This window comes from Variovorax sp. CCNWLW225, from assembly GCF_037204045.1.
Classification (GTDB): domain Bacteria; phylum Pseudomonadota; class Gammaproteobacteria; order Burkholderiales; family Burkholderiaceae_C; genus Variovorax.
The window spans coordinates 1-54494 of sequence record NZ_JBBCBV010000024.1 but is presented as its reverse complement, the minus strand read 5'-3'; the positions used below and the strand labels follow the sequence as shown (position 1 = coordinate 54494).

General features: G+C 66.1%; 55 protein-coding genes and 4 tRNA genes (1 of these 59 running past the window's edge). 31 read left to right on the top strand and 28 right to left on the bottom strand.

What is annotated here, in order from left to right; all coding sequences use genetic code 11:
• Window positions 1–1451: the 3' portion of an ATP-binding response regulator gene (locus V9L20_RS24935; RefSeq protein WP_337298627.1), read on the top strand. 313 nt of this gene lie to the left of the window's left edge; the window shows 1451 of its 1764 coding nt (coding positions 314–1764); the start codon falls outside the window, past its left edge; the stop codon is at window positions 1449–1451.
• Between the two features lie 79 nt (window positions 1452–1530).
• Entirely contained in the window at window positions 1531–2550 is a 1020-nt protein-coding gene (locus V9L20_RS24930) for a hypothetical protein (protein ID WP_258502255.1), read from the top strand.
• Between the two features lie 49 nt (window positions 2551–2599).
• Here the strand turns inward: V9L20_RS24930 and ftsY are convergent, their stop codons facing one another.
• Entirely contained in the window at window positions 2600–3910 is a 1311-nt protein-coding gene (ftsY, locus tag V9L20_RS24925) for a signal recognition particle-docking protein FtsY (protein WP_337298626.1), read from the bottom strand.
• Between the two features lie 29 nt (window positions 3911–3939).
• Between ftsY and V9L20_RS24920 the strand changes: the two genes are divergently transcribed.
• Both V9L20_RS24920 and V9L20_RS24915 read left to right on the top strand, forming a co-directional pair.
• A complete protein-coding gene (locus V9L20_RS24920) occupies window positions 3940–5415 on the top strand; it encodes a M16 family metallopeptidase (protein WP_337298625.1) in 1476 nt (491 codons plus the stop codon).
• Window positions 5416–5429: 14 nt separating this feature from the next.
• A complete protein-coding gene (locus tag V9L20_RS24915) occupies window positions 5430–6770 on the top strand; it encodes a M16 family metallopeptidase (protein ID WP_337298624.1) in 1341 nt (446 codons plus the stop codon).
• Window positions 6771–6782: 12 nt separating this feature from the next.
• On the opposite strand, the gene V9L20_RS24910 is transcribed toward V9L20_RS24915, so the two are convergent.
• Window positions 6783–7700, bottom strand: coding sequence for a LysR family transcriptional regulator ArgP (locus tag V9L20_RS24910; protein WP_337298623.1), 918 nt, complete (start codon window positions 7698–7700; stop codon window positions 6783–6785).
• 83 nt (window positions 7701–7783) lie between these two features.
• Between V9L20_RS24910 and V9L20_RS24905 the strand changes: the two genes are divergently transcribed.
• The 7 genes from V9L20_RS24905 (at window position 7784) to pcp (ending at window position 12946) form a co-directional block, all read left to right on the top strand.
• On the top strand, window positions 7784–8419 hold the full coding sequence (locus tag V9L20_RS24905; RefSeq protein WP_337298622.1) for a LysE/ArgO family amino acid transporter: 636 nt from the start codon (window positions 7784–7786) through the stop codon (window positions 8417–8419).
• Window positions 8420–8449: 30 nt separating this feature from the next.
• A complete protein-coding gene (locus V9L20_RS24900; RefSeq protein WP_337298621.1) occupies window positions 8450–9115 on the top strand; it encodes an RsmD family RNA methyltransferase in 666 nt (221 codons plus the stop codon).
• Between the two features lie 43 nt (window positions 9116–9158).
• The gene (gene coaD, locus V9L20_RS24895) at window positions 9159–9662 is read left to right on the top strand and encodes a pantetheine-phosphate adenylyltransferase (RefSeq protein ID WP_258502244.1); all 504 of its coding nucleotides are present in this window, start codon (window positions 9159–9161) and stop codon (window positions 9660–9662) included.
• A gap of 140 nt (window positions 9663–9802) precedes the next feature.
• Window positions 9803–10468 carry a 5-oxoprolinase subunit PxpB gene (gene pxpB / locus V9L20_RS24890; RefSeq protein WP_337298620.1) on the top strand — a complete coding sequence of 222 codons (666 nt, stop codon included), beginning with the start codon at window positions 9803–9805 and terminating at the stop codon, window positions 10466–10468.
• Window positions 10465–11463: a biotin-dependent carboxyltransferase family protein gene (locus V9L20_RS24885; RefSeq protein ID WP_337298619.1), complete on the top strand. Its 999-nt coding sequence runs from the start codon at window positions 10465–10467 to the stop codon at window positions 11461–11463. Before pxpB ends, V9L20_RS24885 begins: the two co-directional genes overlap by 4 nt.
• 66 nt (window positions 11464–11529) lie before the next feature.
• Window positions 11530–12270: a 5-oxoprolinase subunit PxpA gene (pxpA, locus tag V9L20_RS24880; protein WP_337298618.1), complete on the top strand. Its 741-nt coding sequence runs from the start codon at window positions 11530–11532 to the stop codon at window positions 12268–12270.
• Between the two features lie 16 nt (window positions 12271–12286).
• Window positions 12287–12946 carry a pyroglutamyl-peptidase I gene (gene pcp, locus V9L20_RS24875; protein ID WP_337298617.1) on the top strand — a complete coding sequence of 220 codons (660 nt, stop codon included), beginning with the start codon at window positions 12287–12289 and terminating at the stop codon, window positions 12944–12946.
• Here pcp and V9L20_RS24870 read toward each other — a convergent pair.
• Complete coding sequence (locus V9L20_RS24870; protein ID WP_337298616.1) at window positions 12934–13635, bottom strand: alpha/beta fold hydrolase; 702 nt, start codon at window positions 13633–13635, stop codon at window positions 12934–12936. The genes pcp and V9L20_RS24870 overlap by 13 nt on opposite strands.
• A 143-nt stretch (window positions 13636–13778) precedes the next feature.
• On the opposite strand from V9L20_RS24870, the gene V9L20_RS24865 reads away from it, so the two are divergent.
• Together V9L20_RS24865 and V9L20_RS24860 are read left to right on the top strand one after the other, a co-directional pair.
• Complete coding sequence (locus V9L20_RS24865) at window positions 13779–14420, top strand: Yip1 family protein (protein WP_337298615.1); 642 nt, start codon at window positions 13779–13781, stop codon at window positions 14418–14420.
• A 32-nt stretch (window positions 14421–14452) separates the two neighbouring features.
• Window positions 14453–15145 carry a histidine phosphatase family protein gene (locus V9L20_RS24860; RefSeq protein ID WP_337298614.1) on the top strand — a complete coding sequence of 231 codons (693 nt, stop codon included), beginning with the start codon at window positions 14453–14455 and terminating at the stop codon, window positions 15143–15145.
• A gap of 21 nt (window positions 15146–15166) precedes the next feature.
• Here the strand turns inward: V9L20_RS24860 and V9L20_RS24855 are convergent, their stop codons facing one another.
• From V9L20_RS24855 to V9L20_RS24845, 3 genes are all read right to left on the bottom strand, one after another.
• Window positions 15167–16762, bottom strand: a complete 1596-nt coding sequence (locus tag V9L20_RS24855; RefSeq protein WP_337298613.1) for an N-acyl-D-amino-acid deacylase family protein — start codon at window positions 16760–16762, stop codon at window positions 15167–15169.
• A gap of 111 nt (window positions 16763–16873) precedes the next feature.
• Window positions 16874–18232, bottom strand: a complete 1359-nt coding sequence (locus V9L20_RS24850) for a tetratricopeptide repeat protein (protein WP_337298612.1) — start codon at window positions 18230–18232, stop codon at window positions 16874–16876.
• A gap of 31 nt (window positions 18233–18263) precedes the next feature.
• Window positions 18264–18662, bottom strand: a complete 399-nt coding sequence (locus V9L20_RS24845) for a tautomerase family protein (protein ID WP_337298611.1) — start codon at window positions 18660–18662, stop codon at window positions 18264–18266.
• A gap of 108 nt (window positions 18663–18770) precedes the next feature.
• On the opposite strand from V9L20_RS24845, the gene V9L20_RS24840 reads away from it, so the two are divergent.
• Both V9L20_RS24840 and V9L20_RS24835 read left to right on the top strand, forming a co-directional pair.
• On the top strand, window positions 18771–19640 hold the full coding sequence (locus tag V9L20_RS24840; protein WP_337298610.1) for a LysR family transcriptional regulator: 870 nt from the start codon (window positions 18771–18773) through the stop codon (window positions 19638–19640).
• Window positions 19641–19684: 44 nt separating this feature from the next.
• The gene (locus V9L20_RS24835) at window positions 19685–20311 is read left to right on the top strand and encodes a YitT family protein (RefSeq protein ID WP_337298609.1); all 627 of its coding nucleotides are present in this window, start codon (window positions 19685–19687) and stop codon (window positions 20309–20311) included.
• A 317-nt stretch (window positions 20312–20628) separates the two neighbouring features.
• On the opposite strand, the gene V9L20_RS24830 is transcribed toward V9L20_RS24835, so the two are convergent.
• The 6 genes from V9L20_RS24830 to V9L20_RS24805 all read right to left on the bottom strand — a co-directional run bounded on the left by V9L20_RS24830 (window position 20629) and on the right by V9L20_RS24805 (window position 27394).
• Window positions 20629–22050, bottom strand: a complete 1422-nt coding sequence (locus tag V9L20_RS24830) for an amidase (protein WP_337298608.1) — start codon at window positions 22048–22050, stop codon at window positions 20629–20631.
• Window positions 22047–23534, bottom strand: a complete 1488-nt coding sequence (locus V9L20_RS24825; protein WP_337298607.1) for an ABC transporter substrate-binding protein — start codon at window positions 23532–23534, stop codon at window positions 22047–22049. Before V9L20_RS24825 ends, V9L20_RS24830 begins: the two co-directional genes overlap by 4 nt.
• Window positions 23535–23751: 217 nt before the next feature.
• Window positions 23752–24582: an ATP-binding cassette domain-containing protein gene (locus V9L20_RS24820; protein ID WP_337298606.1), complete on the bottom strand. Its 831-nt coding sequence runs from the start codon at window positions 24580–24582 to the stop codon at window positions 23752–23754.
• The gene (locus V9L20_RS24815) at window positions 24579–25568 is read right to left on the bottom strand and encodes an ABC transporter ATP-binding protein (RefSeq protein WP_337298605.1); all 990 of its coding nucleotides are present in this window, start codon (window positions 25566–25568) and stop codon (window positions 24579–24581) included. Before V9L20_RS24815 ends, V9L20_RS24820 begins: the two co-directional genes overlap by 4 nt.
• A gap of 3 nt (window positions 25569–25571) precedes the next feature.
• On the bottom strand, window positions 25572–26447 hold the full coding sequence (locus V9L20_RS24810; RefSeq protein WP_337298604.1) for an ABC transporter permease: 876 nt from the start codon (window positions 26445–26447) through the stop codon (window positions 25572–25574).
• Complete coding sequence (locus V9L20_RS24805) at window positions 26444–27394, bottom strand: ABC transporter permease (RefSeq protein ID WP_258502221.1); 951 nt, start codon at window positions 27392–27394, stop codon at window positions 26444–26446. The genes V9L20_RS24810 and V9L20_RS24805 overlap by 4 nt, the downstream gene beginning before the upstream one ends.
• 62 nt (window positions 27395–27456) lie before the next feature.
• Between V9L20_RS24805 and V9L20_RS24800 the strand changes: the two genes are divergently transcribed.
• Window positions 27457–27759 carry a YfhL family 4Fe-4S dicluster ferredoxin gene (locus V9L20_RS24800; RefSeq protein WP_337298603.1) on the top strand — a complete coding sequence of 101 codons (303 nt, stop codon included), beginning with the start codon at window positions 27457–27459 and terminating at the stop codon, window positions 27757–27759.
• Here the strand turns inward: V9L20_RS24800 and V9L20_RS24795 are convergent.
• From V9L20_RS24795 to V9L20_RS24760, 8 genes are all read right to left on the bottom strand, one after another.
• Complete coding sequence (locus V9L20_RS24795) at window positions 27745–28098, bottom strand: hypothetical protein (protein WP_337298602.1); 354 nt, start codon at window positions 28096–28098, stop codon at window positions 27745–27747. The genes V9L20_RS24800 and V9L20_RS24795 overlap by 15 nt on opposite strands.
• A 208-nt stretch (window positions 28099–28306) precedes the next feature.
• Window positions 28307–28939 carry an aminoacyl-tRNA hydrolase gene (gene pth, locus V9L20_RS24790; RefSeq protein WP_337298601.1) on the bottom strand — a complete coding sequence of 211 codons (633 nt, stop codon included), beginning with the start codon at window positions 28937–28939 and terminating at the stop codon, window positions 28307–28309.
• Between the two features lie 73 nt (window positions 28940–29012).
• Window positions 29013–29681 (bottom strand): 50S ribosomal protein L25/general stress protein Ctc, encoded by a 669-nt coding sequence (locus V9L20_RS24785; protein WP_157615666.1) that lies wholly within the window; start codon window positions 29679–29681, stop codon window positions 29013–29015.
• A 91-nt stretch (window positions 29682–29772) separates the two neighbouring features.
• Entirely contained in the window at window positions 29773–30744 is a 972-nt protein-coding gene (locus V9L20_RS24780; RefSeq protein ID WP_126747032.1) for a ribose-phosphate pyrophosphokinase, read from the bottom strand.
• Between the two features lie 172 nt (window positions 30745–30916).
• A tRNA-Gln gene (locus V9L20_RS24775) sits at window positions 30917–30993 on the bottom strand.
• Between the two features lie 68 nt (window positions 30994–31061).
• On the bottom strand, window positions 31062–31952 hold the full coding sequence (gene ispE, locus V9L20_RS24770; RefSeq protein ID WP_337298600.1) for a 4-(cytidine 5'-diphospho)-2-C-methyl-D-erythritol kinase: 891 nt from the start codon (window positions 31950–31952) through the stop codon (window positions 31062–31064).
• Window positions 31949–32461, bottom strand: a complete 513-nt coding sequence (locus V9L20_RS24765) for a lipoprotein insertase outer membrane protein LolB (RefSeq protein WP_337298630.1) — start codon at window positions 32459–32461, stop codon at window positions 31949–31951. The genes ispE and V9L20_RS24765 overlap by 4 nt, the downstream gene beginning before the upstream one ends.
• 5 nt (window positions 32462–32466) lie before the next feature.
• Entirely contained in the window at window positions 32467–34320 is a 1854-nt protein-coding gene (locus tag V9L20_RS24760; RefSeq protein ID WP_337298599.1) for a tetratricopeptide repeat protein, read from the bottom strand.
• Window positions 34321–34392: 72 nt separating this feature from the next.
• Between V9L20_RS24760 and mutM the strand changes: the two genes are divergently transcribed.
• The 3 genes from mutM to mutY all read left to right on the top strand — a co-directional run bounded on the left by mutM (window position 34393) and on the right by mutY (window position 38328).
• Window positions 34393–35205, top strand: coding sequence for a bifunctional DNA-formamidopyrimidine glycosylase/DNA-(apurinic or apyrimidinic site) lyase (gene mutM / locus V9L20_RS24755; RefSeq protein ID WP_126747028.1), 813 nt, complete (start codon window positions 34393–34395; stop codon window positions 35203–35205).
• A gap of 89 nt (window positions 35206–35294) precedes the next feature.
• A complete protein-coding gene (locus V9L20_RS24750; RefSeq protein WP_337298598.1) occupies window positions 35295–37256 on the top strand; it encodes a dynamin family protein in 1962 nt (653 codons plus the stop codon).
• 37 nt (window positions 37257–37293) lie between these two features.
• Complete coding sequence (gene mutY, locus V9L20_RS24745; RefSeq protein ID WP_337298597.1) at window positions 37294–38328, top strand: A/G-specific adenine glycosylase; 1035 nt, start codon at window positions 37294–37296, stop codon at window positions 38326–38328.
• A gap of 28 nt (window positions 38329–38356) precedes the next feature.
• Here mutY and rapZ read toward each other — a convergent pair whose 3' ends face one another.
• From rapZ to V9L20_RS24730, 3 genes are read right to left on the bottom strand one after another with little or no spacing between them, the layout of a single operon-like run.
• Window positions 38357–39232 carry an RNase adapter RapZ gene (rapZ, locus tag V9L20_RS24740; protein WP_258502210.1) on the bottom strand — a complete coding sequence of 292 codons (876 nt, stop codon included), beginning with the start codon at window positions 39230–39232 and terminating at the stop codon, window positions 38357–38359.
• Window positions 39232–40911, bottom strand: a complete 1680-nt coding sequence (recN, locus tag V9L20_RS24735; RefSeq protein WP_337298596.1) for a DNA repair protein RecN — start codon at window positions 40909–40911, stop codon at window positions 39232–39234. Before recN ends, rapZ begins: the two co-directional genes overlap by 1 nt.
• A gap of 1 nt (window position 40912) precedes the next feature.
• Window positions 40913–41824, bottom strand: a complete 912-nt coding sequence (locus tag V9L20_RS24730) for an NAD kinase (protein ID WP_126747024.1) — start codon at window positions 41822–41824, stop codon at window positions 40913–40915.
• 28 nt (window positions 41825–41852) lie between these two features.
• Between V9L20_RS24730 and hrcA the strand changes: the two genes are divergently transcribed.
• The 3 genes from hrcA (at window position 41853) to V9L20_RS24715 (ending at window position 43109) form a co-directional block, all read left to right on the top strand.
• Window positions 41853–42860, top strand: coding sequence for a heat-inducible transcriptional repressor HrcA (gene hrcA, locus V9L20_RS24725; protein ID WP_126747023.1), 1008 nt, complete (start codon window positions 41853–41855; stop codon window positions 42858–42860).
• Window positions 42861–42892: 32 nt separating this feature from the next.
• Window positions 42893–42969, top strand: a tRNA-Ile gene (locus V9L20_RS24720).
• A gap of 63 nt (window positions 42970–43032) precedes the next feature.
• Window positions 43033–43109 (top strand) — tRNA-Arg (locus tag V9L20_RS24715).
• Between the two features lie 50 nt (window positions 43110–43159).
• Here the strand turns inward: V9L20_RS24715 and V9L20_RS24710 are convergent.
• On the bottom strand, window positions 43160–43423 hold the full coding sequence (locus tag V9L20_RS24710) for a hypothetical protein (protein ID WP_258502207.1): 264 nt from the start codon (window positions 43421–43423) through the stop codon (window positions 43160–43162).
• Window positions 43424–43614: 191 nt separating this feature from the next.
• On the opposite strand from V9L20_RS24710, the gene V9L20_RS24705 reads away from it, so the two are divergent.
• A complete protein-coding gene (locus tag V9L20_RS24705; RefSeq protein ID WP_337298595.1) occupies window positions 43615–44064 on the top strand; it encodes a hypothetical protein in 450 nt (149 codons plus the stop codon).
• A gap of 143 nt (window positions 44065–44207) precedes the next feature.
• The gene (gene greB, locus V9L20_RS24700) at window positions 44208–44786 is read left to right on the top strand and encodes a transcription elongation factor GreB (RefSeq protein ID WP_157615643.1); all 579 of its coding nucleotides are present in this window, start codon (window positions 44208–44210) and stop codon (window positions 44784–44786) included.
• Window positions 44787–44811: 25 nt separating this feature from the next.
• Here greB and V9L20_RS24695 read toward each other — a convergent pair whose 3' ends face one another.
• The 4 genes from V9L20_RS24695 to V9L20_RS24680 form a co-directional block, all read right to left on the bottom strand.
• Window positions 44812–47067 (bottom strand): RelA/SpoT family protein, encoded by a 2256-nt coding sequence (locus tag V9L20_RS24695; RefSeq protein WP_337298594.1) that lies wholly within the window; start codon window positions 47065–47067, stop codon window positions 44812–44814.
• Between the two features lie 93 nt (window positions 47068–47160).
• Window positions 47161–47364 (bottom strand): DNA-directed RNA polymerase subunit omega, encoded by a 204-nt coding sequence (gene rpoZ, locus V9L20_RS24690; protein ID WP_021009011.1) that lies wholly within the window; start codon window positions 47362–47364, stop codon window positions 47161–47163.
• A gap of 31 nt (window positions 47365–47395) precedes the next feature.
• Window positions 47396–48016, bottom strand: a complete 621-nt coding sequence (gmk, locus tag V9L20_RS24685) for a guanylate kinase (protein WP_015867099.1) — start codon at window positions 48014–48016, stop codon at window positions 47396–47398.
• A gap of 8 nt (window positions 48017–48024) precedes the next feature.
• Entirely contained in the window at window positions 48025–48939 is a 915-nt protein-coding gene (locus tag V9L20_RS24680) for a YicC/YloC family endoribonuclease (RefSeq protein ID WP_258502201.1), read from the bottom strand.
• Between the two features lie 91 nt (window positions 48940–49030).
• On the opposite strand from V9L20_RS24680, the gene V9L20_RS24675 reads away from it, so the two are divergent.
• The 7 genes from V9L20_RS24675 to V9L20_RS24645 all read left to right on the top strand — a co-directional run bounded on the left by V9L20_RS24675 (window position 49031) and on the right by V9L20_RS24645 (window position 54267).
• Window positions 49031–50038, top strand: coding sequence for a serine/threonine protein kinase (locus tag V9L20_RS24675; protein ID WP_126747017.1), 1008 nt, complete (start codon window positions 49031–49033; stop codon window positions 50036–50038).
• Entirely contained in the window at window positions 50035–50940 is a 906-nt protein-coding gene (locus tag V9L20_RS24670; protein ID WP_258502199.1) for a PP2C family protein-serine/threonine phosphatase, read from the top strand. Before V9L20_RS24675 ends, V9L20_RS24670 begins: the two co-directional genes overlap by 4 nt.
• A 63-nt stretch (window positions 50941–51003) precedes the next feature.
• Window positions 51004–51735, top strand: a complete 732-nt coding sequence (gene rph / locus V9L20_RS24665; RefSeq protein WP_337298593.1) for a ribonuclease PH — start codon at window positions 51004–51006, stop codon at window positions 51733–51735.
• A 12-nt stretch (window positions 51736–51747) separates the two neighbouring features.
• A complete protein-coding gene (locus V9L20_RS24660) occupies window positions 51748–52347 on the top strand; it encodes a non-canonical purine NTP pyrophosphatase (protein ID WP_281151236.1) in 600 nt (199 codons plus the stop codon).
• Window positions 52348–52372: 25 nt separating this feature from the next.
• Window positions 52373–53632: a radical SAM family heme chaperone HemW gene (gene hemW / locus V9L20_RS24655; RefSeq protein ID WP_337298592.1), complete on the top strand. Its 1260-nt coding sequence runs from the start codon at window positions 52373–52375 to the stop codon at window positions 53630–53632.
• Between the two features lie 32 nt (window positions 53633–53664).
• Window positions 53665–53752 (top strand) — tRNA-Ser (locus V9L20_RS24650).
• 302 nt (window positions 53753–54054) lie between these two features.
• Window positions 54055–54267: a hypothetical protein gene (locus V9L20_RS24645; protein WP_337298591.1), complete on the top strand. Its 213-nt coding sequence runs from the start codon at window positions 54055–54057 to the stop codon at window positions 54265–54267.
• Window positions 54268–54494 lie beyond the last annotated feature (227 nt).

Sequence of the window (54494 nt, the reverse complement as noted above, 5' to 3'; positions counted from 1 at the left end):
TGCCCGCCGGCAACTTGCCGGTCACCGCCGCGCTGATGGTCGTGATGATGGGCAACTGCGCGCGCGCCGTGCAGTCGCTCCGGCCATTGAAGGCGGCGCTGTTCGGCCACACGCTGCCGATGATGGGCGGGCTGATCGTCGCGCTCGCATGGCAGGGCGATTCCATCCATCTCTTTCTTGCCGCCTTTGCTGCGATCTATCTCGTCCTGATGCTGCGCGTGGGCGTGCAGGAACACCAGCTGCTGGCGGATTCGCTGGCCCTGCGCTTCGAAAAGGAAGCACTGGCCGTGCGGCTGGAAGAGCAGATCGCCGCCACCGAGCGTGCCAGCGAAGAAAAGACCCGCTTCCTTGCCAGCGCCAGCCATGACCTGCGGCAGCCGCTGCATGCCATTGCGCTGTTCGGTGCCGCGCTCGAAAACGAATTGCGCGGCCGTCCCGAAGGTGCTCATGCGGAGCGCCTGATGCGCGCGGTGAACGCACTGGGCACCTCGCTCGACACCATGCTCGATGTTTCGCGGCTCGATGCGGGTGTGGTCACGCCGGAGATCCGGGCAGTGCAGCTCGACGCCTTGTTCCTGCCGCTCAACCACATGTTTTCGCCGCAGGCCGAACAGAAGGAACTGCAGCTGCGCGTGCGCGCGAGCGGATTGTGGGTGCGCAGCGATCCGCAACTGCTGCACCGCATGCTCTCCAACCTGATCGACAACGCGCTCAAGTACACGGTGAGCGGCGGCGTGACCGTGAGGGCGCGGGCGCGCGGCGATGCCGTATGGATCGAAGTGCGCGACACCGGCGTCGGCATCGCGCCCGAGCAGATCGGCCGCATCTTCGAAGAGTTCTACCAGGTCGGCAACCCGGGCCGGGACCGGTCGCAGGGGCTGGGTATCGGCCTGTCGATCGTGCAGCGCCTGTCGCGCCTGCTGGACCATCCGCTGCAGGTGCACTCGCGCCCGGGGCGGGGCACCCACTTCCGCGTGGTGCTGCCCGCCGCCGCGCCGCTGGCGGCCTCCACCCTTCAGGGCGCCGAGGCTCACCGGCAGCGCGCCGCAGGGGCTCAGGCACTGCCCGAGCGCGTGCTGCTGGTCGACGACGAGGCGGAAATCCGGGAGGCCATGGGCGAGTTGCTGCGCTCCTGGTCCATCGAGGTGGAGGCCGTGGCCGACGAGGCGCAGGCGGAAAAAGCCCTTGCGCGGGCGGAAGGCGAGGCTCGGCCCTTCGATCTGCTGGTGTGCGACTACCGCCTGGCCGAGGGCAATGACGGGCTCGACGCCGGCCAGCGCCTTCGCCGGCGCCCGGGTACCGACATGCCGCTGCTGCTGGTCACCGGCGAAACCGCGCCCGAACGCTTGCAGCGCGTCCGGGCGTCGGGCGTGGCCGTGCTGTTCAAGCCGGTCGACGCCGGCAAGCTGTTTCGAACCCTGAGCGAACTCGCGCCCACCGGCGCGACATGACCTTTGGCACTGGTGTGCGGGTGAGGCGCGCTTTACCTTTGCGCGGTCTCACACATCAATGCTCTCAGGGAGTGATTTCATGCACGCAAAACTATTGATATCGGCACTCGCCGCAACTCTGGCGGCCTGCGGTGGAGGAGGTGGTGGCGGCGGCGGTGGCTTCGCCGGCTTGCCGGTGGTACCGGCGCCCGCACCCGCTCCTCCCGCGCCGCCGCCGCCCGCCCCACCGCCGCCCGCTCCAGCCCCGGTTCCCGCCACGCGCACTTTCATGTACGAGGCCTTGGCCCCCGCCGCCGATCCATCGGCGTTTCTCACCCGGCTGAATGCACAGGGCGCGAGGTCGTTCCGCTTTTTCGGCGGCTTCGCCTTCACCATTTCGATGAGCCCCTACAGCGCAGAGGTTGTCGAGGCCTATGTGAAGGACGCCGAAACCTCCTACGCCTTCGAGTTGATGCCGGTCGCAGGCTCCGCGGCCGACTTGCAGGACCAGCTCAATGCCCAGGGTGCCCGAGGCTTCAAGTGGGGCGGTCCCTACGTGATAGGCGGCGAGACGCGCACGCTCTATCGCAAGGACAACAACTCCTCGTCGACCTACACCTATGCCGTGCTGACGGCGCCGGGCGACAGTGCCGGCTATCTGGCACAGGTCAACGCCCAGGGCGGCAACGGTTACTTCAGTGTCGCCGGCGCCTACATGGTCGGCGGAACCACGGTGCTGGTGTACCAGAAGGACTCGCAAGGCAGTGCAACCTATGGCTACGAGGCGCTGGGCCAGCCCGGCAGCGACGCCGATTTCCTGGCGCAGCTCGAGTCCCAGGGCGCCCGCGGCTTCCGGTTCAAGACGGGCTATGTCTTTTCGGATGGCATCAGGCTGCTTTACGAGAAAGACCTGTCGCAGTCGGCCACGTTCAGCTACCTGAACCTGCAACCCGCGGGCAACAGCGCGGACTACATCGTGCAGGCGAACGCCGAGGGCGCCAAGGGCAATGCGCTGGTGGGCGACTACGGGCTGCCGAGCGGCCAGATCAGGACGCTCTACATCCGGCCGGCCAACTGCACCGGTTTTCTCTGCGATACCCGCTCGCTGTTCGGCTTCTAAGCGGCTTCCAAGCGCCTTCTGAGCGGCAGCGGGCGCTGCTGGCCGCACTTCAGCCCAGCAGCGCCTGCGCGAACTCGCGTGCGTTGAAGGTCTCGAGGTCTTCCAGCTTCTCGCCCACGCCGATGAAATAAACCGGAATCGGCCGCTCGCGCGCAATGGCGCAGAGCACGCCGCCCTTGGCAGTGCCGTCGAGCTTGGTCACCACCAGGCCGGTGAGGCCCAGGGTCTCGTCGAAGGCCCTGACCTGCGCCAGGGCGTTCTGCCCGGTGTTGCCGTCGATCACCAGCAGCACTTCGTGCGGGGCCGTGGCGTCCGCCTTGGCGACCACGCGCTTGATCTTCTTGAGCTCGTCCATCAGGTGCAGCTGCGTCGGCAGCCGGCCCGCTGTGTCGACCAGCACCACGTCCTTGCCGCGGGCCTTGCCGGCCGTCACCGCGTCGAAGCTCACGGCGGAGGGGTCGCCCCCTTCCTGGCTCACGATCTCGACCGTGTTGCGGTCGGCCCAGACCAGCAGCTGCTCGCGCGCCGCCGCCCGGAAGGTGTCGGCCGCTGCAAGCAGCACCGAGGCGCCTTCGTTGGCCAGGTGCTTGGTGAGCTTGCCGATGGATGTGGTCTTGCCCGCGCCGTTGACGCCGGCCACCATGATGACCGTCGGCGAGAACTGGCCGATGACCAGCGGCTTCTCGAGCGGCCGGAGCAGGTCGGCAATGGCATCGGCCAGCAGCTTCTTCACCTGCGTGGCGTCGGTGGCCATCTGGCGCTTGACGCGCCCGCGCAGGTCGTCGAGCAGGAACTCGGTCGCCTTCACGCCGGCGTCGGCCATCAGCAGCGCCGATTCGAGCTCTTCGTAAAGCGCCTCGTCGATCTGCGCGTTGACGAACACCGCCTGGATGCCGGTGCCGGTCTTGCGCAGGCCGGTTTTCAGCTTGTCGAACCAGCCCTTGCGCTCGGCGGCCATCGCCGTTTCGGCGGCGGGCACGGGCAGCGGCGCGGGAGGCTCGACGGGGGCAGGGGCAGGCGCCGGAACCGGCGCCGGTGCAGGCATTGGCGCCGCGGGTGGAGCGGCGACGGGCACCGAGGGAGGAGGAGGTGCGACGGCGGGCGGCGCGGCAGGTGCAGGCGCGGGGGAGGGCGCGGGCGAAGGCGATGGCGATGGCGATGGCGATGGCGAGGGTGCAATTGCCGGCGCAGGCGCGGTCTCCTCCGCGGCAGGCTTGGAGCCGAACCAGCTCGACGGTGAGAACACCGAGCGCGCCGGGGCAGGCTCGGGTGCCGGCGCCGGTGCCGGTTCAGCGGCCGGGGCGGGCGCCGGTGCGGCCGGAGCTTCGGCGGGTGGTTTTTTCTTGAAGAAACTGAACATCGGGAGCTTTTTACAATCCGACCCATTCTATGAAACACCCCTCGCCACGCCGTGCTGCGTCTGGTGCGGTGCTGGCAATGGCGCTTTCCGCGCTGTGGGCCGCGCCTGTACTGGCCCAGCCCACACCGGCTTCCGCCGCCTCTGCCAGTTCATCCACTCCCGTTTCACCGGCCGCTGCCGCCGCGGCACCCGCACCCCAGCAGTTCACCCTGGCCAACGGCATGACGCTGCTGGTGCTGCCCGACAGGCGCGCACCCACCGCGGTGCAGATGGTCTGGGTTCGCGTGGGCTCCGTGGACGAGGTCGACGGCACCTCGGGCGTGGCCCATGTGCTCGAGCACATGATGTTCAAGGGCACCAAGACCATCAAGCCCGGCGAGTTCTCGCGCCGCGTGGCGGCCCTGGGCGGCCAGGAAAACGCGTTCACCTCGCGCGACTTCACCGGCTACTACCAGCAGATTCCGGTGGCCAGCCTCGAGCAGGTCATGAAGCTCGAGTCGGACCGCTTTGCCAATAACCAGTGGTCGGACGACGAGTTCAAGCGCGAGATCGAAGTGGTCAAGGAAGAGCGCCGCATGCGCACCGAAGACCAGCCGCGCGCATTGCTGGGCGAACAGCAGAACGCCGCGGTGTTCACGGCCTCACCCTACCAGCGCCCCGTGGTCGGTTGGATGAGCGACCTCGATGCGATGACGCCCGACGATGCACGCGAGTTCTTCCGGCGCTGGTACGTGCCCGCCAACGCCGCCGTGGTGGTGGTCGGCGATGTGGACGTGGCCAAGGTGCGCGCGCTGGCCGAGAAGTACTACGGCAGCATTCCCGCGCGCGCCGTGCCCCCGCGCAAGCCGCGCATCGAGCCCGCGCAGCGCGGCATCCGCCGCATCGAGTTCAAGGCACCTGCGGAGCAGGCCTATGTGTCGCTCGCGTTCCGCATTCCGCAGCTGGAAAAAATCGACGATGCGGACAGCGACGTGTGGGCGCTCGAAGTGCTGTCGGCCGTGCTCGACGGCTACACCGGCGCGCGGCTTGATCGTGCGCTGACCCAGGGCCCCGATCGCGTGGCCGATTCCGCCGGTGCCTATTCGGGCCTGGCCGGCCGCGGGCCGCAGCTGTTCACGCTGGTGGGCGTGCCGGCGAACGGAAAAACCGCCGAGGCGGTCGAGGCGGCGCTGCGGGCCCAGGTGGCGCGCATCGCGAAGGAAGGCGTGGGCGAGGCCGAACTCGCGCGCGTCAAGACGCAATGGGTGGCCAGCGAAACCTACAAGCGCGACTCCGTGATGGCGCAGGCCCGCGAACTCGGAAGCAACTGGGTGCAGGGGCTGCCGCTCGACTCCAGCGCCCGCATCATCGCCAAGCTGCAGGCCGTGACCCCGGCCCAGGTGCAGGCGGTGGCCGCCAAATACTTCGGAGACGACCAGCTCACGGTGGCCACCTTGCGCCCGCTGCCGCCGGAAGCCAAGCCCCGTGGCCGTGGCTTTGCAGCGCCCGCGGGCGAGATGCGTTGAAGGGCCGGACCTCCATGATTGCCATGAAAAAAATCCTCCGTCCCGCGCTGGTCGCCATTGCTGCCGCCCTTGCAGGCGCCGTGCAGGCCGCGCTTCCCATCGAACACTGGACGCTCGCGAGCGGCGCCAGGATCTACCTGGTGTCGACCCAGGCGCTGCCCATCGTCGATGTGCAGATCGACTTCGACGCCGGCAGCCGGCGCGATCCGGCGGCGCAAGCCGGCCTGGCCAGCGTGACCGCGACCATGGTCGAAAAGGGCGTGCGCGCCGGCAAGAACGGCGAGCCCGCGCTCGATGAAAACGCGCTGGGCGAAGCCTGGGCCGACCTGGGCGCCGAGTTCAACGCGAGCGCCGGAACCGATCGCGCCAGCTATTCGCTGCGCACCTTGTCCGACCCGGCGCTGCTGGCCAAGGTGGTGACGCTGGCATCGCGCGAGATCGGCGAGCCGGCCTTTCCCGACGACGTGTGGCAGCGCGAACGCGAACGGATCAATGCGTCGCTGAAGGAGGCCAACACCAAGCCGGCGACCATCGCGGGCCGAGCCTTTTCGCAAAGCGTCTATGGCAGCCACCCGTATGGCCAGGAAGTGACCGAAGCCACGCTGGCACGCATCGACACGGCGGCCATGCGGCAGCGCTACCAGCAGTTCATCGTGCCGTGCCGCGCCAAGCTCAGCATCGTCGGTGCCGTGACGCGCGCCGAAGCAGAAGCCATGGCCACCGCGCTGCTCTCGCGCTTGCCCGGCCCCGAGGCCTGCACGCCGCTGCCGGCCATTGCACCGGTGACCGCGCTTTCGGCGCCCAAGGACGAGCGCATTCCGTTCGCATCGGCGCAGGCCCACGTCTTCATCGGCCAGCCCGGCTATCCGCGCAAGGACCCGGACCACTTCGCACTCACGCTCGGCAACTACGTGCTGGGTGGCGGCGGCTTCGTTTCGCGGCTCACCAACGAAGTGCGCGAGAAGCGCGGCCTGGCGTACAGCGTCTACAGCGGCTTTTCGCCGGGGCTTGACGCCGGGGCATTCCGCATCGGCTTTCAGACACGGCCCGACCAGGCCGAAGAGGCGGTCAAGATATCCCGCGAAGTGCTCGCCAAGTTCGTGGCCGAAGGCCCGACCGCCGCCGAGCTCAAGGCCGCCAAGGACAACCTGATCGGCGGCTTCCCGCTCCTGATGGACAGCAACCGCAAGCTCATCGGCAACGTGGCCAACATTGCGTGGCACGACCTGCCGCTCGACTACCTCGATACCTGGACCGCGCGCATGAACGCAGTGACCGCGGCCGAGGTGCGCACCGCCTTCGCGCGCAAGCTGCAGCCCGAGCGCATGGTGACCGTGGTGGTGGGCGGCAAGTGAGCGGGCGGCGTTTCAGCGCAAGGCGTGTGCGCCGCTGCCGGCGGCCGCGCGCACCGTCGTCCTGAGGCGTTCGAGGAGCTGCGGCGCCGCGCGCGCCTGCTGCCAGTAGAGCGGCACCTGGAGCGCGGAGCCCGGCACCAGTTCTACCAGCGCGCCCGTGCGCATCGCATCGGCCGCCATGCTCACGGGGAGCATGCCCCAGCCCATGCCGGCCCGCGCCGCCTCGAGAAAACCGTGGGCGGAGGGCAGCCAATGGCGGGGCGTTTCGATGCTCCGGTGGCAGATGCGCCGCACCCAGCGCGCCTGCAGCCGGTCCTTGCGGTCGAATACCAGGCTGGGCGCATCGCCCAATGTGCGCGCACCCACGCTCTTGGCGAAGTACCGGTGCATGAATTCGGGGCTCGCAGCCGCCACGTAGTGCATGGTGCCCAGCGCCTCGCTGTTGCAGCCGGCCACCGGCTGCGCCAGGGCCGTGACGGCGGCCAGCACCGCGCCGCTGCGGAGGCGCTCGGCGGTGTGGTCCTGGTCGTCCACGGTCAGGTCGAGCAGGGCGGATTCTTCCTGCCTGGCAAAGGCCGCGGCGGCCGCCATGAACCAGGTGGCCAGGCTGTCGGCGTTGACCGCCACGCGCACCGTGACCCGTTCGCGCTCGTTGCCGCCGCTGCCGGCCATGCCGAGCGCGGGCAGCGCGTCGCGCAGTTCGTGCTCCAGCATGCCCACGCGCTCGAAATGGCGGCAAAGCTGCTGACCTGCTTCGGTGGGCACGCAAGGCTGCCCGCGCACCAGCAAGGCACCCCCCGTGCGCTCTTCGAGCAGCTTCACGCGCTGTGAGACGGCCGAGGGCGTGACGTTCAGGGCCCGCGCCGCGCGCTCGAAGCTGCCTTCGCGCACCACGGCGGCCAATGCGTTCAGGGCGGCGTAGTCGAGCATGTTGCGTATGAAATTAGAAAAACTGAATATGCCTTAGAAAGTTTAGTTTGAGTTAATCGGCTCGCGACGGCAAGCTTGGCACCATGGCCAACGAACAAATCACCACCGCTTTCGCCAACGGGCTCTTCATGAGCCTGGTGCTCATCGTCGCCATCGGCGCGCAGAACGCCTATGTGCTGCGCCAGGGCCTGCGGCGTGAGCATGTGAGCGCCGTGGTGCTGTTCTGCGCGGCGAGCGATGCGCTCCTGATCACGGCCGGTGTGGCCGGCATGGCGCAGGCGCTGCAAGGGCGCCCTGCCGTGGCCACGGCACTCGCGGGGCTCGGTGCGCTGTTCCTGGGGGCCTATGGTTTGCGCGCACTGTGGCGTTCGCGGCAGGCGGGTGCGCTGCAGGCTACGGCCCAGGGCGCATCGCTTTCGCGCGCCGCCGTGCTCGCGCAGGCGGCAGGCTTTACGCTGCTGAACCCGCATGTCTACCTGGACACCGTGCTCCTCGTCGGCAGCACCGGCGCGCAGTACGGCGGCGCACTCAAGGCCTGGTTCGTCGCGGGGGCGACGCTGGCAAGCGCGTTGTGGTTCTCCGCGCTCGGCTTCGGGGCGCGGTGGCTGGCGCCGGTGTTCGCGCGTCCGCGTGCGTGGCAGGTGCTCGACGCGCTGATCGGCGGCACGATGCTCGTGCTTGCCGCTCTGCTCGCGCGGCGAGCCTTTCTCGGCATCTAGCGTCGCATGCGGCGGCGTTAAGCTTGCCGTATGCCCCAGAAGAAAGCCGCAGCCGCCAAGCGCCCCGCTTCGCCCTCATCGCAGTCGCCGTCCCGATCGAAATCGCGCCCGAGCGAAGTTCGCATCATCGGAGGCCGATGGAAGCGCACCCGCCTTTCCGTGGCCGACAAGCCGGGCCTGCGCCCCACGCCCGACCGCGTCCGGGAAACGCTGTTCAACTGGCTTGCGAGCATCGCGGGCGCGGGTGGCGGCGAGTTGCCGGGTTGGCATTGCGTCGATGCGTTCGCGGGCACCGGCGCCCTGGGCCTGGAGGCCGCTTCGCGCGGCGCCGCGAGCGTGCTGCTGTGCGAACAGGACGCCGCGCTGGTGGCGCAGCTGCAGGCCGCCAAGACCAAGCTCTCGGCCGAGGCCGTTCGCATCGAGCGCGGCAATGGACTTACGGCGCTTGAACGCGTTGCCGCGGCCAGCCTGGATGCCGTCTTTCTCGACCCGCCCTTTGACAGCACCACCCTCTACGAACCCTCGCTGCGCGCCTCGGCACGGGCCGTGAAAGCCGGAGGCGCCATCTACCTGGAGGCGCCGAAGCATTGGACCGATGAAGAGCTTGCTGCTCTCGGCCTTGTTGGATTTCGTTACCTGAAGGCAGGCGCCGTGCATGCACATCTGCTGCGGCACGTTGCAAACGGGACTGCATAATCCGCCGGACAAGCCGCACCGGCTGCATGAGGAAGAAGCAACCATGGCCAGCAACGTGATCGCGGTTTATCCCGGCACTTTCGATCCCATCACCCTCGGTCACGAGGACGTGGTGCGGCGTGCAACCCAGCTTTTTTCGAAGGTCATCGTCGCGGTTGCGGCGGGTCACCACAAGAAAGCGCTGTTCACCTTGCAAGAACGCATGGAAATGGCGCGCGAAGCCGTGAAGCCCTACAGCGACCAGGTCACGGTCGAGAGCTTTTCGGGCCTGCTGCGCGACTTCGTGGTGGCGCGCGGCGGCAAGGCCATGGTGCGCGGCCTGCGCGCCGTGACCGACTTCGACTACGAGTTTCAGCTGGCGGGCATGAACCGTTCGCTGATGCCCGATGTGGAAACCGTGTTCCTGACGCCCAGCGACAAATACCAGTTCATCTCGAGCACCTTCGTGCGCGAAATCGCCATGCTCGGCGGCGAGGTCCACAAGTTCGTTTCGCCCGATGTGGAGACGCATCTGGCCGCAAAGGTGCGCAGCCTCGGTCGTGAATAGGTCCTCCCCCAGTCTTCGCGCACTTCGTGTCGCTTCGCCAACCCCCTCGCCGGGGGCAACACCAGCGGCCCGGCAAAGCCGGTTCCGCGGTGTTCCACGAAGATGCAACGCTGTCATTCGCATAGACGGCAAGGGCTGAGATGAGCAGCCAACTTCCGTCCCCCCGCCTGCATCCGCTGGGCGATGCGGCGTTGCTTTGCGAACTGGCGCCTCCCGCCACGCTGGCGCAGCAGCAGCAGATCTGGGCCCTGGGCGCCGAGGTTCAGCAGTGGCCCGGCGTGGGCGAGGTGCTGCCGGGCATGAACAATCTCACGCTGACTTTCGATCCGACGGCGATCGATATCGATGCGTTGATGGCGCAGGTCAACGAAGTCTGGCCGCGGCTTTTGGCTACCGCCATCGAAGGCCGGCTGGTGGAGATTCCGGTGGCCTATGGTGGCGAGCACGGGCCGGACCTTGCCGATGTCGCGGCGCACACCGGGCTCACACCGGCCGAGGTGGTGCGGCGCCACAGTGGCGGCGAATACGTGGTCTACCTGCTCGGCTTTCTGCCCGGCTTCGCGTTCATGGGCGGGCTGCCACCCGAACTCGCCACGCCGCGCCGGGCCGAACCGCGCACGGCGGTGCCTGCGCGCTCCGTGGGCATCGGTGGGGAGCAGACCGGCATCTATCCGCTGGTGTCGCCGGGCGGCTGGCAGCTGATCGGCCGTACGTCGCTGGAGCTTTTCGACCCGGCGGCCGAACCGCCCACCTTGCTGCGTCCGGGCGACCGTGTGCGCTTTGTCGTCGAAAGCGTGGAGACATGATGCTGGTCCAGAAACCCGGCATGCTGGCCTCTGTGCAAGACCTTGGGCGCCACGGGCACCGGCAGGTCGGCATTTGCCCCGGCGGTGCGCTCGACGTGCTGGCGCTCACGCTGGCGAACCGGCTGGTCGGCAATGCCGACGGCGCAGCCGGGCTCGAACTCACCATGGGCGGCTGCGAGATCCGCTTCGAAACCGACACGCGCATTGCGTTGGCCGGCGACGATTTCGCCGCCCGGCTCGACGGCACACCCCTCTGGCCGTGCTGGAGCGTGCCCGTCAAGGCGGGGCAAACGCTCAAGCTCGCAGGTGCGAATGCACCCGGCGCGAAGAAGGCCGGCCTGCGCAGCTGGCTCGCGGTGGCGGGCGGGGTCGACGTGCCGCCGGTGCTCGGTTCGCGCAGCACCGATCTGAAGGCGGGCTTTGGCGGCCACCAGGGGCGGGCGCTGCGCAAGGGCGACCGGCTCGCGCTCGGCGCGACGTCGCTCGATGCCACCCAACTCGCGCGGCGGCCGTTCGGGCTGCGCGGCCCCGACTGGGGACCGGAGGAAGGCGGCTCGGCCATCGAGTTGCGCGTGCTGCCGGGGCCCGAGTTCGAGCAATTCACCGCGGCGTCGCATGCGCTGCTCTGGAGCGAGCGCTGGCGCATCACCGCGCAGAGCAACCGCATGGGAAGCCGGCTTGCGGGCGCCGAACTCAAGCGCAAGCGCAGCATCGACATGCTCTCGTCGGGCGTCATTCCCGGCACCATCCAAGTGCCGCCCTCGGGCCAGCCGATCATCCTGATGGGCGACGCGCAGACCACCGGCGGCTATCCGCGCATCGGCGTGGTGATTCGCGCCGACCTCTGGAAGCTCGCGCAGGCGCCGCTCGACGGCCGGCTGCGGCTGGTGCAGGTCGACATGGCAGCGGCGCTCGATGCATGGGCCGGGCAGCAACGCTACCTCGCGCAAGTGGCGCAGGGGCTGGCCGCTGCGGGCTGGAGCAGACCGGCATAGACTGTGCGAGCAGAGGCGCGCGTGCGGCATCGATGTGCCGGCCGCCTGAAGAAGGAATCAACCCAAATGCAAATCGACCTGAATGCCGACCTCGGCGAAGGCGCCGGCAGCGATGAAGCGCTGCTCGGCCTCGTGAGCTCGGCCAACATTGCCTGCGGCTGGCACGCGGGCGATGCCAAGACCATGCGGCAATGCGTGCGCTGGGCCATCGAACACGGCGTGGCCATCGGCGCCCACCCCAGCTTTCCCGACCGCGAGAACTTCGGCCGAAGCACCATGCACCTGCCGCCCGACGAGATCGTGGCCAACGTGCTCTACCAGGTCGGCGCGCTCGCTGCGATCGTCAAGGCCGAAGGCGGCAAGCTCTCGCACGTGAAGCCGCACGGGCAGCTCTACAACCAGGCCGTGAAGGAGCCCGAGCTTGCCGACGCGCTGTGCGAGGCGGTGCGGCGCTTCGATCCATCGCTCAGGTTCTTCGGCCTTGCAGGCAGCGGCATGATCGACGCCGCACGGCGCGCCGGCCTCACGCCCGTGGAAGAAGTGTTTGCCGACCGCGGCTACATGCCCGACGGCAGCCTGGTGCCGCGCAGCCAGCCCGGCGCGCTCATCGAAGACGAAGAGCAGTCGCTTGCCCAGACGCTCTCGCTGGTGCGCGACCGCAAGGTGATGGCCATCGACGGCAGCACGGTCCCGGTCAACGCCCAGACCGTATGCCTGCACGGCGACGGTGCCCATGCGTTGGCCTTCGCCCGCCGCATTCGCGACCGCCTGCAGCAAGAAGGCATCGCGGTGCGCGCGACGGCCTGAACGCGCTGCTCACGCCGTGGTGCAGCGAACCAACGTCCTGCTGACCGGTTTCGACCCGTTCGACCGCGAAGCCCTCAATCCTTCATGGGAGGCCGTGCGCGCGCTGGACAGCTGGCAGTGCGGCCGCGCCACCGTGCATGCGCGCCAGATGCCCTGCGTCTTCGGCGACGCCATCGAGGCGCTTGCAAGCGCCATGGACGAGCTTCAGCCGCAGCTGGTGCTGTGCATCGGCCAGGCCGGCGGCCGCGCGGAGATCACGCCCGAGCGCGTGGCCATCAACATCGACGACGGCCGCATTGCAGACAACGCGGGCCGGCAGCCTATCGACACGCCCGTGGTGCGCGGTGCGCCCGCGGCATATTTCTCGACGCTGCCGATCAAGGCCATCGTGCGCGACCTGCGCGCGGCCGGCGTGCCCGCGTCGGTGTCGAACACGGCTGGCACGTTCGTCTGCAACCACATCTTCTACGGCCTGATGCACCGCATCGCCACGCACCCGGTGCCGGGGCTGCGCGGCGGGTTCATTCACATCCCCTACCTGCCCGAGCAGGCGGCGCGCTTTCCGGGGCTGCCCAGCATGTCGCTGGCCACCATGGTCGAGGCGCTGCGCATTGCGGTGGCCACCGCGCTGGCGGTTGAAAAAGACATCGCCGAAACCGGCGGTCAACTCCACTGAGCCAGCCAGGAGAGCAGCGCCGCATTGACGAGCGCGGGCTTCTCCATGGTCAGCATGTGTCCGCACTGCGGCAGCCACACCACTTCCGCATGCGGCACCAGCGCCGCAATTTCGCGCGTGCAGTCGGGCGGCGTCAGCCGGTCCGTGTCGCCGCAGACCAGGAGCACCGGCGCACGAAGCGAAGGCAAGTGGGTGCGCGCATCGGGGCGTCGCATCACCGCGCGGTTCTGGCTGATGAGTTGCTGCGTGCCGGCGTCCAGCACGATCTGGACATAGCGCTCGACCAGCGCCTGATCGGCCGCCTGCGTGGGGTGAAACGCGAAGACGACGTTCGGCTCGATCACGTCGCGCAGTTCACCGCGCTCGAACAATTCGATCGCGCTTTCGCGCAGCTCGTACATCTCCGGCGACTCGGGCCGGGCATTGGTGCCCAGCAGCGCAAGCCCCGCAATGCGCCCGGGCGCCTGCCGCGAGGCCTCCATGGCGACCATGCCGCCCATCGATGCGCCGCACAGTATCAGCGGTCCGGGGTTCTCGCGCAGCACGGCCGCAGCCATGTCTTCGATGGTGTCGTGCCGCATGTGGGCATCGCTCACGCGGGCGTCGAACATGGCCGGAAGAACGGGAAGCTGGGCTTCCCACAGGCGCTCGTCGCAGGCGAGGCCGGGCAGCAAGACAAGGTGTGGCATGGGCGGATTTTGCGTCATCGCGCCCTCCGGCATAACGGCATAGGCTGCTTGGCCAGAAGCCATTCGGCGGCGGAATCGACATACTTTCAGTTGCTGCGCGATCTGCGGTTCGCGCGTTTCCGCTTCATACCGAGGACAAGAAAATGAACCTGGTTCAACGCGTGCAGGACATCCTGCTCAAGCCCAAGGCCACCTGGCCCGCCATCGATGCAGAGCCCGCCGACACCGCGTCGCTCTACAAGAACTACGTGATGATCCTCGCGCTGATACCGGCGGTGGCGGGCTTCATCGGCCTGTCGGTCATCGGCTTCGGCGCCTTCGGTGTCAACTTTCGTGTGCCTGTGGTCACGGGGCTCGTGAACATGGTCGTCGGCTACGTGCTCTCCCTCGTCATGGTGTTTGTGCTGGCGTTGATCATCGATGCGCTGGCACCGACATTCGAAGGCTCGAAGAGCCAGATCGGCGCGCTCAAGCTGTCGGCCTATGCCAGCACGGCGAGCTTCCTGGGCGGGGTGTTCAGCCTGATTCCGTCGCTCTCGATCCTGGGCGCGCTCGCGGCTCTCTACGGCATCTACCTGATCTACGTGGGCCTGCCGGTGCTCATGAAGTGCCCGCCGGACAAGTCGCTGGCATACACGGCGGTGGTGGTGGTTTGCGCCATCATCGGCGGCGTGGTGATCGCCTGGGTGCTCTCGCTTCTCACACCCTCGCCCACGCGCGTGAGCACGGTACCGCTCGCGATGCAGGTGGCGGCCATGCAACAGATGGTGCCGCCGAGGCTCTGAGCGCCGCGCATGCGGTGGAGAATGGGCGTTCCATGCCAACGCCCACACCCGACCCCGCGACCGAACTCATCCTGATCCGCCACGGCGAAACGGCCTGGAACCGCGAACTGCGCTTTCAGGGGCATGCCGATGTGCCGCTCAACGACATGGGGCACGAGCAGGCGCGCCGGCTGGGCTTGCGGATGGCGGGTGAAACGGCGCAGCACATCGTCAGCAGCGACCTTCTTCGTGCGCAGCAAACCGCGGCGCCGGCGTCGCTGCAGCTGTCGCTACCGGTGGTCACGTCGGCCAGCTTGCGCGAGCAGCACTTCGGCGTGGTCGAAGGCATGCGGGCCGACGAAATACAAGCCCTGCACCCCAGGGCATGGGAAGAGTGGCTGCAGTTCCGCGAGGACCACGCCATGCCGGAGGGCGAGTCGGCACGCGAATTCCACACGCGCATCGTCGCGGCGCTGGGCAATCTTGCAGCCACCTACCGTGGCCAACGCCTGGTGGTCGTCACGCACGGCGGCGTGCTCGACATGGTGTGGCGCACCGCGCGCGGCCTCAGTCTCAGCGGGCCGCGGCAGAGCGACATTCCCAATGCGGGCTTCAACCGCATCCGCATTGCCGACCCCGCCATGCCGGACGCGATCGAGATCGTCGACTGGGCCGACACGCGGCACCTTGCCGACCTGCCGCCGCAGCCGGTGTACGACCAGCGGCGGCATCTCGAGAAGAACTGAGCCCGCCGCGGGCACGTCCCCTCAGGTGCAGCTGCCGGCCTTCGGCGTGCGCAGCAAAGGCTGGCCGGCACCAATGCCCGTGGGCTTGCCGGCGTCTACCGCCAGGCGGCCGTTCACCAGCACAGTGACCACGCCCTCGGACAGCAGTGTCGGTTGGGTGTACGTGGCCTTGGCGGCATAACGCGCGGGATCGAACACGACCACGTCGGCGTAGTAGCCCGGCCGCAGGTGCCCGCGCTGTTTCAACCCCAGCGTCTCGGCGGGGAGCGACGAGCTGCTGCGAATGAACTGCCCCAGCGAGATCGTGTGCTCCTTCACCACGTACTGCTCGTACTTGCGTGCAAAGGTGCCGTAGGCGCGCGGATGGCCTAGCGAGGAGTCGGACGACGTCATGACCCACGGCCGCTTCATGAACGCGCGCACGTCGTCGTCGCTCTGGTTGAACGAGGCGATGTTCAGGTCGCCGTCACGTAGCACGGCAATGGCGGCATCCACCGGGTCAGCGTTCGAGGCCGTGGCCACATCGGCCAGCGTCTTGCCCACGTACTTGGTGCTGCCGGCTGAAAACAGGATGGTCTCCGGACCGCCGCGCAGGCGCAGGTTCTCGCGCATGCCGGTTCGCAGGCGCTCCTGGACGGCCGCATCGTCAAAGCGCTTGAGCATTGCCTCGCGCCCGCCGTCGACTGCCCAGGGCGGCACCAGTGCCGCCGAAAAGCGTGTGCTCGACGCCGTCCATGGATAGTGGTCGGCCGTGATGTCGAGACCGGCGGCACGCTCTTTCTCGATGCGGCGGATGATGTCGCCGCTTTGGCCCTGCACATCCACGCCCAATGCCTTGATGTGGGCCACGTGCACCGGCAGGCGTGCCTCATGGCCGATGCGAATCACCTCTTCAATGGAGCCCTTGAGCCCGATGTTGTACATCGACTCATCGCGGATGTGGCTGTCGTAGAGCCCGCCGTGACGGGCTGCAACCTTCGCGAGTTCGATGACTTCCTCGGTCTTCGAGAAATTCTGCGGCGGATAGAAAAGCCCGGTCGAGAGCCCCAGCGCACCATCGCACATGGCCCGGCTCACGTGTCGGCGCATCACGTCGAGCTGCTCGGGCGTCGGCGCGCGATTGGCTTCGCCGAGCTGGTCGATGCGCACGGGGCCGAAGCCAACATACATCGCAACGTTGGTTCCAACGGGGGCCGACCGCAGGCGCTGGGTCTGCGCGGCAATGTCGAAGCCGCCGAAACCGTCGTTGCCGATCACCGCCGTGGTCACGCCCTGGGTCAGGAACGGGATGTTCAGGCGCTTGCGAGGGTCGGTGGAATGCAGGTCGGCGTCAGCATGGGTGTGCGCGTCGATGAAGCCCGGTGCCACGACCATGCCGGTTGCATCGATGGTTCGCCGTGCAACGAACTGTGCAGGCGCCTTCCTGCCCGCGAAGACGATGCGGTCGCCCACGATGCCGACATCGCCCACCACGGGCTCATTCGAATCGCCCGTGTAGACGGTGCCGCCGCGCAACAGCAGGTCGAGTTCGACCGGGGCATCGGTCGCGGCATGCGCCGCGCTAGAGAGGCCTGCCAGGGCCGCGAGCACGGCAAGCACGACAACTGATTTCTGCATGGAACGTAACTGGATCGATGTGGAGCGGCCAGTTTAGAAGTCGCTCCCGCGTGCCCGTTAATTCCTTTTGCGACACGCCCCATGACTGGAAGGCATGACCTCGCTAGCCCCTCAAAGGCGAGAAGCCAGCTGCTCGAGCCCGAGCCGCGCATAGACATCGCTCGTTTGGCGCCGCAGCCGCAGCGATTCCGGCTGGCCATTGAGCTGCTGCTGCAGGATGCCCTGCGCACCCGTGAGCGTGGTTTCGGTGCCGGCACGCACGAGGGCGTCGAGGTACACCTGCTCGAAGAGGTCGCGCTGCGCATGGCTGCCGCCGATTTCGACGAGGCGAGGCAAGGCGCTGCCGAGCCCGTCGATGGCCGAAGCGAAGTCGCCTCGCGCATGGGCAACAAGCCCGCGAGCGGCCGGCACGCACACGTGCTGCCACGCGGCGCGGGTCGAGACGGGTGCGCGTGGCGCATAGGCCTCTATGTTGCACAGCAGCGCATCCGCCTCGGGCCGACCCGCGCGGGCCAGGCCATAGAGGTACTGCAGGTCGAGAAAGGGCAGTACATGGTCGGTCTGGCGCTGCACGAGGTAGTGGCCTACGTCGCTCCACCGCGAGCCGACATCGATGCCCGCGAGCTCGAAGCGCGCCAGCAGCGAGACTGCGCCGATCTGGTCCTGCGAGTAGTCCTTCGCCACGCCCCACACTTCGCGGTCGTACACCGCGAGCGCTTCCGCATCACGCCCGAGCTCGATGAGGAACAGGGCCACGTGCCACCAGTTGTGCGTGACCATGAACGAATTGAGCCCGGTCCAGGTGTCGCTCACGCCTTGCATGAACGCCAGCCCTTCGGAAAGCCGGCCTTCGGTGAGCATCACATGCGCCAGCGCATGGTGCGCCCACGGCTCCTTGCGGCACATGCCGATGGCGTGGCGAGCGCTGGCCTCGGCCTCGCGCATCAGGTGGCACTGCTCGTAGCCGAAGGCGGCCATGCCGTGCACATAGGGCACGTCGGACGCGGCCGGCAGTGCGGCAAGTGCGAGCCGGAGCATGCCCGGACAGTCGCCGGTATTGAAGCAGTGGTATTGCCCCAGCTTCACCGACACGAGGTCGCGCGGGTACTCGCGCGACTGCTCCGTGTGCAGCGCAATGGCCCTGGCGATGTCGCCGTCGGCCCACGCTTCAATCGCTGCGATGTAGCGTTGCTCGCGCGGTGTGGCGCGGCCGGATGCGGCTCGGGCCTTGGCCAGATAGGGGCGCGCATTGGCCACGGCATCGCGCGATTCGGCGAAGAGGTGAAGCGTTGCGCAATAGGCCTGGACGATGGGGCTCCGGTCGCTGTCGCCCAGCGCCAGCAGGTTGACGGCGCGTGCCTCGGTCGAAACGAAGCCCATGACGAAGTCTTCGACAAGCGGCAGGCTGGCGGCATCGTCGAGCGTGAGCGGGTTGCCGAAACTGTCGGCGTGCAGGGTTGCGGCGGGCATGGCCGGATGGTGCCATGCCCCGCCCTGGGCTTCAAACGCCTGCTTGCTGGTGGCGGTACTCCTGGGTCTTTCCGCCGTAGCCGTAGGCCGCGCCACGGGCATCGATCACGTGGATGTACGACACCTCGTGCAGGTTAGGCCGCAGGCGTGCCATGGCGGCATGCACCTCGCGCAGGTAGCGCGCCTTTTCTGCCTTGGTATTGGTTTCGTCCGTGACGCTGATGTCCAGGTGGAACGCCGACTTGCCGAGCGAGGCCAGCGACTGTCCGCCGATGAACCACGTGTCGGCGGCGATGTACTGCACCGTGATGGCGATCACCGGTAACTGCTTGCCGAGCACGCTCTGAGTGAGCTCGGCAACAGTGTCGACGGTCTTGCGGGTGAGATTGGCGTCGGGCTCGCCCGAGAGATGAACAACGATGTGCGGCATTTGGAACTCCGTGAATGAATGAACGATGGGGCTATTCTGGGCGCTGCGCTTCCATCGGAAAAGCGGGAAGATATGATGGAAAGCATCGGATTAACGAATGGATAAGCCATGCAGACATTCGACCTGGAGCAGCTGCGCACTCTTGCTGCGGTGATCGATGCCGGCAGCCTCACGGCGGCCGCACCGCGTGTTTTTCTTTCGCAGTCATCGGTGAGCGAGCAGATCCGCAAACTCGAGGAGCGGGCAGGGCAGTCATTGCTCACGCGCAGCAAGAGCGGCGTGGCGCCGACTGAGGCGGGCACGCGGCTGCTGGCCTATGCGCGCCGCATCCTCGCGCTCAGCGACGAGGCCTTTCGCGACCTGCACGGCGAAACGCTGCAGGGCGAGCTGCGGCTCGCCGTGACCGACTATTTTCGGCCTGGCGATCTCACGCAACTGCTGGCACGGCTTGGCAAGAGCTATCCGCAGGTGCGGCTGAACGTGAGCATCCTGAAGAGCGACGCGCTGCGGGCGGCCTATGCGAACGGCGAGTTCGACGTGGGGCTGGCGATGAATATCTCAGGTGCGGCCACTTCGCCGGAGCAGGGCCAAAAGGCGCCGGTGATACGCCGCGAGTCGCTCGTGTGGCTTGGCGCAGCCGGCATGCGGTTGACCAAGGGCGAACCGCTCCGGCTGCTGGCCTTGCCGGACACCTGCTCGTTGCACCAGTACACCGTGGCGCTGCTTCGGCGGCGCAAGGTGCCGTATGTGCTGGCGCATGTGGCGTCGGGCGTGGCGGGGTTGCAGTCGGCATTGGCCGCAGGGCTCGGCGTGGCCTGCTTGAACGAGTCTGCTGCGGGCGAGGGCGTGGCGCGGCTGGCGACGCCGCATGGATTGCCGGCTTTGCCTCGGGTCGCGTTCCAGTTCTTGCCCGGCCGCCGGGGCGAGACGGAGTTTGTGACCCGCGCCCGGGAAATGCTGGCGACCCACCTGGTATGACACTACCCTGGGGGTGGCGCGGGACTTGCGTCAAACTGCCTCACATGAACGCGCCACAACCCAGAACCCCGGCGGATTTCTTGCGGCACTCCCGCTTCGACGACGCGCAGGCCATCTTTTCAGGCACCTTGTTCGTCGCCGTTGCCATGATGCTGTTCGGTCAGGCGGGCCTGCTCACGGGCGGCACGGCCGGTGTTGCGTTTCTTTTGCACTACGCCACGGGCGTGAGCTTCGGCAAGCTGTTCTTCCTGGTCAACCTGCCGTTCTACTGGTTCGCATGGCGCCACATGGGGCGGGCCTTCACCATCAAGACCTTCTCGGCGATCGCATTGCTTTCGGTCATGACCGACTGGGCGCCGCGCTACATCTCGATCGATTCCCTGCACCCGGCCTTCGCGGCCGTGCTCGGCGGATTACTGTTGGGCACCGGATGCCTGTTTCTCGCCCGCCATCGCGCGAGCCTCGGGGGTGCGACGGTGTTGACGCTGTACCTGCAGGAAAAACGCGGTTGGCCCGCCGGCAAGGTGCAGATCGGCATCGATTGCACGGTGGTGCTGCTCGCGCTATTCGTGATTCCGCCGCAGCGCGTGGGATGGTCTGTGCTGGCGGCTGTGGTGATGGGGCTTTTCTTGTGGATCAATCACAAGCCGGGGCGGTACGCTGCGACTTGAATGGTCGGGCGCTTGTTTCCGGCGCTGTTGTTCGGGGCGCTGCTGTTCAGGGCGCGTGCAAAGGCCACCGGGTACTCCCCTCCGCGAATGTCCCCCGCCTTCGGCTCCTCCTTTATTTCGCTGCGGGGAGCACCCGATGCCCTGTGCACCTGGGCACGCTGCTATTGATCCTGCGATCAACGACTGCTGCGCATAACGCTCACGTCGATGGGGTGCCTTGCGCAGCGAAATAAAGGAGGAGGCCGAAGGCCGGGGGACATTCGCGGAGCAAGGTACCCCGTCGGCGGGTGCGCCCCCCGAACAGCGGCGCCAAAAAACTAAGGCGCTACAGGCCAAGGCCGCTGCGGCTCCCGAATCTGCTCGAACGCACGCGACACGCGCAGCACACCGAGGTCGTCGAAACGCTTCCCGGCAATCTGCAGCCCAATTGGTAGCCCGCTCGCCGAGTACCCGCAGTTCACCGAAGACGCGGGCTGCTCCGACATGTTGAATGGCACCGTGAACCCGATGTGCTCCAGCGGACGCAGCGGGTCGTTGGTCGGCGAAGGCGCTTCCGCGGCCGCGGGCATGTTCGGCGACACCGGCGAGATCACGTAGTCGAACCGTGCGCAGGCCTGCACCGCCGCCACGCGCGTTGCGTGGAACTGGCTGAAGCTGCGGAACACGTGTTCGCCGCTGAACTCGGCCGCGCTCTCGGCCCACTCGCGAATGTAGGGCAGCACCTTGGCGCGCTGGTCGGGGCGCAAGGCCTTCATGTCGACCAGCGAGCGCATGCGCCACAGATGGTCCATGCCGTCGAGCATGGCTTGCGACATGAACGGCTGCATGGTCTCGACGATGGCTCCGGCCTTCTCGAACAGGCGGGCCGCACGCTCGACCGCTGCCTCGATCTCGGGCTCCACCGCCAGGCCGCAGCCCGCGTCGAGCAGCAGCCCGATGCGCAGCCCCCGCAAGTGCTCGGGCGATACGTCGAAGCTCGCCCAATCGATGTCTTGCGGCGGCAGGCTCATGCTGTCGCGCGCATCGGGCTTGGAGAGCACCTGCATCATCAGCGCGGCATCGGCCACGCTGCGAGTCATGGGGCCCGCGGCGCGGCCCATGTACGGCGGGTCGATGGGAATCCGGCCCAGGCTCGGCTTCAGCGTGAAGATGCCGCACCAGCTTGCGGGCAGCCGCAGCGAGCCGCCTATGTCGGTGCCGATGTGCAGTGGGCCGTAGCCCGCGGCAGCCGCTGCACCGGCACCGGCACTGGAGCCGCCCGGGGTCTTGCTCAGGTCCCACGGATTGCGCGCCAGCTTGTGAAAGCTCGAGAGCCCCGAAGACAGCATGCCGTAGTCCGGCATCGTGGTCTTGCTCACGATGACCGCGCCGGCTTCCTTCAGGCGCGCGGCCGGCGGTGCATCGGCGGTGGCAGGCTTCAAGTCGACGGCGGCTGTGCCTGCCGGCATCGGGTCGCCGCGCGTGGCGATGTTTTCCTTGATGGTGGCGGGCACGCCGTCGAGTGGGCCCAGCGCTTCGCCGCGCTGCCAGCGCGCTTCCGAAGCCCGCGCCTGTTCGAGCGCGGCCTCGGGCCTGAAGAGCCAGGTGGCCTGCAGATTCGGTTCCCAGCGCTCGATGTGCGCGATGACGGCCTGCGTCACCTCGACCGGCGACAGGCGCTTGTCGCGGTAGGCGGCGGAGAGCTCCTGGGCGGAGAGGTCGTTCAATGCAGAGGAAGGAGAAGACACGTCAGTGCTCATCCCCACGACAGCGCCGACAGGTCGTTCACGAAGATCGGGTTTTCCTTCCAGAGGCCCTTCACGTTCTTCTTTGCGATGGTCGGAAACTGCGGCTGGTACAGGAAGCCGTTGGCCGCATCGGCTGCCAGCATCTTCTGCGCGTCGCCGAGCAGCTTGGCGCGTTCCGCCGCATTGCCCGTGGACTTGATCTTGTCGAACAGCGTGTTGAAGGCCTTCGACTGGTAGCCCCAGTAGTAGTCCGCCTTGGCGTAGTTGCCGAGGTCGAAGGGCTCCACGTGCGACACGATCGACAGGTCGTAGTCCTTGTTGCCGTAGGTGCCACTGAGCCACTGCGCCCACTCGACGTTCTGCACCTTCACCGTGATGCCGATCTTGGCCAGCTGGGCCACGATCACTTCGCCGCCCTGGCGCGCGTAGGGCGGCGGCGGCAGGGTCATGGTGAGTTCGAGCGGCGTCTTCACGCCGGCTTCGGCGAGCAGCTTCTTGGCTTTTTCAATGTCGAACGGATTGACGGCGGTGGTGTCGACATAGCCCGCCGCGCCCGGCACGTAGTGGCTGCCGATCGGCACGCCGAAGCCGTCCGCGGCGCCTTCGATCACGGCCTTGCGGTCGATGGCCGAAAGGATGGCGCGCCGCACGCGCACGTCGTCCAGCGGCTTCTTCTTGTTGTTGATCGAAAGAATGGTCTTGGCTCGCGAGCCGGCCAGGATGGTCTGGAACTGGGGGTTGTTCTTGAACTGCGGCACCACGCGCGTGCCGATGCGCGTGAACACGTCGACGTCGCCGGCCAGCAGCGACGCGGCTTGCGCGGCGGCGTCGGCAATGAAGCGGAACGTGACTTTGTTGATCTTGGCCGTGCCGGGGCTGCGAAAGCCGTCCCACTTGCTCAGAGTGATCGACGAGCCCTTGGCCCAGTTGTCGAGCTTGTAGGGGCCGGTGCCCACCGGCTTGGTGGCGTTGGTGTCGGCGCTCTTGGGCTCGACGATCGCCGCCGTGGCTTGGCCCAGCACAAAGGGCAGGTCGGGGTCGATTTCCTTGTTGATGATGACCACGGTGTAGTCGTCGACCACCTGCGTGCTCAGGTTCGCGAAGGTGCGCTTGTCCTTGTTGGTGCTCTTCTCGCCACCCGCGCGGTCGAAGGCGAACTTCACGGTGTTGGCGTTGAAGGGTTCGCCGTTCTGGTACTTGACGCCGCGCTTGAGCTTGAAGGTGTAGGTCTTCAGGTCGGGCGAGACTTCCCAGCTCTCGGCCAGGAGGGGCGTGACGTTGCCGTCTGCGTTGATCTTGGTGAGCGTCTCGAGGATGTTGTAGTGCACCACTTCCCCAATCGCGGCCGCGGCACCCGCAGTGGGATCGAGCCCCGGTGGCTCGAGCGCCATGCCGATCACGATGGCGTCCTTCCGCCCCTGTGCCATGCCGGCGACAGGGGTGGCCAGGGCAACGGTGGCGCCGGCGGTGGCAAGGAGGGTGCGACGATTCAGCATACGGTGTGATCTCCGGAAAAACTGGGTGTGCGATTTGGCTGCTTCACGCGCACGGCGCCCCGAATGGAGGCGCCGCGCCGCGGAGCAAGGGTACGCAGCACGAAAGATGCCACGCGCGCAGCCGAAGTCATTCTCTCGCAGCGGGCGCGTTGCTGCTTGCCTGCAGCGGCGCTTTTTCCTCGGGACGTACCCGGATGCGGATTTGCGCGGCGTTTACTCAGGCGGCCAGCAACGTGCCGCCTGCCGGCGTGCGCGGCACCGCGTCGAGCAGGGTGCGCGTGTACGGATGCTGCGCGTTGCTGAAAAGCTCGCCGGGCGGCCCCTGCTCGACGATCTTGCCCTTCCACACCACGCAGACCTCGTCGCAGAGGTGGTTCACCACCGCGAGGTCGTGGCTGATGAGCAGGTAGCTGATGCCGAACTGCTGCTGCAGGTCCTGCATGAGGTTGAGCACCTGGGCCTGCACGGACACGTCGAGCGCGCTCACGGGCTCGTCGGCCACGATGAGCTTGGGGCGCGTGATGAGCGCGCGTGCAATTGCGATGCGCTGGCGCTGCCCGCCCGAAAATTCGTGCGGGTACTTGTCCATGTCGGTGGTGCGCAGGCCCACGGCGGCCAGCGCCTCCGAGGCGCGCTCGCGCTGCACCGCACGGCTGATTTCAGCCAGCGCCTCGAGCGGCTCGGCGACGATGCGTGCCACCGTCTGGCGCGGATCGAGCGAGCCGTAGGGGTCCTGGAACACCATCTGGAAGTCGCGCCGTGCCGTGCGCAGTTCGCTTCGGGGCAGCTGGTGCAGGTCGCGGCCCAGCATACGCACGCTGCCCGAAGTGGGCGTGTCGAGCGCCATCACCAGGCGTGCGATGGTTGATTTGCCCGAGCCCGATTCGCCGACGATGCCCAGGCTGCGGCCCGCCTCGACCTTGAAGCTCACGCCGTTCAGCGCCTTGACGAGCGGCGGCGGGCCGAAGAGCTTTTCGCGCGGCAGTGCGTAGTGGCGCACGAGGTCGGTGACCTCGAGCAGGGGCGCTGTGCCGATCGACTGACTCATGATGCAAGGGCCCCTTCCGCGGCAATCTCTTCGAGCCGGATGCACCGCACCGCATGGTCGTGCGGCAGCATCGTGGACGGAGGCTTGGTCGCATGGCAGGCATCCACGGTGTACTTGCATCGGCCCGCAAAAGGACAGCCTTGCGGCAGGTCGATCAATTCGGGCACGCTGCCTCGGATGGTGGCCAGGCGAATGCCGCGCGGCGCACCAAGCGCCGGCCGCGCCGCGAACAGCCCCTGCGTGTACGGATGCGCGCGCTGGGCAAAGACGGTGTCGGTCGGGCCGCTCTCGACCACGCTGCCGCCGTACATCACCAGCATCTTCGACACGCTCTGCGCGATCACGCCAAGGTCGTGCGAGATCAGGATCAGCGCCATGCCGCGCTCCGCGACCAGCCCCTGGATGAGATCGAGAATCTGCTTCTGGATGGTGACGTCGAGCGCGGTGGTGGGCTCGTCGGCAATGAGCAGGTCGGGGCCGCAGGCCAGCGCCATGGCAATGCCGATGCGCTGGCGTTGCCCGCCCGAAAACTGGTGCGGGTAGGCATCGAGCCGCGAAGCCGCATCGGGAATGCCCACGCGCTCCAGCAATGCGAGCACCTCCTTGCGTGCGTCGGCGCCCGTGAGCCCGCGGTGCAGGCGCAGCGGCTCGCCGACTTGGCGCGCAATGGTGTGCACCGGGTTCAGTGCCGTCATCGGCTCCTGGAAGATCATGCCGATGCGGTTGCCGCGAATCTGGCACATGGCCTTTTCGCCCAGGCCCACGAGCTCGGTGCCGTCGAAGCGGATGCTGCCGCTGACCTTTGCGGTGGCGGGCAAGAGGCCCATGAGCGATTGCACCGTGATCGACTTGCCGCAGCCCGATTCGCCCACGATGCCCAGCGTTTCGCCGCGCTCGAGCGTAAAGCCGATGCCGCGCACGGCCTCGGCGGGGCCGCGCTGCGTTTGCAGCTCGACATGCAGGTCCTTGACTTCGAGAAGAGGCATGGCTTAACGCGCCCTTGCCAGGCGCGGATCGAGCAGGTCGCGCAGTCCGTCGCCGAGCAGGTTGAGGCCCAGCACCGCCATGGCAATGGCCATGCCGGGGAATACCGGGAGCAGCGGCGACTGGAACATCATGGTCTGCGCCTCGTTGAGCATGCGGCCCCACGAGGGCTGCGGCGGCTGGGTGCCCAGGCCGAGGTAGGAGAGGGCGGCCTCGGCAAGGATGGCAATCGCGAAGCGAATGGTGATCTGCACGATCAGCACGGCCGAGATGTTGGGCAGCACATGCTGCATCGTGATGGCGAACGAACCCTTGCCGCAGGCGCGCGCGGCGGCCACGTACTCGCGCGACCAGATGGCGTTGGCCGACGCGCGCGTGATGCGTGCGAACGTCGGGATGTTGTAGATGCCGATCGCGATGATCGCATTGACGATGCCGGCGCCGAACACGGCCGTCATCATGATGGCCGACAGAATGGCCGGGAAGGCGAGCGAGAAGTCGGTGAGCCGCATGATGGCTTCTTCGACCCAGCCGCGCCGCGCGGCGGCCAAGAGGCCCAGAGCCGTGCCGACGACAAGGCCGATGCCCACGGCAATCATGCCCACCAGGATGGACGCTCGCGCGCCCACCAGCAGCAGCGAGGCCACGTCACGCCCATAGGTGTCGGTGCCCAGCCAGTGCGCGCCCGAGGGCGGCTTGAGCTTGTTGGGCATGTCCATCTCGTAGGGCGACCATGGCGTCCACACCAACGAGACGACGGCGGCCAGCAGCAGGAGCAGCGTGAGCACGCCGCCGAGCACGAAGCTGCGGTGCCGCAGCGCGCGGCGCCAGAAGCCGGGAACCTTGAGCGCCGCTGCGCTCGGAATGGGTACAGCGCTCATATGTCGCTCGCCTTGATGCGCGGGTCGATCACGGCATAGAGCACGTCGACCACAAAATTCACGATGACCACCAGGGCCGCGAGCAGCATCACGCAGTTGCGCACGACGATCAGGTCGCGGTTGCCGATGGCCTCGAAGATCAACCGGCCCAAGCCGGGCAGGTAAAACACCTTTTCGATCACGATGGTGCCGGCCAGCAGTTCTGAAAACTGCATGCCCATGACCGTGACCACCGGAATCATCGCGTTGCGCAGCACATGGGTCCAGAGCACCGCGCGCTGCGAAACGCCCTTGGCGCGCGCAGTGCGCACGAAGTCTTCGCGCATCACTTCGAGCACCGCCGAGCGCGTGATGCGCGCAAGGATGGCCGCTTGCACCACCGCGAGCGACAAGGCCGGCAGCAGCAGCGACTTGATGCCCGCGAAGACCCCTTCGCCCCAGCCCTCGAAGCCGCCGGCCGAGAACCATTGCAGTTGGACGGAGAAAACCAAAATGAGCAGGATCGCAAACCAGAAATTGGGAATGGCGATGCCCACCTGCGTGAGGCCCATCAGGCCCACGTCGCCGAGCTTGTTGTGGCGCGCTGCCGCGGTGACGCCCACAAGCAGTGCGAGCACGGTGGTCAGCGCCATCGCCAGCAGTGCCAGGGGCACGGTGAGCGCGAGCCGTTCAAGAATGAGGTCGAGCACCGGGGTGCTGTAGGCGTAGCTGTCGCCAAGGTTGCCGGTCAGGAGGCCTGCAATCCACTGCCAGTAGCGCGTCCAGGCGGGTTGGTCGAGGCCGAGCTTGGTGGCCAGCGCCGCGACAGCTTCCGGCGCGGCGTCGGGGCCCATGAGCAACTGCGCGGCGTTGCCGGGCAGGATCTCCAGGACAAGAAACACTATGACCGAGGCGCCGATCAGCGTGGCGATCAGCGTGGCGAGGCGCTTGAGAATAAACAGGCTCATGGGGCGGGGCGCAGCATAACCCGACTCCTGCAACAAGCGTGCCTTGTTCGCGATAATCGGGTATGGCCCTCATGATCACCGACGAATGCATCAACTGCGATGTCTGCGAGCCCGAGTGCCCGAACGATGCGATCTACATGGGCGCGGAGTTCTACGAGATCGATCCGCGCAAGTGCACCGAATGCGTGGGCCATTTCGACGAACCGCAGTGCGTGCAGGTGTGCCCGGTTGCGTGCATCCCCATCAATCCGGAGCACGTGGAAAGCCGCGAGACGCTGTGGCAGAAGTTCGAGCGGCTTGCCGCGGCCAAGGCAGCAGCCGCGGCTGTGGAGCCGCGGCCGCCAGTGCCTTCAGCCGGCGTCTGAGCCGGACGACGGCTTTCGCTTTTTCTTGCCGCCGCCGGCGTTGTCCGGCGACGAAGCTGGTTTCCCTCCGGTTGCCCCGCTGAAACGCGTGCTCGACTTGTGCGGCTCGGAGGCGAGTTTTCGGGCGCGTGCCTGCGCGAGTTGCTCGGAGGACGCGAGCTTTCGCTCGGCGACGGCGGCCTGCCTAGCCTCGTGGGCGGAGCGGCGATCGCGCTCGTAGGCTTCTTTTTCCTGGGACAGGCGAATGCGCTCGAGCTGGTCGGCGCGAACCTCGGCCTTGTGGGTGGCGGCCTCCGAGGCGCGGCGGTCTGCCTCGGTACGCACGTCGTCGACCTTCACGGGTTTTCCGCCCTCGCAGGGCCGGTCGGTGTAGGTGTTGCCGCAGCGGTAGGTTTCGGACCTTCCCTGTGCCGCGGCGGGTAGCCAGAAAATACCTGATGCTATTAAAACTATAGCTATGCCGGTTTTCCCGGTCTGGGTGGCTCTTCTGCTTCTTCTCATTTTTATTTCTCTCCCTTTTTTCTCCCGCGCTCTCGTTACCGGCTGACTAAGTGGCGGCGGGCGTGCCTCCATCGCCGGGCTCTCGCCGCGGCGGTTTGGGCCGGGGCGGTTTGCTCGTGTGAATGATCAAGGTGGCCTTTTCCATCTCGCCCGCCACCAAGGCAGGGGCCGCATGCAGCGTGCGGACGACGGCGTCCTCGATGGCTTCGCGCTGTTCCTTCAGCGGCTTCTTGAGCACCCAGTTGATCACCTCCGACTTCACGCCGGGATGTCCGATGCCCAGGCGCAGGCGCCAGTAGTCGCCGGTGCCCAGCTGCGCATGGATGTCGCGCAGGCCGTTATGGCCCGCGTGGCTGCCGCCGAACTTGAGCTTGGCCTGGCCGGGCACGACGTCGAGCTCGTCGTGCACCACGAGAATTTCTTCGGGCGCAATCTTGAAGAAGCGCGCGAGCGCGGCGACCGATTTGCCCGACAGGTTCATGAAGGTTTGCGGCTCGAGCAGCCACACGCTCTGCCCGCCGATGTTCGCGCGCGCCGCAAGGCCGTGATAGCTGCGCTCGGGCACCAGATTGAGCTTCCAGTCACGTGCGAGCGCGTCGATCCACCAGAAGCCTGCGTTGTGCCGTGTGGCTTCGTATTCAGGCCCGGGATTACCGAGGCCGACAAACAGCTTGATCATGAGGGAATTATCTCGCCGCCCCAAAAGCAAAAAGGCCCGCACGAAGCGGGCCTTTTGCAGGGTGCCGGAAGAATTACTTCTTCGCGGCCGGCTTTGCCGTCTTGGCGGCAGGCTTGCCACCAGCGGCTGCGGCGCCTTCGGCAGGTGCTGCGCCTTCAGCGGCAGGTGCCGGCTCTTCGGCGACCAGCGGCGGCACGGCCGACACGATGACGGGGTTCAGCTTGCCGTGGCTCACGAACTTCACGCCCTTGGGCAGCTTGATGTCGCTCACGTGCAGCGTGGCGTTCTTCTTCAGACTGGAGAGGTCGACCTCGATGAACTCGGGCAGGTCGCTCGGCAGGCAGCTCACTTCGAGCTCGTTCATCACGTGCGTGACGAGGTTGTGGTCGAGCTTGACGGCGTCGGACTCTTCTTCACCCTTGAAGTGAAGCGGCACCTTCATGTGCAGGCGGGTCTTGGCATCGACGCGCTGGAAGTCGATGTGTTGCACCAGCTGGCGGAAGGGGTGGTACTGCACGTCGCGCAGCAGCACTTTGCTGGTGGCGCCGCCGAGTTCCATTTCGAGGATCGAGGCGTGGAAGGCTTCCTTCTTGAGGGCGTGCCACAACGCGTTGTGATCGAGCTCGATCAGCTGGGGCTTGCCTTCACCACCATAGACGATACCGGGCGTCTTGCCCGAGATGCGGAGACGGCGGCTCGCACCCGTGCCCTGCTTGGCGCGCTCAAAAGCGACGAATTTCATAACAACTCCTGTGAGAGTCCACCGCGACCAGTGCGACTCCGGTTCAACAAGGGCGCCGTTCCGAAAAAAGGAAGTGGCGCCCGCTTTTTGCTCAGAACAGGTTGTCCTGATCCGAGAACAAACTCATGACCGACTCGCCCTTGGCAATGCGCTGGATCGTTTCGGCGATCAGCGGTGCCACGGAGAGTTGGCGGATCTTTCCGCAGGCCAAAGCGCCGTCGGAAAGAGGAATGGTGTTGGTCACGACCACTTCGTCGAGTGCGGAGTGGGTGATGCGTTCGATGGCCGGACCCGAGAAGATCGGGTGCGTGCAATAGGCGTAGACGCTTTTTGCGCCGCGTTCCTTGAGCACTTCGGCCGCTTTGACCAGCGTGCCGGCCGTGTCGATCATGTCGTCCATGATCACGCAGTTGCGGCCGTCGATTTCGCCGATCACGTTCATGACCTCGCTCACGTTGGCCTTCGGGCGGCGCTTGTCGATGATGGCGAGGTCGCAGTTCAGCTGCTTGGCCAGCGCGCGTGCGCGCACCACGCCGCCGACGTCGGGCGACACGACGATCAGGTCTTCGTAGTTCCTCTGGCGCAGGTCGCCCAGCAGCACCGGCGACGCATAGATGTTGTCGACCGGAATATCGAAGAAGCCCTGGATCTGGTCGGCGTGCAGGTCCATGGTGAGCACGCGCTCGACACCCACGGTTTCCAGCAGGTTGGCCACCACCTTGGCCGAGATCGGCACCCGGCTGGAGCGCGGGCGGCGGTCCTGGCGGGCATAGCCGTAGTAGGGAATCACGGCGCTGATCCGCTCGGCCGAGGCGCGCTTGAGCGCGTCGACCATGATGAGCAGTTCCATCAGGTTTTCGTTGGTCGGTGCGCAGGTGGACTGCACCACGAACACATCGCGCGCCCGGACGTTCTGGTTGATCTCGACGGTGACTTCGCCGTCGGAGAAGCGTCCAACGCGCGCGGCACCCAGCGAGGTACCGAGGTTTTGCGCGATTTCTGCGGCCAGGCCAGGATTGGCGTTGCCGGTGAAAACCATGAAATCAGGGTGATTAGCCTGCATGAGCGCGTCCCGGCAGTCGAATGGCTTTTAGGAAGCCGCCAAAGAGTTTGAGTCGTGGTGGCGGCTTGGAGGCCGCCGATTATTGCAGCCGGTAGGCTGCAAAAGAAGCACTGCGGCCCGTGGGCCGCAGTCTGAAAGCGCTGCGGCGGTAAGACCGCAGCCTGAAGAGATTTGGCAGGGGAGAAAGGATTCGAACCTTTGCATGCTGGAATCAAAATCCAGTGCCTTAACCAACTTGGCGACTCCCCTACACGGGTCGATGGTTTTCACCACAAACCGATATATGTCGCATCGGACCCATCACGATCCGATTATCCTCAGGTCGCCCATCCCCAGAGTGGATGAACGGCCAGGTTGCTGCATTGACGAACCTGCCAGCCCGCGGGGGCTTCGGCCAGTTTCGCTTCTTGCGGCCCTTGCGGCAATTTCGCGAATACCGAACTTCCGGAGCCGGTCATCCGGGCCTTCAATCCTTGGACGCCGAGCCATTCGATGGCTTCGGTGACTGCGGGGCAAAGCCGTTGGGCAACCGGCTGCAGGTCGTTGTGGCCGAAGTCGAAAACCTTGAAAGCACTGCTTTCCTGGTTTGGAGCTTCAAGCTGTTCGCTATCTGCAGCAAAGCCCGAGATTATAGCAACAGGAGTGGCGCGTTGAAGGTCCGGCGCAGAAAAAATTAAGCGCGTATCGAGTCCCTCGGGTGGCTTGGCCACAACGAAACGTGCCGCAGGCACATTCACGGGGGTGATTTTCTCGCCGATTCCCTCGACCCAGGCATTGCGGCCCCCAAGGAAAAACGGCACGTCGGCACCCAGTTTCACGCCGATTTCGGCCAGGCGCGACAGCGGCAGGTTCAGGTTCCAGAGCCGGTTGAGCGCCAGCAGGCAGGTGGCGGCGTCCGAAGAGCCTCCGCCCATGCCCGCCTGCGCCGGCACATGCTTGGCAACGCCGATATGGGCCCCCTGGCCGGGGCTGGCATGCACCTGCAGCGCCCGCGCCGCGCGCAGCACCAGGTCGTCGGGCGGCAATTCGGTCGTCAGGTCTTCGCGGCTGAGTTGCCCGTCGCGCCGCAGCTCGACGTGCAGCGTGTCGCACCAGTCGATCAGCATGAAGACCGATTGCAGCAGGTGGTAGCCGTCTTTGCGCCGGCCGGTGATGTGCAGGAAGAGGTTGAGCTTGGCCGGTGCGGGAAGGTCGTAGATCGCCTTCATGACCGTTCGAACACGATGCGCAGGTCGGCCGTGGGCCCCGGGTTCTCACGCGTGGCCTGCAGGCGGCCGTTCGCCACCTGCGCCAAGTCGGGGCGCCAGCCGGGAACGCGGTCGTCGCGTCCCGCGAGCCAGCCGAAGAGTGCGCCCACGGGTATTGCGGCACCCGTGGCGGCTTCGATCAGCGCATCGACCGATTCGTAGCGCCGCACTTCGCTGCCATTCTTGAGCAAGGCCTCGCCGGGCGACCAGTGCAACTGGGCCAGCGTGCTGCCGATGGGGCTCGTGAGCGACAGCTCGCCCGCTTCAGGAGAACCGCGCAATTCGAACAGGGCGGAAAACGTCTGCACCGGCTGGCTGTCGATGCGCAGCGACATGCGGCCACTCCATATGTCCGTGCCCTGGGGCCGCGCGCCGCCGGAGAGCTGCGCGCAACCGGCCGTTACCAGGAGCACCGCAACGCCCGCCGCCATGAAGCCCCTGCGGCCGCCCTGAAGATCCGGCGCGAGCATTGCCGTCACGGCTTGACCCGCAGGCGCTTGAGCGTCTCCTGCAGGGTTTCGTTTTCGGCATCGCTCAGCAAGGCCTCTTTCCAGATCGTGACGGCCCGGTCTTTCTGGCCGACCGTCCAGAGCACTTCACCAAAGTGCGCGCCGATCTCCGGATCGGGCCGCGTCTTGTAGGCCGCCTCCAGGATGCGAATGGCTTCGGTGGTGTTGCCCAGCCGGAATTCCACCCAGCCCAGGCTGTCCGCAATGAACGGGTCTTGCGGCGCCAGCTGCACCGCTTTCTGGATCAGCGTGCGCGCTTCGTCGAGCCGGATCTTGCGATCGGCGAACGAGTAGCCGAGCGCGTTGTAGGCATTCTGGTTTTCGGGCTTGAGCTCGATCAGCCGGCGCAGGAGCCGCTCCATTTCGTCGAGGCGGTTCAGCTTCTCGGCCACCATGGCCTGGTCGTAGATCAGGTCGGTGTCGTTCGGCGCGGCGACGGAAGCCTGCGCCAGCATGTCGTAGGCCGCCTGGTATTGCTTGGCGTCGCGCAGCAGCTGCACTTCGGCGAGGAACTTCTGCTTCTTGTCCTCCGGCGTGCGCTCGGGCAGGCCACGCAGCACTTCGCGCGCTTGCGGCAGCTTGCCCTGGCGTGCCAGCAGGCCTGCGCGGCGGGTCTGTGCCACGACCAGGTCGTCGGTGCTGTCGACGCGTGCGAGCCAGCGCTCGGCGCCCGTGAAGTCCTTGCGGCGCTCCGAGAGTTGCGACAGAAGCAGGTAGGCCTGTGTGGTGCCGCGCTGGCGATCGTCCGCATCCTTCTGGTCTTTTTGGGACGCGGCGAGCTCGACGTAACGCTTGAGCGATGTTTCGGCGGCCCCGTCCTGGCGCGCCTGCGCCTGCAGGCTGCCGAGCAGCAGCCAAGGTTCGGCCAGCTCGGGCCGCGCCGTGGTCAGCGCCTGAAGTTGCGCGCTGGAGTCGGCGAAGCGGCGGTTCTCGACCAGCACGCGTGCGTAGGCAACGCGCAGGTCGGGCGAGGCCTTGGGGTTGTTGGCAAGGTAGCGCGTGACGATCGGCTCGGCCAGCGGTTGGCTGGGGTCGATCATTTCGAGCGCCAGCGCGGCCGGCGCGTCGGAGGCGGGGTCGATTTCCTGGCCCTTGAACGCAGCGTCGAGCGCACCGGTGGTGTCGCCCGCATTCAGGCGCATCCGTCCCACCGTTGCCCAGGCCAGCCCGCCGGTGGCCGGCTTGTTGAGTTCATCGGCCAGTGCCCGCTCGACCACCGAGGCGGCCAGTTTCTTGTCGGTGGAGCGCGAGTAGTTGCGCACGATCACCGCCATGAGCATGGGGCGTTCGACTTGCGAGGTGGCGGCGACTTCGGCGCGCAGCAGCTCGGCCGTTTCGCCGATGCGATTGAGCGCAATCAGGATCTGGAGCTCGATGCGGCGTGCATCGCGCGAGTTGGGCAACGTTTCCTGCCAGGCACGGGCCGCTGCAAGCGCTGCATCGCCCGAACGCGACTGCAACGCAATTTCGACCGCGCGCTGAAACAGCTTGCCGTCGCGCAGGCGGCGCGCCGCGTCGAGCACCAGCGCGTAGCCCGCGCCGGGATCGCCGGAGCGCGTGGTCATTTCGCCCATCAGGATTTCGTAGAACAGCTCGGCCGTGAGCGCCGATGGCTGCGCGACGGGTTCGCTTGCCGGCTTGGCCGCGACCGGCGCCGCAGCCGGAGGCCTTGTGCCCGGCCGGGACGGGGTCGGCCGCTCGATGATGGGCGCCGGGCTGTTGGGCGCGGCGGGATCGGAGGTTTGCGCGTGAACCGCGCAAGCAAGCAGCACGAGAGACGCGGCCGCCGCAAGGCGGTGTCGGCGGGGCGATGGAATCATCGAACCATAATAATCCAAGCTTTTGAGCGAGCACCGCGTGGGGCTTCATTGCAGCCCGGAGTTTTTATTCTTATGCCAGAGCTTCCAGAAGTCGAAGTGACGCGGCGCGGTTTTGCCGAACGCATTGCCGGTGCACGCATCGATGCGGTGCGCATCGGCAAGCCCTTGCGCTGGGCGCTGATGGTCGAGCCCGAGGCGCTGGTCGGGCGACAGGTGCTGCAGGTGCGCCGGCGCGGCAAGTACCTGCTGATCGATCTCGATCGCGGCTTGCTGCTGCTGCACCTGGGCATGTCTGGCAGCCTGCGTTTCGATGCGGCGCTGCCGCCGCCCGGCGTTCACGATCACTTCGATCTCGTGACCGACCGGGGTACCCTGCGGCTCAATGATCCGCGCCGCTTCGGTGCCGTGGTGTATGTGGAAGACGAGGCGGCGCCATGGGCCATCAAGCTGCTTGGCGGACTGGGCATGGAGCCGCTGGGCGACGGCTTCGACCTCGACGCTTTCCACGCCGGGCTTCGGAAGCGCCGCACGGCGGTGAAGCAGGTGCTGCTCGCGGGCGATGTGGTGGTGGGCGTTGGGAACATCTATGCGTCGGAGGCGCTGTTTCAGGCGGGCATTCGCCCGACCCTGTCTGCCGCGCGAATCAGCCGGCCGCGCGCCGCCAAGCTTCATGCGGCGGTACGCGAAATTTTGGCCAGGGCGGTGGAGAAGGGCGGCAGCACGCTGCGCGATTTCTCCAATGTGGACGGGCAGAACGGCTATTTCCAACTCGAAGCCACGGTCTACGGGCGGGCCGGCGAGCCTTGTCGGGTCTGCGCAACGCCGATACGGCAGCTACGCCAAGGCCAGCGTTCCACTTACTATTGTCCAAATTGTCAAAAATAGTTTTCTGGCGTCCACGTTCGAATATCCTGCAAACGGTTGCTCCACAGCTTGCGATGCTATATTTGTAAGTTGTTTCTTACATATTTCCTTTGAGCCGCTCTTTCAACCAACAACTCGATCAGCACGGCGCCTGGCGAAGCAATTTTGCTCACCGCCTCCAGTGGCTGTCCCGCTGGCTGACCGAGAACGAGCTGCTCGACCAAGCCGTGGCCGAGCGCCTGCGCGGCCTCGAGCTGCAGATTCGCAACAGCAAGGTCATGGTCGCGTTCGTGGCCGAGTTCTCGCGCGGCAAGTCGGAGCTGATCAACGCGATCTTCTTCGCCGGCTACGGGCGGCGCATCATGCCGGCCAGCGCGGGGCGCACGACGATGTGTCCGACCGAACTGGGCTACGACGCCGCGGTGTCGCCCAAGCTGCGGCTGCTGCCTATCGAAACCCGGCTGGAACCCCATTCGCTCACGCACTGGCGCGAAAAGCCCACGCGCTGGACTGAAATTGCCATCGACGTAGAGAACGCCGAGCAGCTGGCCCAGGCCATGGGCAAGGTGGCCGAAGTGCGCTGGGTCAGCAAGGACGAGGCGCATGCGCTCGGCTTCTGGAACGAAGAAACACCCGACGACAACCCGGTGCAAGACGCCGAAGGCCGGGTCGAGATTCCGCGCTGGCGCCACGCCATCCTGAACATGCCGCACCCGCTGCTGGAGCAGGGGCTGGTCATTCTGGATACTCCGGGCCTGAACGCGATTGGCGCCGAGCCCGAACTCACGGTCAGCCTCATTCCGCAGGCGCATGCGGTCGTCTTCATCCTGGGTGCCGAAACCGGGGTGACGCGGTCCGACCTGTCCATCTGGCGCGAGCACCTGGTCACCGAAAGCGAAGGCAGCGACACCCGCTTCGTGGTGCTCAACAAGATCGACACCATGTGGGACACGCTCAGCACGCCCGCGCAGATCGAAATGCAGATCGAGCGCCAGCGTGAAGTGGCGGCCAAGTTTCTCGAGGTGCCGCTCGTGCAGGTGCTGCCGGTGTCGGCGCAAAAGGGCCTGCAGGCAAAAATCCAGCGCGACGGGCGGCTGCTCGAAGCCAGCCGTTTGCTGGCGCTCGAAACGCTGCTCGCCGAGGGCGTGCTCGGCAAGCGCGAAACCATGCTGCGGCTTGCCGTCGATGCCGGCATGGTGGCATTGCGTGTCGAAGCCGAGCGCATCCTGAAGGTGCGCCAGCGCGACTTGTCGGAGCAGGCGCTCGAACTGCAGGGCCTGCGCGGCAAGAATGTTTCGGTGATCCGCCACATGCGTGCCCGCATCGACCAGGAGCAGAACGAGTTCGAGGGCAGCAACACGCGCATCCTCGCGCTGCGCTCCGTGCAAGGCAAGCTGCTGCGCGAGGTGTATGCCGTGCTCGGCCGCACCGCGCTCAAGGAGGACATGGTGCGGCTTTCAACCGCGCTCAAGCGCCCCGGCATCAAGCTCAACGTGCGCAAGGTGTACGGCGAGACCTTCGATTCATTGCGCAACAACCTGCGCGAAGTGCAGGCCACCACGGCCGAGATTCAATCGATGCTGCACGCCACGTTCCGTCAGCTCAACGCGGAGCAGGGCTTCAACCTGCAGGCGCCCGCCGAGCCGGACCTGACGAGCTTCGAACAGGAGCTGAGCCAGATCGAGCGCAGCCACATTCATTACCTGAGCGTCGGCAATCTGCTGAGGCTGGCACAAGCGGATTTCTGCGACAAGCTGGTGCGCGCACTCGCGAGCCGGCTGCGGCTGGTCAACGAAGCGGCCATGACCGAAGTGGAGCGCTGGAGCAAGGGTGCCAGCGCACAGATCGACGCGCAGCTGAAGGAGCGTCGCCGCACCTTCAGCAAGCGTATCGAGGCGATCGAGCGCATCCAGAATGCGGCCGGCAACCTCGACGAACGCCTGCTCGAACTTGCCGCGCAAGAGAGCAGCCTGGCCGAGCTGCATCTTCGGCTGCAGGAATTCACTTCGATGATCGCGCAACAGGGAAGGCCGGCCGCCGCGGCCGCCATCGGCGAACTGCGTGCAGCCTGATTGCCCGGTGCCCGGCGGCGCAACGCAGGAGTTGCACATGCCGGCTGATTTTGCGCAGCGTGTCGTGGCCTGGCAGCGCAGCCATGGGCGCAGCGAGCTGCCATGGCAGAACACGCGCGATCCGTACCGCGTATGGCTGTCGGAGGTCATGCTCCAGCAGACCCAGGTCTCGACGGTGCTCGGGTACTTTGCGCGCTTTCTCGAACGCTTCCCTACGGTGCGGGCCCTGGCCGACGGTACGGAGGACGAGGTGTTCGGACTCTGGAGCGGCCTGGGCTATTACAGCCGCGCACGCAACATGCACCGCTGCGCCCAGGAGGTGGTTGCGCGCTTCGGCGGAGAGTTTCCGCGGACCGCGGCAGAGCTCACCACCCTGCCGGGCATCGGCCGTTCCACCGCATCGGCAATTGCGGCCTTCTGCTTTGGCGAGCGCGTGGCAATTCTCGACGGCAACGTGAAGCGCGTGCTGACCCGCGTGCTCGGCTTTGGCGGAGACATGTCTTCGTCGGCGCAGGAGCGCGCGCTCTGGGACCGGGCCACGCAGCTGCTGCCGCCTGACGGGCAAAAGGAAGCCATTGCGGGCTACACGCAGGGCGTGATGGATCTGGGCGCCACGGTCTGCCTGCCGCGCAAACCGAGCTGCATGATCTGTCCGGTGAACAGCATCTGCACCGGCCTGCGCGAAGGCCAGCCGGAGCGCTATCCCGTCAAGACACGCAAACTGAAGCGCAGTGCCCAGTCGCTCTGGACGTTGCTGGCGCGCGATGCGCAAGGCCGCGTCTGGCTGGAAAAGCGTCCGGCCAAGGGTATCTGGGCCGGGCTCTATTGCCTGCCGGTGTTCGAGAGCCGCGAAGACCTGCTGGCCGCACTGCCGCCGGCCGAGCAGCGCAAGGCGCAAGACCTGCCGCCCTTCGTGCACGTGCTGACCCACAAGGACTTGCATCTTCACCCGGTGATGCTTCAGGGCGGCCAGCCGCAAGGCGAGACCGCGCGCTGGGTGGATGCAGAGGAGTGGGGGCGGCTCGGGTTGCCGGCGCCGATGCGCAAGCTGCTGGAAAGCAGCGCAGGCTAGCTTCGAAAGCTGCCGGCTATGGGCGAGTTCAGATCGCGTCCAGCTCGCGGTGCCGCTTGAGGGCACCCCAACGCGCGCCAAAGGCACGTGCCAGCTGTTCGACCAGGAAAACCGATCGGTGCTGGCCGCCCGTGCAGCCGATGGCCACCGTCACGTAGCTGCGGTGGTCTCGCGCCAGCGCATCGAGCCAGCGCGAAAGAAACTGCTCGATGTCGTCGTACATGCGAGCCACGTCTTCGTGCTCGCGCAGCCATTCGACCACCGGCGCGTCGCGGCCGGTGAGCGGCCGCAAGGTCGGCACGTAATGCGGATTGGGGAGCATGCGCACGTCGAACACGTAGTCGGCGTCCAGCGGCACGCCGCGCTTGAAGGCGAAAGATTCGAACACCAGCGTCAGCGCGCTTTGCGGCGCAGAAATCAGCGCCTTGATGTAGCTCTGGAGCTGCGCCGGCCGTATCAGGCTGGTGTCGATCACGTCGGCGCCGTCGCGCAGGTCGGCCAGCAGCTCGCGCTCCAGTTCAATGGCTTGTATCAGCGCCCGCTCCTGCTCGGGCGCGTCGGTGCGGCCCTCCTGGCGCGACAGCGGGTGCCGCCGGCGGGTTTCGGAATAGCGCCGCAGCAGGGCATCGGTGGTGGCGTCGAGAAACAGCGAACGCAGCGAAACACCGTCGTGCCGCAGCGCCTCGAGCTGCTGCGGAACGATCGGCAGCGACACGCCGCTGCGCACGTCCATGGCAATGGCAACGCGCTTGGCTTCCTGTTCGTGCTGCAGCGCGATGAACGGCGTCAGCAATTCGGGCGGCAGGTTGTCGACGCAGTAGTAGCCCGCGTCTTCCAGTGCATGCAATGCGACGGATTTGCCTGAACCCGACATGCCGGTGATGAGCACCAGATCGAGGTTCATCACAGCGTCGCCGACGTCTTGTGGCCCAGCATTTCGCGGGCATGCGCCAGCGAAGTGTGCGAAACCTTCTCGCCGCCGAGCATGCGGGCGATTTCCCGGGCGCGGTTCTCGTCGTCCAGGCGCGAAACGCCGCTTTCGGTGCGCGGGCCGTCCTGGCCGGCCGCGGCGGTCTGGCGCTTGGCCACCACCAGGTGGTGATCGGCGCACGCAGCCACTTGCGGCAGGTGCGTAACGGCCAGAACCTGGCGGTCGCGCCCGAGCTGCTTCATGAGGCGCCCCACGGTCTCTGCAACAGCGCCGCCCACGCCGGCATCGACCTCGTCGAAGATCAGCGTTTGCGCGGCGCCAAGCTGGCTCGTGGTGACCGCAATGGCCAAGGCAATGCGGGAAAGCTCGCCGCCCGAAGCCACCTTGCCGATGGGGCGGGGCGTGCTGCCCGGATGGCCGCTCACCAGAAAAGCGACGTCTTCGAGCCCGGCGCGGCCCGGCTGCGCGAGCGGCTGCAGTTCGACCTCGAAGCGGCCGCCCTGCATGCCCAGCCCCTGCATGGCTTGTGTGACCGCTTCGGACAAGCGCGGTGCGGCCTGCTTGCGAGACTTGGCGAGCGCCTTGGCTTCCTTCATGTAGGCCTGCTGCGCAGCCTGTTCGGCACGCTCCAGGCCTTCGAGGTCGCTTTGTGCGTCCAACGCCTTCAACTCGGCTTGCCATCCCGCCAGCAGCGCGGGCAGGTCGTCGGGCGTGCGCTTGTAGCGGCGCGCCAGCGACATCCACAACCCCATGCGCTCGTCCAGTTCGGCAAGGCGCTGCGGATCGGCCTCTGCGTCGCGCAGGTAGCCGTGCAGCGAATGCGCGGCGTCTGAGGCCTGCGCCACGCTGGAGGCCAGCACTTCGCCGAGCGCGCGGAACTCGGGCTCGATGTGCTCGCAGTTCTGCAGCAGCGTCACCGCGCGCGAGAGCGCCGCCAGGGCGCCGTTGTCGTCGTCTTCGAGCGCCTGGCTTGCGCCCTGCGCCGCGTCGATCAGCGCCTGCGCGTTAGAGATGCGCGCGTGGTTGGTCGAGAGCTCTTCCCACTCGCCCTCGGCGGGCGCCAGCTTCATCACTTCGGCAATCTGCCATTGCAGCCGTTCACGCTCGCGCTGCAGAGAATCCTGCGCGGAGCGCGCGTTGTCGAGTGCGGAGATCGCCTGCCGCCAGCTGTGCCACGCCGCGTCCAGCGCATCGGTGCGCACGCCGGCATAGGCGTCGAGCAGGCCGCGCACGGCCTCGGGGCGCGTCAGGCTTTGCCATGCATGCTGGCCGTGAATGTCGAGCAGGCGGTCGCCGAGCTCCCGCAACTGCGTTGCCGTGGCCGGGCTGCCGTTGATCCAGCCGCGGCTGCGGCCTTGCAGGTCCACCGTGCGGCGCAGCAGCAGAGCGTCGCCGGATTCGAATCCGCCTTCGTCGAGCCAGGCCGCGAAGGCCGGGTCGGCATCGAATTCAGCGCTCACGTCGAGGCGCTCGGCGCCCTCGCGCACCGCGCCTGCATCGGCGCGGTTGCCCAGCGCCAGCTGAAGCGCGTCGATCAATATGGATTTGCCCGCGCCGGTTTCGCCGGTGAGCACCGTAAAACCGGCGGACAGGTCGAGTTCGAGTGATCGCACGATCACGAAGTCGCGCAGTGCGATGCGTCGCAGCGCCATCTCAGGAGCCCCCTTCGTTCCAATGAAGTTTCTTGCGCAGCGTGTCGAAGTAGCTCCAGCCGCGCGGGTGCAGAAAGCGCACCCGGAAATCGGAGCGCCGCACCACCACCCGGTCGCCAATGGCGAGCGAGGCCAGCGACTGCATGTCGAAATTGGCGCTGGCGCCGCGCCCCGACACCAGTTCGATCACGATCTCGTCGGCGTCGGGCAGCAGCACCGGGCGGTTCGACAAGGTGTGCGGTGCGATGGGTACCAAAACCCACCCTGGCACCGCCGGGTGCAGCAGCGGCCCGCCGGCCGACAGCGCATACGCCGTCGAGCCCGTGGGAGACGCAATGATCAGCCCGTCGGCGCGCTGGTTGGCCACGAAATGCCGGCCCACCGAAACCCGCAACTCGACCATGCCCGAGGTGGAGTCGCGGTTCACCACCACATCGTTCATTGCCAGCGCGTCGAAAACCGACACACCGTCGCGCATGACCTGCGCATGCATGAGACTGCGGTGGTCTTCTTCGTACTCGCCGGCCAGCATGGGAATCAGCGTGGCCTGGTAGTTGTCGAGCGGAATGTCGGTGATGAAGCCGAGCCGGCCGCGGTTGATGCCGATCAGCGGAATGCCGTAGCACGCCAGTTGCCGGCCGATGCCCAGCATGGTGCCGTCGCCCCCGACCACCAGGCCCAGGTCGCAGCGCTGCCCGATTTCTTCTACGCTCAGCGCCTCGTAGCGGCCGCCTGCGATGGCGTCCGCAGCGGCCTCTGCAGCAGCGGATTTTTCGACGAAAACAGTGCACCCTTGCGATTCAAGGAAGGCGCCAATATCTTCCATAACGCCGTCGCGCGCGTCCGCTTGCGCCCGGGCGCCTGAAGCCTGGTATTTGCCGATCAGGGCGACGTTGCGAAAGCGGGAAGTCATGTACAAATTACAACACTAAAATCTTGCAATGCTGGACGACCGTGCCAAGTTGCTCCTCAAGACTTTGGTGGAGCGTTACATCGCCGAAGGCCAACCGGTCGGGTCGCGGACTTTGTCGCGCGCGCCGGGGCTGGACCTTTCGCCCGCGACCATCCGCAACGTCATGTCGGACCTCGAGGCGCTGGGGCTGATTGCAAGCCCGCACACCTCCGCCGGCCGCATTCCCACAGCACGTGGCTACCGGCTTTTCGTCGACACCATGCTCACTGCCGAGCGCGAGCAGATGAGCGCGCCGAGCCTGGCGCCCGACCAGCCGCAGAAGGTGATAGCCAACGCGGCCAGCCTGCTGTCCAACCTGTCGCAGTTCGTGGGCGTCGTCATGGCGCCTCGGCGGGCGTCAGTGTTCAAGCAGATCGAGTTCCTGAAGCTTTCCGAGCGGCGGCTGCTGGTGATCATCGTCTCGCCGGACGGCGACGTGCAAAACCGCGTGATCTTTCCCGAGGCCGACTATTCGCAGTCGCAACTGGTCGAGGCGTCGAACTACATCAACGCCCACTATGCGGGGCTGACCATCGAGCAGGTGCGCGACCGTCTCCAGTCCGAGGTCGAAAAGCTGCGCGGCGAGATTGCGGCGCTGATGCAGGCGGCCGTCAAGGTCAGCTCCGAGGTGCTTACCGAAGCGCAGGAAGACGACGTTGTGATCTCCGGCGAGCGCAACCTGCTCTCGGTGACCGACTTCTCCAGCGACATGGGCCAGCTGCGCCGCGCCTTCGAACTGTTCGAGCAAAAGGCGCAGCTCATGCGGTTGCTCGACGTGTCGAGCAAGGCAGAGGGCGTGCGCATCTTCATCGGCGGCGAGAGCCAGGTGGTGCCGATCGAAGAGCTTTCCATCGTCAGCGCCAACTACGAGGTCGATGGGCAGGTCGTGGGCACCCTGGGCGTCATCGGCCCGACGCGCATGCCTTACGAGCGCATGATCCAGATCGTCGACATCACCTCGCGCCTGGTCAGCAACGCGCTGAGCCACCGTAAGTAAGGCGCACGGCGAATAGAATCGGGGTCTCTCGTGGGCCGTTAGCTCAGTTGGTTAGAGCAGCGGACTCATAATCCGTTGGTCGATGGTTCAAGCCCATCACGGCCTACCACTTGCATTCATTTCTCAGCTGGTCCGGTTTGGGCCAAAAATGGATGCTATAATCGATAGCTGTGCGGCTGTAGCTCAGTTGGATAGAGTACTTGGCTACGAACCAAGGGGTCGTGGGTTCAATTCCTGCCAGCCGCACCACTCTCTTAAAGGGTTAGGACATCAACGTGTCCTAACCCTTTTTCTTTTGCCTATCGGCATGCCAGAGAGGGCCCCCCAGGCAAGGTGGTCACATCGATGGGATCGCTGCCGATGCTTGTGGCAAACCACCGAAAGGTGTTCGTCCGATTGTCGCCGCGGCCCGTGGTCCGCACGAACAGATAACCCGAGGTTGCATTGCCCAACCCGTCGACCGGAATGCCCGCGGCCCGCAGCGCCGCGACTTCGGCGCTGGCGCTCATACCGTAGGGCAACTGCAACGTGATGGTCGCGTTATGAATGACCTGAGTGACCATTGCTTCCCACCAGAGTCCATAGAGCTCGGAGCTTCTCTCCCGTTCAACTCATCAGTAGCAAGCCTCGGGAATTAAGAATGTGACTTATTTCACGTGAAGACGAAAATGTTAACGTTTATTGATACCGTAACAATTAGTCCGTAAGACATAGGTCGAACCCTGCCAGCCGGGGAAACGGCTTAGAGTGAATCATGGGTACTCACGCAAAAAGACTCGCATTTCCGCTCCTTTTCTTGCTGTCCTTGGCCACAGGTTCGGTCTGGGCAGGAAAGATCACCTGCATTCCGGGCGCAAACAGCGGAACCGCCTCGTCCCTCAATTCGATCCGCAGGATTTCAATCGACGAGCACTCGCGCACCGTCAACATAGACGTCGTTCGCTCCAGGACGAAAGACACGGAAACCATGGGCAAGCTGAGAGCGGACCTGGTGAACATGGAAGAAAGCCAGTCCGGTGAGCCCGTCTATGTCTTCAACTCCATCCCGACGGTCGGGGTCGAAACCACGAGCCTCTTCAAACTCTTCAAGACAACGGAGTGGCGCCTGATGAGCGCCGGCGTGACGTTCGTGAACAAGGTGCCCGTGCTGCGCGCCGTCGAACAAAGCGTGGTTTTCGACTGCAAGCGCTCCGACCTGGGGTGAAGCAAGCCGGCCCGGTACGCAAGGCCTCGCCCCCCAAGGATCGGGGCACAATATGTTGAACGGGCGACTCAGGAGTTCGCCGCACTTCATCATGAAGGCCTGCAATGAAAGTTGCGGGCCTTTTTAAATTCGGAGGTTTTGCCTTGAGCAAAGCATTCACCAAGGAAACCGACGCCGACGAAGACGACGACGGCGGCGAAAGCGCCGGCCCGGCGCTGCCCAGCGGAAGCAAGAACTACATCACGCCAGCGGGATATGCCCGGCTGCGCGACGAATTGCTGCAATTGATGGACGAAGAGCGCCCCAAGGTCGTCGAGGCGGTGCATTGGGCGGCCAAGAATGGCGACCGCTCGGAGAATGGCGATTACCTCTACGGCAAAAAGCGCCTGCGAGAAATCGATCGGCGCATTCGCTTTCTGACCAAGCGGCTGGAGATTGCCGAGGTGACCGACCCCTCGGTGCACCACGGCAGCGATCAGGTTTTCTTTGGCGCCACGGTGCGCTATGCCGATGAAACCGGCGACGAGCGCAGCGTGACCATCCTGGGCATCGACGAAGCGGACAGCGCCCAATCGCAAGTCAGCTGGATTTCGCCTATCGCGAGGGCCTTGCTCAAGTCACGCGAGGGCGACGTGGTGAAGCTCGTGACGCCGGGCGGCACGCATGAGGTCGAGTTGCTGTCTGTGAGCTATCCCGCTCCGGGTTCAGGCACTGCGGCGTAAGCGCGCCGCTGCTTCAGGCGAAATTTCAGGGCGCGGGAACCGTCCGCGCGGCCGTCAGCACCGACGCTGTTCGCCGCGCCGCACGCAACACCGCGTCGAGATGGCTTCGATCACGCACGGCAATCACAAAGCGCAGGTCGGTTGAATCCTGCGGCGTTTCGTCGGCCATTTCGACGTGCGTGATGTCCGCTTCGGCGTCCGCCAGCGTCGCGGCCACGCGGGCCAGCACGCCCTTGTCGTTGCGCACGGTTATCACCACGCCGGTTTCGAAAGCACGGGTGGGCTCGTCGGCCCATTCGACTGCGAAAAAGCGCTCGCTGTCCTTGTGCCGCAGGCGTTGGCCGACGCCGCAGCTTTCGGTGTGCACCACCAAGCCTTCTCCGTGCCCAAGGTAGCCGACGATCTCATCGCCCGGAATCGGACGGCAGCACAGCGCAAAGCGAACGGAAGAGTTCTCGCTCCCGTCCAGCGTCACGGCGCCCTGCGAAATGGTTTCGTGCGAAATGAAGCGCTCGCGGCTCAGTAGCAGCGCATCCGGCCGCTCGCCCAGTTCGGAGAGCATGGCCACGAGCCGCTTGGCGACGATGCTGGCAATTCGCTTGCCCAAGCCGATGTCTGTCAGCAGTTCGGCGCGGGTGCGGTTGCCGGTAAAGCGCAGCAGCTTTTCCCACAGCGCCTGATGCTCGGCATCGTCGGCCGGCAACTTGCTGAGGCCTTCGGCACGCAGCGCCTGCGCGAGCAGCTTTTCGCCGAGGCCTTCGGATTCGGCGTGCGCCAGCGTCTTCAAATAATGGCGGATCTTGGAGCGCGCGCGTCCGGTTCGCACAAAGCCCAGCCAAGCCGGGTTGGGCGTCGACACGGGCGCGGTAATCACCTCGACCACGTCGCCGTTCTTCAGTTCAGTGCGCAGCGGCACCTGGTCGCCGTTGATGCGCGCGGCGGAGGTGTGGTCGCCGATGTTGCTGTGAATGGCATAGGCAAAGTCGACCACCGTGGCGCCGCGCGGCAGCGCCAGAATCTGGCTCTTGGGCGTGAACACGTAGACCGCATCGGGAAACAGGTCGACCTTGACGTGGTCCCAGAACTCGGCCGCGTCGCGGGTTTCGTCCTGGATGTCGAGCAGCGACTGCAGCCACTTGGTGCCCAGCCGGTCGTTGCTGGCCGCATTGGGCTCGGCGGCCTTGTACAGCCAATGCGCCGCCACGCCCGATTCGGCCACCACGTGCATGGCCTCCGTGCGCAGCTGAAACTCCACGTTCACACCGGCCGGGCCCACCAGGGTGGTGTGCAGCGACTGGTAGCCGTTGAGCTTGGCAATGGCGATGTGGTCCTTGAACTTGCCCGGCAGCGGCTTGTACATCTGGTGCAGGATGCCCAGGCCCGTGTAGCAGGCGATCACGTTCGGCACGATCAGCCGAAAACCGTAGATGTCGGTCACCTGGGCAAAGCTCAGGTGCTTTTCTTCCATCTTGCGGTAGATGGAATAGAGCGTTTTCTCGCGGCCAGCAATCCGCAGCGTCATGCCGGCGGCCGAGAAGGCGGTTTCGACCTCTTTCTGCACCTTCTGGATCAGGTCGCGCCGGCGGCCGCGCGCCTTGGCCACGGCCTTGGACAACGTGGCGTAGCGCCAGGGCTTCAAATGGCGGAACGACAGCTCTTGCAGTTCGCGATACGTCTGGTTCAGCCCGAGCCGGTGCGCGATGGGCGCGTAGATCTCGAGCGTTTCGCGCGAAATGCGAGCCCATTTCTCGCGCGGCGCATCGTCCAGCGTTCGCATGTTGTGCGTGCGGTCGGCCAGCTTCACAAGAATGACGCGCACATCGCGCGCCATGGCCAGAAGCATCTTGCGGAACGATTCGGCCTGGTTTTCTTCGCGCGTGTTGAACTGCAGCTTGTCCAGCTTGGTGAGCCCGTCGACCAGCTCGGCGACTGGGGCGCCAAAGCGTTCGATCAGCTCTGGCTTGGTAACGCCGCAATCTTCGATGGCGTCGTGCAGCAGGGCGGCCATCAGGGCCTGCGCGTCAAGCTTCCATTCGGCACATTGCGCCGCCACGGCAATCGGGTGCGTAATGTAGGGCTCGCCGCTGTTGCGCAGCTGGCCCAGGTGGGCCTCGTCGGCAAAGCGGTAGGCGCGGCGGACCAGCTCGGTGTCCTCGGGGCTCAGGTAATCGAGCCTGGCCGTCAGCGCGGCAAAGCTTGCGGCGGCCGCATTCAGCGCCGCCGGGCTCGGCTTTGGCGTGCCCGAAGGGGCATGGGACTGATGTTTGGCAACCGCACTCATGGCTACCACTTTAGCGTGACCGCTGTATGGACGCGTCCAGACGTAAAAAAAGCACCGCTTTGCGGTGCCTTTTCGTTGCAGGGCTGCGTCAGATCAGCCCGGCACCTTCTTGAGCATTTCAATGCCGATCTTGCCTTCGGCGATCTCGCGCAGGGCGGTCACGGCGGGCTTGTTCTTGCTCTCGATCTTGGGCGCATGGCCTTGGCTCAGCATGCGCGCACGGTAGGTGGCGGCCAGAACCAGCTGGAAGCGGTTGGGGATCTGAAGCAGACAATCTTCGACGGTGATGCGGGCCATGATGAGAATCTTTCGGTCAGTGAGCAGGAAATCAGGGGATGTTCAGTGCGGCAAATGTGTCGGCACGTGCGCGGCGTTGTGCAGAGTACCGAAGCCGCTGAGCGTGGACGATCGCCTTGAGATCGAAAAGCGCGCGCTCAAATAACTCGTTGATTATAACGAAGTCGAATTCCCCCGCCCGGGCCATCTCTTCGGCGGCATTCTTGAGCCGCAGCTCGATGACGGCGGCGCTGTCTTCGCCGCGCCGCTCCAGCCGGGAGCGCAGTTCTTCCCAGCTTGGCGGCAGGATGAAAATCATGACCGCGTTGGCAAAGGTCTTGCGGATCTGGATCGCGCCCTGGAAGTCGATTTCCAGAATGACGTCCGCCCCCTGGGCAATTCGCTCTTCAATGGCCTTTTTGGAGGTGCCATACCGGTGGCCGTGCACATGGGCCCATTCCACGAAGCCGTCCGCGGCAATCATGGCGTCGAACTCCGACGGCGAGGTGAAAAAGTACTCCCGGCCGTGCTTTTCTTGCCCGCGCGGTGGCCGGGTGGTGTGCGAAACCGAGGGCTGAACGGCCGTGTCCAGCTCCATGAGCGCTTTGACCAGGCTCGATTTGCCGGCACCGCTGGGTGCCGCCACCACAAAAATGTTGCCCGGATAGTCCATTCGCTCGCTCATTCGATGTTTTGTACCTGTTCGCGCATCTGCTCGATCAGCACCTTCATGTCCACGCCAATGCGGGTGAGCTCCAGCGCTGCGGACTTGGAGCCCAGTGTATTGGCCTCGCGGTGCAGTTCCTGAATCAAGAAGTCCAGCCGCTTGCCGATTTCGCCGCCCTTCTTGAGCAGCCGCTCGATCTCGTCCAGGTGCGAATTGAGGCGCGTGAGCTCTTCCGCCACGTCGATGCGAATCGCAAAAGCCGTCGCCTCGTTCAGCGCCCGGTCTTGCGCGGCCTCGGGCAGGGTGCCGCCCGTCAGGCCCATGGCCTCTTGCCAGCGTTCCAGGAAGCGCGCCCGCTGCTGCTCGACCAGTTGAGGAATCAGCGGGCCGGCCTGTTCGACCAGCGTGCGCAGCTGGGCCAGATGGGCCTCCAGCATCTTGGCGAGCCGGGCGCCTTCGCGTTGGCGGGCGGACATCAGCGCTTCCAGCGCCTTGCCGGCCACGTCGAGCAGGTCGCTGCCCCAGTCGCCGCGGGTGGTGCCGTCGCCGCCGGCCAGCCGCAAGACGTCGGCCACGCTGAGTTCGCGGGCGCCCGGCAGCCAGGCCTTGATGCCGTCTTGCACGCCGTTCAGCCGCTGCAGCAGCTTGACCGAGGGCTCGGCAATGCCGCCCTGGGCCGTGTTTTCGATGGCGGCCCGCACTTCGACCTTGCCGCGCTTCAGCTTGCCCGTGAGCAGCTCGCGCAGCGCGGTTTCATGCTGGCGCAGTTCTTCGGGCAGTTTGAAGGTGAGGTCGAGAAAGCGGCTGTTGACCGAGCGTATTTCGACCCCGAGTCGGCCTGCGGCGGTAGGCCGTGCTTCGGCTTCGGAGTGGCTGCCAACGGGGCCGTTCTGGCCACTGGCATAGCCGGTCATGCTGTAAACTGGCATTGCGCCTCACTGTGGTTTTTGCTGTATGCACCGAGGCGTCGGCATGGCGTTCGCTTGCCGCACCATCGCCTTCGGGCGAAACTCCCGGATTATGTCAAAGGTCAAGCCTTCGCCCCTGCTGCCCGATACGGTCATTGGCGGTTACCGCATCGTTCGCCGGCTTTCAGCAGGCGGGTTTGGCGTCGTCTATCTCGCCATCGACCCCAGCGGACAGCAGGTTGCCATCAAGGAATACCTGCCTTCCTCGCTGGCAACTCGCGGGCCCGGCGAGCTCACGCCCGAGGTCGCCCCCGAAAAGCTCTCCCTCTACCGGCTCGGCCTGAAGAGCTTTTTCGAAGAAGGCCGCTCGCTCGCGCAAATCTCGCACGCCTCGGTGGTCAGCGTTCTCAACTTCTTTAGAGAGAACGAAACCGTCTACATGGTCATGAACTACCTGGAGGGCGCCACCCTGCAGGACTTTGTGGTGACCGCGCGCGACCTGAAACGGCCCAAGGTCTTCCGCGAATCGACCATCCGCTCGCTTTTCGATGAAATTCTGCGCGGCCTTCGCATCGTGCACCAGTACAAGATGCTCCACCTGGACATCAAGCCCGCCAACATCTTTGTTACCGACGAAGACCGCGCCGTGCTGATCGACTTTGGTGCCGCACGCGAAGTGCTCAGCAAAGAGGGCATTTTCATCCGCCCCATGTACACCCCCGGCTTTGCCGCCCCCGAGATGTACCGGCGCGACTCGTCCATGGGCCCCTGGACCGACATCTACGCCATTGGTGCCTGCATCTACGCCTGCATGCAGGGCTACCCGCCCAACGACGCGCCGCGCCGCATCGAGAAAGACCGGCTCAGCCTGTCGCTGTCGCGCCTGCGCGGCGTGTACTCCGACAACCTCATCGAAGTGGTTGAATGGTGCATGTCGCTCGACCCGCTCTCCCGCCCGCAGTCGGTCTTTGCGCTGCAAAAAGAACTCAGCCGCGAAGGCGAGCGGCGCTACACCAAGCTCACCGTCGGCGAGAAGGTGCGGCTTTCATTCGACAACATCCGCTCCTTCGACAAGAAGGCCCTGCCCAGGGCCGCGGCACCTACCACCCGTCCGGCATGAAATTCTCGGTATTCCAGGTCAGCCGCAAAGGCGGCCGCCTCAAGAACGAAGACCGCATGGGCTATTGCTACACGCGGGAGTCCGGCCTGTTTGTGCTGGCCGACGGCATGGGCGGCCATCCCGAGGGCGAGGTTGCGGCCCAGCTCGCATTGCAGACCATTGCGGCGCTGTACCAGCGTGAAGCCCGCCCAACCGTCAAGGACGTGAAGGCCTTCCTGGCGGAATCGGCCATGGCGGCGCACCAGCAGATCATGCGGTACGCCAGCAACAAGGCCATGCTCGACACGCCCCGCACCACCGTGGTTGCGGCCGTGCTCCAGGGCACCACCGCCACCTGGATGCATTGCGGCGATTCGCGCCTTTACGTGGTGCGCGACGGCCGCCTGCTCACCCGCACGCGCGACCATTCGCATGCCGAGCGCCCGCGCCCCCACGGCTCCGACATGCCCGTCAACCGCAACCTGCTGCTCACCTGCCTGGGCTCGCCGACCACGCCGCTGTTCGATATTTCGGCCCCGCTGCAACTGCAGCGCGGCGACCGCATCATGCTGTGCTCCGACGGCGTGTGGGGCGTGCTCGACGACGCCGTCATCGTGCACACCCTGTCTTCCGACAAGCCCGTGTCCGATGCCGCGCCAGACCTGGCTGAAATGGCGCTTCGGAAGGGCGGCGCCCACAGCGACAACGTCACGCTCATCGCGCTCGAATGGGAAATGTCCGATTCAAAGCGCGAAGACCGCGGCGTTTCGACCGAAACCATCGACGACGGCGTGTTTGCCTCGACCATTCAGGCCGGCATGCCCTCCGACGGCGAGATCGACGACATGGACGAAGACGCCATCGAGCGCTCCATTGCCGAAATCAACGAAGCCATTCGCCGTTCTGCAGCCAAGAAAATCTGATTCCACGGCTGCTTCGGCTCGCGGAGCTGCCTCCGCTTTTGTTTCTTACATACCTCTAAAAAAATGACTGCTTTCACACGAAGCGGCGGCCGTGCCGCCGACCAGCTGCGCCCCGTTCGCATGACCCGCGGCTTCACCATTCACGCTGAAGGCTCGGTGCTCATCGAATTCGGCCAAACCCGCGTGCTGTGCACCGCCTCGGTCGAAGAGCGCGTGCCCCCGCACAAAAAGGGCAGCGGCGAAGGCTGGGTAACGGCCGAATACGGCATGCTGCCGCGCGCCACCCACACCCGCAGCAGCCGCGAAGCCGCCAAGGGCAAGCAGACCGGCCGCACGCAAGAAATCCAGCGCCTTATCGGCCGCTCGATGCGTGCCGTGTTCGACCTTGCCGCCCTGGGCGAGCGCACCATTCACCTCGACTGCGACGTGCTGCAGGCCGACGGCGGCACCCGCACCGCGGCCATTACCGGCGCGTTCGTCGCCGCGCAAGACGCCGTCAACAAGCTGCTGGCCGCCGGCACCATTGCCGCAACGCCCATCCGGGGCCACGTGGCCGCCATTTCCGTCGGCATCGTCGGCGGCACCCCGCTGCTCGACTTGGAATACACCGAAGACTCCGCCTGCGACACCGACATGAACGTGGTGATGACCGGCGCCGGCCATTTCGTCGAAGTGCAGGGCACCGCCGAAGGCGCGGCCTTCTCGCGCGATGAAATGAACATCCTGCTCGGCCTGGCCGAAAAGGGCATCGGCGAACTCATCGTCATGCAGCAGCAGGCGTTGCTCGCTAAATAAGCAATGGCGGCAATGCAACTGGTCTTGGCCTCCAACAACGCCGGCAAGCTGGCCGAGCTCCAGCAACTGTTTGCGGAGCTGTCCGTCACGCTCGTGCCCCAATCGGCACTCGGCGTGGGCGAGGCCGAAGAGCCGTTTCGCACCTTTGTAGAAAACGCCCTGGCCAAGGCGCGCCATGCCAGCGCCGCCACCGGCCTGCCCGCCATTGCAGACGACGCTGGCCTGTGCGTCGATGCCTTCGGCGGCCTGCCCGGCGTCGACACCGCGTTTTATGCCACTCAGTTCGGCTACGCCAAGGGCGATGCCAACAACGTGAAGGCCCTGCTCGAGCAGCTGAACGGCGTGGCCAACCGCCGCGCCGCGCTCGTCAGCACCCTGGTTGCGCTGCGCGGCCACGACGACCCCGAGCCGCTCATCGCCGTAGGCCGCGTGGTCGGCGAAATTACCCAGGCCCCCATTGGCGACAACGGCTTCGGGTTCGACCCCGTCATGTACCTGCCCAGCTTTGGCAAAACCTTTGCCCAACTGCCGCCCGAGGTAAAAAACGCCAACAGCCACCGCGGCCAAGCGGCAAAGGCCATGCTCGCGCTGATGCGCGAACGCTGGTTCTGACCGGCTGACTGACTGACTGAACCCAATGGCCACCGTGTTTCCCATTCAGCCGGCGCAGGCCGCGGGCGCCCCGCAGGCCAACGACGTGCTGCACTGGATGCGCCCCGGCCCGCTGCAACTGGCCGCGCTGCCGCCCCTGTCGCTCTACATTCATTTGCCGTGGTGCCTGCGCAAGTGCCCTTACTGCGACTTCAACTCGCACGAGTGGCGCGCCACCAGCGAGGCCGAGGCCGAAGGCATTCCCGAAGCGACGTACCTCGATGCGCTGATTGCCGACCTGGACGCCGCGCTGCCCCTTATCTGGGGCCGCACAGTCCACACCATTTTTATCGGCGGCGGAACGCCCAGCCTCTTTTCACCCCAGGCTATAGACCGCCTGCTGGGCGACGTGCGCGCCCGCCTCAAGCTCGCGCCCGAGTGCGAAATAACGCTTGAAGCCAACCCCGGCACCTTCGAGCGCAACCGCTTTCGCGCCTACCGCAGCGCCGGCGTAACCCGCCTTTCAGTGGGCGTGCAAAGCTTTAACGACGAGCACCTGAAAGCGCTTGGCCGCGTGCACGACCGCGCCCAGGCCATTGCCGCCGTGGAAGAGGCCGCCAGCGCGTTCGACACCTTCAACCTAGACCTGATGTACGCCCTGCCGGGCCAGACCATCGAGGGCCTGGACGCCGACCTGAGCCAAGCGCTGGCGCTCGCGCCGCCGCACATCTCGGTGTACCACCTCACCATCGAGCCCAACACCTGGTTCGCCAAGTTTCCGCCCGCCTTGCCTGAAGATGATTTGGCCTACGCCATGCTCGACCGCATTACCGAGCGAACCGCCGCCAGCGGCATGGCGCGCTACGAGGTTTCTGCCTATGCGCGCAGCGGCCACACCTGCGCGCACAACCTCAACTACTGGCAGTTTGGCGACTACCTTGGCATTGGCGCCGGCGCGCACAGCAAGCTGAGCTTTGCGCACCGCATCGTGCGCCAGGTACGCTTTCGGGAGCCGCGCCTGTACATGCAAAACGCCAGTGCCGGCATGGCCGTGTCGCAAAGCGACGAGGTTGCACTGGCCGACCTGCCGTTCGAGTTCATGCTCAACGCGCTGCGCCTGAAAGAAGGCTTTACGCTGCCCCAGTTCAGCGAGCGCACCGGCCTTGCGATGACCAGCATTCAAAAAGGCCTGGAAGAAGCCGAGCGCAAGGGCCTCATCGCGCGCGACCTGCACCGCGTGTGGCCGACCGAACGCGGGCTGGATTTTTTGAGTGACCTGCAGACGCTTTTCCTGCCCGAGGATTGAAGGCCCAGCGTCAGCATAAAATCGACGGTTCCGGAGAGTTGGGTGAGTGGTTTAAACCAGCAGTCTTGAAAACTGCCGACGTGAAAGCGTCCGTGAGTTCGAATCTCACACTCTCCGCCAGAATAGATCTGAGCAAGTTTCAAGAAGTCCCGCGCAGTTCATGCGGCGGGACTTTTTCGTTGGGGGACGCATCCGTTTGATTCTTGCGGGGAGCGGGGCGATGTCTACGACGGGACCGGCCGCGTCAACGGCCCGGCACGCTGAAGCTCGCGGAGCGCAAGGCGATCACGGCGCGTGCCTGCAAGGTGCTGAGCCAATGAAGGTCTTCGACATCGTGCCTTCGTGGCTGTGGGCGCTGCTGCTGGCCCTGGCGCTTGCCGTGGCGGGCATCGAGCGCACGCAGGTGTTGAAGGCGAGGGCCGATGCGTCCAAGGCCGCAGAAGGCCGTCTCCGACGAAAAGCTCGACCGTCAGGCCGAGAACACCCGCCGCGCGCTTGTCGCGCTCGAAGACCTGCGGCGCGTGGTCGCGATGCAGGCTGCCCATGCCAAAGCTCAACATGAGAACGTCAATGCCTGCGAAAAGAAACTGGCCGTGCTCGATGGCCGCCGCCGCTGCTGCTGCTGGCGATGCTGAGCGGATGCGCCAGCAGTTCGCCGCCTTCGCTGGCCGTGATCGGGGCCAAGCCGCAAGTGACTCAACTGCCTGCCAGCGTCTCGCGGATCGATCCGCGGTCCTCGGGAGACCTGGCTGCGCGAGGTTCAGAGCTACTTGAGGTCGACTCGTTGTTGAATTCCACCGATCTCTGACCCGAGATTTCCATCGAATACTGACCCACCCGCTTTGTGAGCCCGAGGGCTTCA

Bases quoted from the DNA above. Each gene is read 5' to 3' on its own strand.
- V9L20_RS24815 (WP_337298605.1), bottom strand. From the start codon at position 25,568: ATGCCTCTTCTCGAAGTCAAGGACCTGCATGTCGAGCTGCAAACGCAG.
- V9L20_RS24845 (WP_337298611.1), bottom strand. From the start codon at position 18,662: ATGCCGCACATCGTTGTTCATCTCTCGGGCGAGCCCGACGCCAATCTC.
- rph (WP_337298593.1), top strand. From the start codon at position 51,004: ATGACTGCTTTCACACGAAGCGGCGGCCGTGCCGCCGACCAGCTGCGC.
- V9L20_RS24900 (WP_337298621.1), top strand. From the start codon at position 8,450: ATGCCCCAGAAGAAAGCCGCAGCCGCCAAGCGCCCCGCTTCGCCCTCA.
- V9L20_RS24910 (WP_337298623.1), bottom strand. From the start codon at position 7,700: ATGCTCGACTACGCCGCCCTGAACGCATTGGCCGCCGTGGTGCGCGAA.
- V9L20_RS24850 (WP_337298612.1), bottom strand. From the start codon at position 18,232: ATGCCCGCCGCAACCCTGCACGCCGACAGTTTCGGCAACCCGCTCACG.
- V9L20_RS24705 (WP_337298595.1), top strand. From the start codon at position 43,615: ATGGGTACTCACGCAAAAAGACTCGCATTTCCGCTCCTTTTCTTGCTG.
- V9L20_RS24805 (WP_258502221.1), bottom strand. From the start codon at position 27,394: ATGAGCCTGTTTATTCTCAAGCGCCTCGCCACGCTGATCGCCACGCTG.
- V9L20_RS24820 (WP_337298606.1), bottom strand. From the start codon at position 24,582: ATGAGTCAGTCGATCGGCACAGCGCCCCTGCTCGAGGTCACCGACCTC.
- rpoZ (WP_021009011.1), bottom strand. From the start codon at position 47,364: ATGGCCCGCATCACCGTCGAAGATTGTCTGCTTCAGATCCCCAACCGC.
- V9L20_RS24710 (WP_258502207.1), bottom strand. From the start codon at position 43,423: ATGGTCACTCAGGTCATTCATAACGCGACCATCACGTTGCAGTTGCCC.
- recN (WP_337298596.1), bottom strand. From the start codon at position 40,911: ATGGCGCTGCGACGCATCGCACTGCGCGACTTCGTGATCGTGCGATCA.
- rapZ (WP_258502210.1), bottom strand. From the start codon at position 39,232: ATGAACCTCGATCTGGTGCTCATCACCGGCATGTCGGGTTCAGGCAAA.
- V9L20_RS24885 (WP_337298619.1), top strand. From the start codon at position 10,465: ATGATGCTGGTCCAGAAACCCGGCATGCTGGCCTCTGTGCAAGACCTT.
- coaD (WP_258502244.1), top strand. From the start codon at position 9,159: ATGGCCAGCAACGTGATCGCGGTTTATCCCGGCACTTTCGATCCCATC.
- mutY (WP_337298597.1), top strand. From the start codon at position 37,294: ATGCCGGCTGATTTTGCGCAGCGTGTCGTGGCCTGGCAGCGCAGCCAT.
- V9L20_RS24660 (WP_281151236.1), top strand. From the start codon at position 51,748: ATGCAACTGGTCTTGGCCTCCAACAACGCCGGCAAGCTGGCCGAGCTC.
- V9L20_RS24800 (WP_337298603.1), top strand. From the start codon at position 27,457: ATGGCCCTCATGATCACCGACGAATGCATCAACTGCGATGTCTGCGAG.
- pxpB (WP_337298620.1), top strand. From the start codon at position 9,803: ATGAGCAGCCAACTTCCGTCCCCCCGCCTGCATCCGCTGGGCGATGCG.
- V9L20_RS24920 (WP_337298625.1), top strand. From the start codon at position 3,940: ATGAAACACCCCTCGCCACGCCGTGCTGCGTCTGGTGCGGTGCTGGCA.
- V9L20_RS24760 (WP_337298599.1), bottom strand. From the start codon at position 34,320: ATGATTCCATCGCCCCGCCGACACCGCCTTGCGGCGGCCGCGTCTCTC.
- V9L20_RS24645 (WP_337298591.1), top strand. From the start codon at position 54,055: ATGCGTCCAAGGCCGCAGAAGGCCGTCTCCGACGAAAAGCTCGACCGT.
- V9L20_RS24730 (WP_126747024.1), bottom strand. From the start codon at position 41,824: ATGACTTCCCGCTTTCGCAACGTCGCCCTGATCGGCAAATACCAGGCT.
- V9L20_RS24930 (WP_258502255.1), top strand. From the start codon at position 1,531: ATGCACGCAAAACTATTGATATCGGCACTCGCCGCAACTCTGGCGGCC.
- V9L20_RS24830 (WP_337298608.1), bottom strand. From the start codon at position 22,050: ATGAGCACTGACGTGTCTTCTCCTTCCTCTGCATTGAACGACCTCTCC.
- V9L20_RS24680 (WP_258502201.1), bottom strand. From the start codon at position 48,939: ATGCCAGTTTACAGCATGACCGGCTATGCCAGTGGCCAGAACGGCCCC.
- pth (WP_337298601.1), bottom strand. From the start codon at position 28,939: ATGATCAAGCTGTTTGTCGGCCTCGGTAATCCCGGGCCTGAATACGAA.
- hemW (WP_337298592.1), top strand. From the start codon at position 52,373: ATGGCCACCGTGTTTCCCATTCAGCCGGCGCAGGCCGCGGGCGCCCCG.
- ispE (WP_337298600.1), bottom strand. From the start codon at position 31,952: ATGAAGGCGATCTACGACCTTCCCGCACCGGCCAAGCTCAACCTCTTC.
- V9L20_RS24865 (WP_337298615.1), top strand. From the start codon at position 13,779: ATGAACCTGGTTCAACGCGTGCAGGACATCCTGCTCAAGCCCAAGGCC.
- pxpA (WP_337298618.1), top strand. From the start codon at position 11,530: ATGCAAATCGACCTGAATGCCGACCTCGGCGAAGGCGCCGGCAGCGAT.
- gmk (WP_015867099.1), bottom strand. From the start codon at position 48,016: ATGGACTATCCGGGCAACATTTTTGTGGTGGCGGCACCCAGCGGTGCC.
- V9L20_RS24675 (WP_126747017.1), top strand. From the start codon at position 49,031: ATGTCAAAGGTCAAGCCTTCGCCCCTGCTGCCCGATACGGTCATTGGC.
- V9L20_RS24835 (WP_337298609.1), top strand. From the start codon at position 19,685: ATGAACGCGCCACAACCCAGAACCCCGGCGGATTTCTTGCGGCACTCC.
- V9L20_RS24870 (WP_337298616.1), bottom strand. From the start codon at position 13,635: ATGCCACACCTTGTCTTGCTGCCCGGCCTCGCCTGCGACGAGCGCCTG.
- V9L20_RS24855 (WP_337298613.1), bottom strand. From the start codon at position 16,762: ATGCAGAAATCAGTTGTCGTGCTTGCCGTGCTCGCGGCCCTGGCAGGC.
- V9L20_RS24785 (WP_157615666.1), bottom strand. From the start codon at position 29,681: ATGAAATTCGTCGCTTTTGAGCGCGCCAAGCAGGGCACGGGTGCGAGC.
- V9L20_RS24915 (WP_337298624.1), top strand. From the start codon at position 5,430: ATGATTGCCATGAAAAAAATCCTCCGTCCCGCGCTGGTCGCCATTGCT.
- ftsY (WP_337298626.1), bottom strand. From the start codon at position 3,910: ATGTTCAGTTTCTTCAAGAAAAAACCACCCGCCGAAGCTCCGGCCGCA.
- hrcA (WP_126747023.1), top strand. From the start codon at position 41,853: ATGCTGGACGACCGTGCCAAGTTGCTCCTCAAGACTTTGGTGGAGCGT.
- V9L20_RS24695 (WP_337298594.1), bottom strand. From the start codon at position 47,067: ATGAGTGCGGTTGCCAAACATCAGTCCCATGCCCCTTCGGGCACGCCA.
- V9L20_RS24860 (WP_337298614.1), top strand. From the start codon at position 14,453: ATGCCAACGCCCACACCCGACCCCGCGACCGAACTCATCCTGATCCGC.
- V9L20_RS24765 (WP_337298630.1), bottom strand. From the start codon at position 32,461: ATGCTCGCGCCGGATCTTCAGGGCGGCCGCAGGGGCTTCATGGCGGCG.
- V9L20_RS24810 (WP_337298604.1), bottom strand. From the start codon at position 26,447: ATGAGCGCTGTACCCATTCCGAGCGCAGCGGCGCTCAAGGTTCCCGGC.
- V9L20_RS24840 (WP_337298610.1), top strand. From the start codon at position 18,771: ATGCAGACATTCGACCTGGAGCAGCTGCGCACTCTTGCTGCGGTGATC.
- V9L20_RS24780 (WP_126747032.1), bottom strand. From the start codon at position 30,744: ATGCAGGCTAATCACCCTGATTTCATGGTTTTCACCGGCAACGCCAAT.
- V9L20_RS24905 (WP_337298622.1), top strand. From the start codon at position 7,784: ATGGCCAACGAACAAATCACCACCGCTTTCGCCAACGGGCTCTTCATG.
- mutM (WP_126747028.1), top strand. From the start codon at position 34,393: ATGCCAGAGCTTCCAGAAGTCGAAGTGACGCGGCGCGGTTTTGCCGAA.
- V9L20_RS24670 (WP_258502199.1), top strand. From the start codon at position 50,035: ATGAAATTCTCGGTATTCCAGGTCAGCCGCAAAGGCGGCCGCCTCAAG.
- V9L20_RS24825 (WP_337298607.1), bottom strand. From the start codon at position 23,534: ATGCTGAATCGTCGCACCCTCCTTGCCACCGCCGGCGCCACCGTTGCC.